The organism is Streptomyces carpinensis (assembly GCF_002154505.1).
In the GTDB taxonomy this organism is placed as follows: Bacteria; Actinomycetota; Actinomycetes; order Streptomycetales; family Streptomycetaceae; genus Streptomyces; species Streptomyces carpinensis.
In genome coordinates this window covers 1-40,626 of record NZ_MUBM01000154.1, presented here as the reverse complement: position 1 = coordinate 40,626, position 40,626 = coordinate 1, and the positions used below count along the sequence as shown (strand labels likewise).

Here is a 40,626-nt window from a genome sequence, read left to right as displayed (position 1 = left end):
CGCCAGAAGGCGTGCTGCACGGGAGGCACGGTGTCGTGCAGTGCGCGGGAGGTGACGAAGCTGCCGGCCCAGACGACCGTGGCCAGGGCGGCGAGCGCGATGCCGAGGCCGGCCGCGCCCGCCCTCGGCATCGCGCTCGCCGCCCTGGCCACGGTCGTCTGGGCCGGCAGCTTCGTCACCTCCCGCGCACTGCACGACACCGTGCCTCCCGTGCAGCACGCCTTCTGGCGCTGGGTGGTGGCGCTGGCCGCCGTGGCCCCGTTCGGGGCACGGCCGGCCTGGCGGGCGCGCGGGGCGATCCGCAGCCACCTCGGCTACGTCCTGCTCGCCTCGCTCCTCGGCGTCACCGTCTACAACACCCTCGTCAACCAGGCCGGAGTGACCACCCCCGCCGCCACCATGGGCATGATCATGGCTGCGTCACCGGTGCTGATGGCGGTGCTCGAACGCGCGGGCGGCGTACGGCTGGGCGCGCGCCGGGTCACGGGGCTGCTGACCGCCTGCGCGGGCGTGCTCCTCCTGGTCGGCCGGGGCGGCGGAGCGCATCTCGCGGCCGGGGACCTCTGGATGATCGCGGCGGCCTGCTGCTTCGGCGGCTACAGCGCCCTGCTGCGCCGCAGGCCCGCCGAACTCGGCGGCGCCGCCTTCCTCTTCACCACCTTCCTGTTCGGCGCCGTCCTGCTCCTGCCCGTCCAGGCCGCGAGCCTCGCCGTCCAGGGCGGCTTCGCGCCGACCCCCGGCACGGTGCTGCCCCTGCTCTACGTGGGGGTGATGTCCTCCGCCGTCGCCTTCTTCGCCTGGAACAAGGCGATCGCCCTGGTGGGACCCACCCGCGCCGGAGTCGTCTACTACCTCCAGCCGGTGTGCGTGGCCCTGCTGTCCCGGGCGCTGCTGGGCGAACGGACCGGGCCGGCGCAACTGCTGTGCATGGCGCTGATCCTGGGCGGGGTCGCGCTCGGCGCCACGTCCCCGCGCCGGGGTGCCGCCACGTAGCCGGCGGCCATGGCCTAGGTTGCCGCCATGGCCGAGTGGGAGATCCGGAAGCTGCACATCCTGCGGACACTGCGGGAGCAGGGGACCGTGACCGCGACGGCCGAGACGCTGCGCATGACGCCGTCCGCCGTCTCCCAGCAGTTGACGAACCTCTCCGCACGGCTCGGGGTGCCACTTCTCCAGGCACAGGGACGGCGGGTGCGGCTCACGGACGCGGCACGGCTGGTGCTGCGGCACGCGGAGGCCGTGTTCGAGCAACTGGAACGCGCGGACGCCGAACTGGCGGCCTACGCGCGGGGCGAGGCCGGCGAGGTGCGGGTCGGGGCCTTCTCCACCGCGGTGCCGGCGCTGGTCGTCCCGGCCGTACGGGCGCTGCGCGCCGCGCATCCGGGGGTGTCCGTGCGGGTGCGGGAGGCGGAGGCCGAAGAGGCGTACGAACTGCTGGCCGCCGGGGAGGTGGACCTCGCGCTGTCGCTCGCCGCGCACGCGCCGAGCGCGGCGGACCCGGGCTTCACCCGGGTGCCCCTGCTCGCCGACCCGCTCGACCTCGCCCTCCCACCCGGCCACGAGCTGGCGTCGGCGGATCGGGTACGGCTCGCCGACCTGGCGGCGGAGGCGTGGATCTTCGGCGGGAGCGGTCCCTGGTCGGACATCACCCGCGCCGCCTGCGAGGCGGCCGGGTTCAGCCCGTACCAGGGACACTCCGCGGCCGGGTGGACGGCGATCCTGGCCATGGTGGAGGCGGGCATGGGCGTGGCGCTCGTCCCGCGCACGGCGGCCGTGCGCAGGGACGGCGTGGTGATGCGCGCGCTGACCGAGGAACGGCCGCACCGGCACGTGGTGGCGGCGGTACGGAAGGGAGCCGCGGACGCGCCCGCGCTGGAGAGGGTGCTGACGGCCCTGCGGGAGGTGGCCGCCGGGCTCTCCGGCCAGGAGCGGCGGGAGTGAACGTACGGCGAGGGGCGCCCGGTGCTCGACCGGGCGCCCCTCGCCGTCGTACGGGCGGCCGCAGGTGACCGCCGGGGCGTTACCGGGCCGCCGCGTCGGCCGCCTGGGCCTTCAGCGCCCGCTCGACGCCCGCCCGCGACTCCGACACCAGCCGGCGCAGGGCCGCGTTCGGCTCGGCGGAGTCCAGCCACGCGTCGGTCCTGCGCAGGGTGTCCTCGGAGACCTGGATCGCCGGGTACAGGCCGACCGCGATCTGCTGGGCGATCTCGTGGGAGCGGGTGTCCCAGATGTCCTTGACCACCTCGAAGTACCGGTCGGCGTACGGCGCCAGCAGCTCGCGCTGGTCGGTCTGGACGAAGCCCGCGATGACCGCCTCCTGGACGGCGTTCGGGAGCTTGTCGGAGTCGATGACCGAGGCCCAGGACTCCGCCTTCGCCTCGGCCGTCGGGCGGGCGGCGCGGGCGGTGGCCGCGTGCCGCTCACCGGCCGCCGTCTTGTCCCGGCCGTACTCGCCGGCGATCTCCGGCTCGTCGAACCGGCCGACCGCCGCCAGCCGCTCCACGAACGCCCAGCGCAGCTCGGTGTCCACGACCAGGCCCTGGATCGACTGCGAGCCGTCCAGCAGGCCCTCCAGCAGGTCCAGCTGCTCGGGCGTGCGGGCCGTCGCCGCGAAGGCGCGCGCCCAGGCCAGCTGGTGGTCGCTGCCGCCCTCGGCCGCGCGCAGATGGGCCAGCGTGGCCTCCGTCCAGCGGGTGAGCAGGGCCTCGCGGGTGGACGGGTCGGCGTACAGGTCGACGGCCAGCTTCACCTGGCGGTGCAGCGACTGCACCACGCCGATGTCGGACTCCTTGGCGATCCCGGACAGCACCAGCGACAGGTAGTCGCGGGTCGCCAGCTCGCCGTCCCGGGTCATGTCCCAGGCCGACGCCCAGCACAGGGCGCGCGGCAGCGACGACTCGAAGTCGCCCAGGTGCTCGGTGACGAAGGCCAGCGACTGCTCGTCCAGGCGGACCTTGGCGTACGACAGGTCGTCGTCGTTGAGCAGGACGACCGCCGGGCGGTGCCGGCCGGCCAGCTGCGGTACGGCGGTGAGCTCGCCGTCCACGTCCAGCTCGATGCGGCCGTCGGCGGCGCGCACCAGCTTGCCGCTCGCCTCGTCGAGGTCGTACAGGCCGATCGCGACGCGGTGCGGGCGCAGCACCGGCTCGCCCTTGGCGCCGGCGGGCAGGGCGGGGGCCTCCTGGCGGATGGCGAAGGAGGTGATGACGCCGTTGGCGTCGGTCTCGATCACCGGGCGCAGGACGTTGATGCCGGCCGTCTCCAGCCACTTCTTCGACCAGGTCTTCAGGTCGCGGCCGGAGGTCTCCTCCAGGGCGCCCAGCAGGTCGCCCAGGCGCGTGTTGCCGTAGGCGTGCCGCTTGAAGTACGCCTGCACGCCCCGGAAGAACTCGTCCATGCCGACGTAGGCCACCAGCTGCTTGAGCACGCTGGCGCCCTTGGCGTAGGTGATGCCGTCGAAGTTGACGAGGACGTCGTCCAGGTCGCGGATCTCCGCCATGATCGGGTGCGTGGACGGCAGCTGGTCCTGACGGTACGCCCAGGTCTTCATGGAGTTGGCGAACGTCGTCCACGAGTGCGGCCAGCGCGAGCCCGGCGCGTGCGCCTGGCAGGCGATGGAGGTGTAGGTGGCGAACGACTCGTTCAGCCACAGGTCGTTCCACCACTCCATGGTGACCAGGTCGCCGAACCACATGTGGGCCAGCTCGTGCAGGATGGTCTCCGCGCGCATCTCGTACGCCGCGTCGGTCACCTTCGACCGGAAGACGTACTGGTCGCGGATGGTCACCGCGCCCGCGTTCTCCATCGCGCCAGCGTTGAACTCCGGCACGAAGAGCTGGTCGTACTTCTCGAACGGGTAGGCGTAGTCGAACTTCTCCTGGAACCAGTCGAAGCCCTGGCGGGTGACCTCGAAGATCGCGTCCGCGTCGAGGAACTCGGCGAGGGAGGGACGGCAGTAGATCCCGAGCGGCACGGACTGGCCGTCCTTCTCGTACACGCTGTGCACGGAGTGGTACGGGCCGACGATCAGCGCCGTGATGTACGTCGAGATGCGCGGCGTCGGCTCGAACACCCAGACGTTGTCCTGGGGCTCGGGGGTCGGCGAGTTCGACACGACCGTCCAGCCCTCGGGGGCCTTCACGGTGAACTGGAAGGTGGCCTTCAGGTCCGGCTGCTCGAAGGAGGCGAAGACGCGGCGGGCGTCGGGCACCTCGAACTGCGTGTACAGGTACGCCTGGTCGTCGACGGGGTCGACGAAGCGGTGCAGGCCCTCACCCGTGTTGGTGTACGCGCAGTCGGCGACGACCCGGAGGATGTTGCGGCCATCCAGCAGAGACGGCAACGCGATCCGGGAGTCCTTGAAGACCTCGGCGGGGTCGAGGGCGTCGCCGTTCAGGGTCACCTCGTGGACGGCGGGGGCGACCAGGTCGATGAAGGACGCCGCGCCGTTCTCCGCGACGTCGAAGCGCACCGTGGTCACGGACCGGTAGGTGCCGCCCTCCTGCGCGCCGGAGAGGTCGAGATCGATCTCGTACGAGTCAACGGTGAGCAGCTTCGCCCGCTGCTGTGCCTCTTCGCGAGTCAGGTTTGTGCCAGGCACGCGGTCATCTCCTCGTGGTGTGTCGGTGCGGTCATCCTTCCACGGGACGTGCGCGGAAGGCGATGTCCGGATACCGCCGGTGAAAGGACCCTACGGGCGCGAGCCTGGAGGCATGAGGACCACCACGACGACCACGACGACCACGTACCCGGCACGGCCCATCGCCCCCGCCGTGCTCAAGGAGCTGCGGGAACTAGACGACGCCGGGCATGCGGCGCGCCCGTTCGCCGACGCCGAGGGCGGCGCGCCGCTGCGCTGCTGCCTGCGCAGGAGCGAGCCGGGGGAGCGGATCGCGCTCGTGTCGTACGCGCCCCTGCGCCGCTGGGCGGCGGAGACGGGCGCCACCCCTGGGGCGTACGACGAACAGGGCCCGGTGTTCATCCACGCGGAGGACTGCGCGGGGCCGGACGGCGGCGGCCTGCCCTTCACGAACGCCCACCGCACCGTGCGCCGCTACTCCGCCGACGGGCGCATCCTGGGCGGCCGCCTGGTCGAGGGAAGGCCCGCCGCGTTCGAAGCGGCCCTCGTGGAAGCGTTCGACGACCCGGCCGTGGCGCTGGTCCACGTCCGGGCCGTCGAGTACGGCTGCTTCCTCTACGAGGTGCGCAGGGGCTAGCCCCTGACCCTGCACACGAGGTGCGCGGGCGTCAGCTCCTGAGCTCCGCCGCCACCAGCTCCGCGAGCTGCACCGCGTTCAGGGCCGCGCCCTTGCGGAGGTTGTCGTTGGAGATGAACAGGGCCAGGCCGTTGTCCACCGTCTCGTCGCTGCGGATACGGCCGACGTAGGACGGGTCCTGGCCGGCCGCCTGGAGGGGGGTCGGGATGTCGGAGAGGGCGACACCGGGGGCGCCGGCCAGCAGCTCGGTGGCGCGCTCCACGCTGATCGGGTTCGCGAAGCGGGCGTTGACCTGGAGGGAGTGGCCGGAGAAGACCGGGACGCGCACACAGGTGCCCGAGACCTTCAGCTCCGGGATCTCCAGGATCTTGCGGGACTCGTTGCGGAGCTTCTGCTCCTCGTCGGTCTCGTTCAGACCGTCGTCGACGAGGTTGCCCGCGAAGGGAAGCACGTTGAAGGCGATCGGGCGCTTGTAGACGGACGGCTCGGGGAAGTCCACCGCCGCGCCGTCGTGGGTCAGCTTGTCGGCGTCCGCGACGACCTTCTGCGTCTGACCGTGCAGCTCGGCCACACCGGCGAGACCCGAGCCGGACACCGCCTGGTAGGTGGCGACGACGAGCGCCTGAAGCCGCGCCTCCTCGTGCAGCGGCTTCAGGACGGGCATCGCGGCCATCGTGGTGCAGTTCGGGTTGGCGATGATGCCCTTGGGACGGTTCGCGATCGCGTGCGGGTTGACCTCGGCCACCACCAGCGGCACGTCCGGGTCCCTGCGCCAGGCCGAGGAGTTGTCGATCACCACGGCGCCCTGGGAGGCGACCTTTTCGGCCAGCGCCTTCGAGGTCGCGCCGCCCGCCGAGAACAGCACGATGTCCAGGCCGCTGTAGTCGGCCTGGGAGGCGTCCTCCACGGTCACGCCGTCGAGGATCGTCCCCGCGGAGCGGGCCGAGGCGAACAGGCGAAGCTCGGTGACCGGGAAGTCGCGCTCCGTGAGGATCCTGCGCATGACCGTGCCGACCTGACCGGTGGCTCCGACGATTCCGATCCTCACGGTGACTCCCTCTCTGGTGCTGTGCATGCGTGTGCGCTCGGCCGAGGCCTTTCCATCATGCGGCCGACCCCGACCCACGTGTCCAATTCTTTGCGTGCCGTGCTCGAGGAATGGGACGAGCCCGAGCCGATCACGGTTGCGGTCCTGCGGCGCACACCCCGTCCGAGCTGCAGAAATTCACCCGGTGGGGCCGCTGCGCCGCAAGCTGTGCTGCTGCGTGCCTGCCCGCGCGCCCGCGGCGCACACGACGATGTGACGTACGCCTCGGCGCGGGCCCGCACGCACCCCTGTGCCGGGTACCGGGAAATTTCCGCCGCCCGCGCCGAACGTTCCGCGCGGCCGCGGCGTCGTAGGGGAAACGCGTGGGGCAGAGGCGGGAGGGGAGGGCGTGTGCTGCGCAGAAGGGCGCGCCGCAGCCGGGAGACGGACCACGGCGGTGACGATCCGCTGGACGCGGCCCAGGAACGCCGGGTGCGGGCGGTGCTCGCGCTCGGCGGAGTCCCGCAGGCGGACCTGCCGGACGGGGTGCAGCAGGTCCGCCTGCGGTTGCTGGAACGGGCCGCGAGCGGCCAGGAGGCGCCGCGCGACGTCTCCGCGTGGGCCGCGGTCGTCGCCTCCAACCTCGCCATGGACTGGCACCGCGCCAAGCGCCGCCAGGAGCGCCTCGGCGAGCGGCTGGCCTCACTGCGGCAGGGCGAACACCCCGCGGGCGAGGACACCCGGCTGCTCTCCCTGGCCGTCGCCCGGGGCCTGGACGAGCTGCCCGAGGCCCAGCGCCAGGTCCTGGTCCTGCGCTTCTACGCCGACCTGCCCGTCCGGGTGATCGCCGAACAGCTCGGCGTCCCCGAGGGCACGGTCAAGAGCCGGCTGCACACCGCCGTCCGCGCCCTGCGCGAACGGCTGCACGAGGACGAGGTGGTGTGACGTGACAGCGGAACACACGGGGGCCGACGGCCAGGGCCACGACGGCGTGGACCCGCTGCTGGCCGCGATCCTGGACGAACCGCTGCCGCGCGCGGCGTACTCCGACGCCGACCGCGTGACCGAGTACCGCGCGGCCCGCGCCGATCTCGCCACGCTCCGCCGGGAGCTCGCCTTCGTCGCCGACGCGCTCACCGGCGCGGAGCCGGCCCCCCGCCCCGGCCGGGGTGCGGGGCCGGCTCCGCGGCGACCGGAGGTGCCCCGGCGGGCGCGTCGCGGCCGGCTGGTCGCGGTGGGCGGCCTGGTGGCGGCCCTTGTCGTCTGCGGGGTGTTCGGGTTGGCGTGGCTCCTCGCCGTGGGCCGGACCGGGACGGGTTCGGCCGGTGGCACCTCCGACGCCAAGCTCACCCCCGGCGGGTACGTGGCCTGTGCGCGGCTGATCGTCGAGGGCACGGTCACCCGGGTCGACCCCGAGCCGGTCACCGCACGGGATCGGATCGAACTCGCCGTGGACCGCCGCTACAAGCCCCCGACGGGCCCGGACCGGGTCACCTTCCTGATGGACCACGACGACTTGCCCCGCCTGCGGCGCGGTGACCGCGTCCTCGTCGTCATCCCGAGCTACTCGAGCAGCCCCGAGGTCCGGAGCATCGGCGAGAAGCAGATCGCCGGCGACCGCGCCTGGATTTTGGAAGGGCTCAAGGAGGCCCGCACGTCCACGTGCGACCTGGACCCGTCCTCCGACTACTGACCGCCGTCCCCGCGCGGTGGTCGGCAGACCCGCACGCAGAAGGGCGGGCGCCCGCCGTCGTGGCGAGCGCCCGCCTTTCGATCATGCGCAGCGCGGCGGTTCTGCCGCCTACGGCACGACCTTCCCGATCTGCACGCTGCCGAGGCCCGCGACCGTGCCGTGCGCGTTCACCAGCTGCACCTGCCCGAAGAACTCGCGGCCCTCGGGGGCCTCGGCGGCGGCCGTGACCTTCCCGGTGACCGTCGCGGACTCGCCGGTGCCCAGCTTCACCGCGGCCGAGTCGTCGACCGTCACGTTGCCGAGCGCGGCGGAGAAGAACACGTCCCGGTAGTCGTACGCGGTGGAACCGGACGGCACCGAGTAGGCGGCCACCTCGACGGTGTAGGTGCCGGCGGCCGGCTTGGCGATGGAGACCGCCTCCTCCGAGTCGCCGTCGGCGGACTGGGCGACCTTCTTGCCCGTCGCGTCGTACACCGTCAGGTCCAGGTCGGCCGACTTGTCGGAGACGTTGCCGATGGCCACGTCCAGCGACTGGGCGCCCTCGGGGACGGTCACCGTCGTGGTCTGCTTGGCACCGTTGGCGATCGTGGGCCGGGACGACTCGGCGGAGCCGAGCGGGCCGCCGACCAGCTTGCCGTCCAGGGCCGCGTACTTGTTCGTCACCTTCCAGGAGGCGGTGGCCGGCGTGCCGACCTTCGCCTCGGGGACGGTCACGGTCTGCGGGTCGAAAGCCGCGCCGAGGACGGTGACGTCGAGCTTGTACGGGTTGTCGAGCAGCGGCGAGGTGCGGCGCGCCTCGACCTCGACCTCCCACACGCCCGGCTGCGGGTCGGCGTAGGAGCGCACGTCGGGCTTGCAGCCGTTGCCGTCGAGGTAGTTGTTGTAGCAGTACGGGGTCGAGGTGTTGTCGACCGGGACGCCGTAGGGGTGGACGGCGATGAACCGCGTCTGGCTCTTGTCCTTCAGCCCGCCGATCGCCACCTCCAGCGACTTCGCGCCCGCGGGCACGGTCAGGAAGTAGGAGCGGGTGCTGTTGCGCTGCACCGAACCGGAGTCGGAGTAGGCGTAGGCGACCGGGGACGCCACCACGACCGTGGTCAGGATCTGCTTGTCGACCCCGGCCGTCGACGGGTCGTCGACCTCCAGGATCGCGCTCTTGAGCCCGGCGGAGCTCGGCGCGGCCTCCACCTTGACGGTGACCGGCTGGTTCAGCGGGAGCGTCACCAGCGAGGAGCCCACGACACGGAAGGTGCGGTCGGCGTTGTTCACCAGGCGCAGCATGTGCGGGACCGGACGGTCCGGACCCGAGGTGCGGGTGACGGTGACGTCGTAAACCTTCTTCTGACCCGCCTTCAGGCCGCCCTCGCGGTCGTACAGGCCGGTGCCGAAGCCGGGGGTCTTCAGCGCGTAGTCGATCGCGGTGTCGACGGGGGCCTTGACCGAGTAGTCGTGGGCGGTGGCGCCCTGGCGGATCGCCGTCCAGGCGTCCACGACGTCGATGAGGCCGGCGCCCTCCTCGTAGGCCTGGACGCCCGGGATGTGGTGGGCCGTCGAGGTCAGGGCGGTACGCAGGTTCGCCGGGGTGAGGTCGATGTGCCGCTGCTTGGCGGCGCTCAGCAGCAGCGCCGAGGCGCCCGCCGCCTGCGGGGAGGCCATCGAGGTGCCCTGGAGCATGGAGTAGCCGGCCGGCAGCGAGTAGCCCGCCTCGGCGACCGGGGAGCCCGGCAGCCAGGTCTGGGTGCTGTTGATCGCGGCGCCCGGCGCGGTCAGCGTCGGAGTGAAGCCGCCGTCCTCACGCGGGCCGCGCGAGGAGAAGGGCATCATCGCGTACGGCGTCTTCACGACGGAGCCGTAGTTGGCCGCCCAGGTCTCCTTGGAGATGGAGGCGCCGACGGAGATCACCTTGTCGGCCAGGCCCGGGTCGCCGATGGTGTTCGCGCCGGGGCCGGAGTTGCCCGCGGAGATCACCAGCTGGACGCCGTAGGTGTCGATGAGACGCGTGTAGAGCGCGGCGCGCGCGTTGTTGCCGTCGTTGAGCGCGGGCAGGCCGCCGATGGACATGTTGACGATGTCGACGCCGCGGTTCACGACCAGGTCGATCATGCCCTCGGTGAGGGCGACGTTGGTGCAGCCGCCGGTCCAGGTGCAGGCACGGGAGGAGACGATCTTCGCGCCCGGGGCCGCGCCGCTCATCTTCCCGCCGAACAGGCCGTTGGCGGCGGTGATGCCGGCGACGTGGGTGCCGTGCTCGGACTCGATCACGCCGATGTTGACGAAGTCGGCCTTCTGGCCGACCCAGGACCCGCCGTAGGGGTCCATGGGCACGTCCTTGCGGATCTGCACGACGAACGGCTGCTTCTCGACGACGTCGGTCTTCGGGTCGTCGGTGCCGAAGTACCCGATCTGGAAGCCGTCCTTGTACGGCTTCATCGGCTCGTCGTCGGTGAAGTCGTTGTTGTTGTTCAGGTCGACGCGGACCGTGCCGGCCGCCGGGTCGTAGAGCAGGCCCCAGGAGTCGGTGGTGTCGCCGTCGCGGTTCGCGTCGCCCTGGGCGTCGCCGCCCGCGGTCGAGGACTCCTTGAACGTGCTGACCTGGTACGAGCCCGCCGGGGCCTTCCAGGACTGGCCGCCGTAGGTGAACTCGGGGCCGGAGACCGAGCTGACCATCGGGCGCCAGGTGGCGTCACCGTCGATGATCGGGTCGGTCGCGGTCACCCAGTCGACGATCTTGCGTTCGCCGGTGGTGGTCTTCTGCAGCGCCGGGTGGCCGAGGTCCACACCGGAGTCGAGGATGCCGATGGTGACGCCGCGGCCGTCCGCCTTCGGGTTCTGCTTCACGAAGTCGACGGCGCCCGTCTCGAAGGACGGGTTGTACGGGTTCTCGGCGGGGGTGTTCTTGCCGGGCCCGGAGTAGGAGGTCCCGGCCGTGCCGTGGGTGGCGCCCTCGGCGGTGTCGGCGCCCGGTGCCGGGTCGTCGAGCGGGATCTCCTGGCGCAGGTCGATGGCCTGGACCGAGGACAGCTTCTCGGCTGCGGCGATCGCCGCGTCCGCCTTCGCGGTCGGCACGGTGGCGCGGACGTAGCCGAGCTTGTCGTAGGTGCGGCCCACGGAGCCGCCCTTGACCGCGTCGAGCTGCCGGGCGACCTGCTCGGTCTGCCCCGGCGCGGTCGCGATCATCATCGTGACGTTCTTGGTGCCGTCGTTCTTGGCGGCGGCGAGCAGGTCGGCGTCGTCCGAACCGAGCTTGGCACTCGCCCACTTGACGGCCGGGTCGGACGGGGCGGGACCGCCCTGGGCGGCGGCGGCCAGGGGTATCGGCCCGGCCGCACAGAGCGCGGCCACCACGCCGGCGGCCGCGGCTGTGCGGGCCAGGCGTCTCGCGCCCGGGAGCGGGGCGCGCTGGGGGTCGGAGATCATCGGCATCCCTTGTTGGTAAAGGCACCAGCGATATGCGATCGGGTTCGATCGCGGTCGTCCGGAATTCGGATCCGGACGATCGCTCAGCTTTACCCAAGGGAAAGATGTTTGGGGAGAGTTGACCGTGGCGGGATGGACTCATGGCGTACTTCCGCCATGCGTCAGGAGGGACGCAGCCTGTCAAACTCCCCTATACCGCACGGCCCTTCAGGTGCGCGACCGCGCATAGTGGCGGGACGCCTTCGCACGGTTGCCGCAGGCGGCCATGGAGCACCAGCGGCGCGTACCGTTTCTTGACGTGTCGAAGAAGTGCAGGACGCACGACTCGTGGGCGCACCTCCGGATCCGTTCCGGCGCGGTGGCGAGCAGTTCGAGGTAGTTCCGGGCGGCGAGCCAGGCCGGCCCCCACGACGGATCGCTGAACTCCGGCCGCTCGACGGGGCCCTGAGCGGTGAGCCCGGCGCGGATCCGCCCGTGCGCGAGCACGGCGTCGACGAGCGGCGCCCCTTCCTCGGCCTGGCCGTCCACGACGGCCTCGAGGGCGTCGCGGGCCCGGAGCAGATGCCGCAGCACGCCGGGGCCGGGCGCGAACCGGTCGTCCAGCCCGTTGGCCGCCAGCCACACCGCCAGTCCGTCGGTGTCGGTGAGCAGGTCCTGGACGACCCCGTCCCGGTTCCAGCGCGTGTTGAGCAGGTCGAGCGCGAGCGGCTCGCCGGTGAGCGGTCGGGGGTCGGGGGCGGTGGGCATTCGTGGCTCCTTCCGAGCTAACCCCTCAAGTGTATGTGACCGGTTGACACACCCCTGTTCTAACCGTTGAATGGTAGATGACAGGTTAACTGGAGCGGCTGAGGTGTCAGCCGCCGCCTGAAGGAGGCACCCCATGTCCCTGCGCACCGGCCACGTCGGCCTGAACGTCACCGACCTCGACCGCTCGCTCGCCTTCTACCGGGACGTCCTCGGCTTCACGCTGCTCGCGGAGGGCAAGGAGGAGGGCAGGCGGTACGCGTTCCTCGGCGACGGCGGCGACCAGCCCGTGCTCACCCTCTGGCAGCAGGCGGAGGGGGCCTACGACGCCGGCCGTCCCGGACTGCACCACCTCGCCTTCGCGGCCGAGTCGGTCGAGCGGGTCAGGGAGTACGAGTCGGCCCTGCGCGCCCACGGCGCGGACTTCCGGCACGAGGGAGTGGTGGCCCACCGGGAGGGCGCGGCCTCGGGCGGGATCTTCTTCCACGACCCCGACGGCATCCGCCTGGAGATCTCCGTGGCGGAGGGCGCCGAGGGTGCGCCCGCCCCGCACGAGTCGGCCCCGACCTGCGGGTTCTTCTAGAGATGGCGGCCGCCATGGGGATCTATCACGCCGGGTCGCGCACCGTTCAGGACCGGGTCGGGGTGCGCGCGGCGGCCGACCATGTGGGCCGGGCCGTCGGCCGGGGCATCAGACCGGTCGCCGCCGCCTTCCTGGAACTCCAGCCGCTGCTGGTCCTGGGCGCGGCCGACCCCGAGACCGGCAGGGTGTGGGCCTCGCCGCTCACCGGCGTCCCCGGCTTCGTCCGGGCCACGGGCCCGCACCGGATGTCGGTCATCGGCGGGGCGCGCCCCGGAGATGCGCTGGCGATGGCACTCGCCTCGGACGGCACCCACGTCGGCACCATCGCCCTCGATCCGCGCACCCGCCGCCGCATGCGCCTGAACGGCCGCCTGCAGCCCACACCGCGAGGCTTCGTGGTCGAGGCGGACCAGGTCTTCTCCAACTGCCCCAAGTACCTCCAGCGCAGGGAGTCCTACGAGACGGTCGACCGCACCCCGGGCGAGGTGCTCCGAGGTACGGAACTGACGGCGGGGCAGAAGGACCTCGTGGCCGCCGCCGACACCTTCTTCCTGGCCACCGTGCACGAGCACGGCGCCGACGCCAGCCACCGGGGCGGCAACCCCGGCTTCGTGCGGGTGCTCTCGCCGCGCGAACTGCTCTGGCGCGACTACCCGGGCAACTCCATGTTCCTCACGCTCGGCAACCTCGCCGCCGACCCCCGGGCGGGGCTGCTGTTCCTGGACTGGACGACGGGGGCGGCGCTGCAGCTGACGGGCGAGGCGCGCACGGAGTTCGGGGAGGACGGGGAACGCCGGGTGCGCTTCACGGTCAGCGGGACGGCGGCGACGGAGGCGGCGGTGCCACTGCGCTGGGCTGCGCCCGAATACTCACCGGCCAACCCCTTGCTGCCGTAACGTCTGCACATGCGTGAGGAGTTGCGGGTGGCGGCCTACGCCGTGTGTGTGCGGGACGGACGGATGCTGCTGGCCCGCTGGGTCGCGCGTGACGGCGCCCGCCGGTGGACCCTGCCGGGCGGCGGCATGGAGCACGGCGAGGACCCCTACGACACCGTGGTGCGCGAGGCCGAGGAGGAGACCGGCTACACCGTCGAGCCGGTCGCCCTCCTCGGCCTCGACTCCATCCGGCGCACCTACCCGCGCCCGCTCGGCGCCCACGCCGACTTCCACGGCCTGCGCATCGTCTACGAGGGCCGGGTCACGGGCGGCGAGCTACGCCACGAGACGGGCGGCTCGACGGACATGGCGGCCTGGCACCCGCTGGAGGCGGTGGCCCGCCTCGAGCGGGTCGGGCTGGTCGACGTGGGAGTGCGCCTGTGGCAGGAGCGGCCCGCCGCGGGCCGGGTGGTACGCGAGGGAACGGCCCCCGCGGCCCGCGAGGGAGACACCGGCAGGCCGTAGACACCGCGGACGCGGGCGCGCCCGGTCCGTCACTACCGGGGCAGCACCACGACATACACGGCAGGGTCGCGGTCGGCCGCCGCCATCAGGGCCGTGCGGACGACCGTCGCCTGCTGCTCGGGCGCGTCCCGCAGCTTCCTGGGGGTGATGTGGACGACCGTGATGCCCAGGCGTTCCAGGTACTCGCGCTTGCGGGCGTACTCCGACCACTGGGCGTCGTCGTTCGCCCGGGGCGCGCGGGTGTTCAGCTCCAGGGCGACCGCATGGTCCGGCCAGTACGCGTCCAGGCCGCCCAGGTGCGGGCCGCCCGGCAGCCGCAGGTCCACGTTCCACACCGGGTCGGGCAGGCCGTACCGCTCGACCATCCGGTACAGCCGGTCCTCGGCGATCGCCCGGCCCTCGGCCAGCAGCGAGTCGACCGCGTCCACCACGTGCGGCCGGTGCAGCAGCCGGGCGTCCGTCAGCTCGCGGACGATCGCGGCCGGCTCGCAGTGCCCGCCGCGCACCGCCTCCGTCAGCAGCCGCTGCACCGTGACCGCGTCGTCCAGGCAGGCCACCGCGTCCGCCAGGGCGCGCGGCACCGGGGCCACCGGCAGCCCGGTGACCGACTGCGGGACGGGCAGGTCGGCCGTGCGCACGATCCGCACACAGCCGGTCGAGCGCAGCCGGCGCAGCCGCGGCACCAGGACGTCGATCTTCTCCAGTGACAGCAGGGGCGGCGCGGCGGCGAAGCCGTGCAGGGTGAGGGCGGCGGCCCCGGTGATCATCGCGTCCGCGTACACCGGCCGGTGCGGCTGCCGCGCGGTCGGCTGGGCCGGCACCCCCGGCGCCGTCCCGGGCGCCGGGCCGCGCGCCGCGTACAGGAGCACCGCGTGCAGCCGCTCCTCGCTGGTCGGCGGTCCCGGGTGGAGCAGGAAGACGCCCGGCAGGAGCTGCTGCCAGGGCCCGCCCGCGCGGCACTGCTCGTTCGTCTCGGCCGCCGACACGCCGTGGGCACGCAGCTGGGCGGCGGTCAGGACCTGGCGGTGCGTCTCGGCCAGGTGGCTCAGGGGGCGGGGGGAGAGCGGGGTGTTGTGGTTCATGTCCGGGGACTTCCCGTGTCCGATCCGCCCCCTAACCGCTGTTACACGCCCGTCGACGAACCCGGACAAGCACGCCCTAAAGGACGGTTGTTCGGATGCCGAAAACCCCTGGTCCGTTCAGGCGTGGACCAGGGGTTACGGTGTGTCTTGACCGAATTTCGTAACGGTTACCGCATGCCAGAGCCTTGGCCAGAGCTGCGGCTCATCGGGTGACCGCCCGGGCGGCACCGGCCGCCCGGCCGCCGCGCCGGACGGCTCGTTCGCCCGCGGGGCGGCTCGGCCGGTGCCGCCTCACCCGCGCGCGTCGCACGCCTGCCCGCGCAGTGCCCGCGCCAGGTCGTCCCGGGCCTCCAGCACCAGCCGGCGCAGCGCGGGAGCGGCGCCCTCGTGCGCGGCGAGCCACGCGTCCGTCGCGTCCAGCGTCTCCTGCGAGTCCTGCAGCGCCGGGAACAGGCCCCGGACCACGTCCATCCCGATCTGGATCGACCGATCGGCCCACACCCGCTCGATCGCAGCGAAGTACTTCTCGGCGTACGGCGCGAGCAGCTCCCGCTGCGAGGGCTGGTCGAAGCCCGCGATGGTCGCCTCCACCAGCGCGTTCGACAGCGCCTCCGACTCCACCACCTGCGCCCACGCCTGCGCCTTCACCGCCGCCGAGGGACGGGCGGCCAGGCAGCGCACCTGGTGCCGCTTGCCCGAGGCGGTGTCGTCGCGTGCGAGCTCGTCGGCGAGCACCTTCTCGTCCGCCACCCCGTGCGCCGCCAGCGGCTCCAGGAACGCCCAGCGCAGCTCCTGGTCGACGTCCAGGCCTGCGATCTCCTCGGTGCCGTCCAGCAGGGCCTTGAGCAGGTCCAGATCGGCCGGGGCCGACGCCACCGTCGCGAAGAAGCGTGCCCACGCCAGCTGGTGCTCGCTGCCCGGTTCGGCCTGCCGCAGCTCGGCCAGCGCGCCCTCGGCCAGCGCCCGCTCGCCCGTCCCGCGCCACTCGGGCGCGCCGTAGTGCACCAGCGCGGAGCTCGCCCACGCGTGCAGCATCTGCAGCACGCCGATGTCGGACTCCCGGCCCGCGAACCGCAGCACGAGGTCGACGAAGTCCCGCGCCGGAAGCAGCGCGTCCCGGGTCAGGTTCCACAGCGCCGACCAGCACAGCGCGCGGGCGAGCGGGTCGGTCAGGGCGCCCAGGTGCTCGCGCAGGGTGGCCAGCGAGGTCTCGTCGAAGCGGATCTTGCAGTAGGTGAGGTCGTCGTCGTTGACCAGGACCAGCTCCGGGGCGTCCTGCCCGGCCAGCTCCGACACGACCGTCCGCGCGCCGTCCACGTCCACCTCGGCGCGCGCGTACCGCTCCAGCGCGCCCACCTGGGAGCGCCGGTACAGGCCGACCGCGACCCGGTGCGGGCGCAGCTGCGGGTGCGACTCCACCGCCTCCTGCACCACCGCGAGCTCGTCGATCCGGCCCTCGGCGTCCAGCAGCACCTGCGGTGTCAGCGAGTTGACCCCGGCCGTCTGGAGCCAGGAGCGCGCCCACGCGCCCATGTCCCGGCCGCTGGTCTCCTCCAGGACGGCCAGCAGGTCGCCCAGCCGGGTGTTGCCGTACGCGTGCCGCTTGAAGTAGCGCCGCGCGCCCTCCAGGAACGCGTCCTGGCCGACGTACGTCACCAGCTGCTTGAGCACCGAGGCGCCCTTGGCGTAGGTGATGCCGTCGAAGTTCAGCTTGGCGTCCTCCAGGTCATGGATGTCGGCCGTGATCGGGTGCGTGGAGGGCAGCTGGTCCGCGCGGTACGCCCAGGCCTTGCGGCGGTTGGCGAAGGTGATCCAGGCGTCGGTGAAGCGGGTCGCGCCGACGTTCGCGAACGTGCCCATGAAGTCCGCGAAGGACTCCTTCAGCCACAGGTCGTCCCACCACTCCATGGTGACCAGGTCGCCGAACCACATGTGCGCCATCTCGTGCAGGACGACGTTGGCCCGGCCCTCGTACGACGCCTGTGTCACCTTGCCGCGGAAGATGTACTCCTCGCGGAAGGTCACCAGCCCCGGGTTCTCCATGGCGCCGAGGTTGTACTCCGGCACGAACGCCTGGTCGTACTTGCCGAACGGGTAGGGGTAGTCGAAGTGGTCGTGGAAGAAGTCCAGGCCCTGCTTGGTGACCAGGAAGACGTCGTCGGCGTCGAAGTGCTTGGCGAGCCCCTTGCGGCACATCGCGCCCAGCGGGATCTCCAGCCGCGTCCCGTCCTCCAGCACCCGCTCGTAGGAGTCCGTCACATAGTGGTACGGCCCCGCCACCACACACGTGATGTAGGTCGAGATCGGCTTGGTCTCCGCGAACCGCCACACCCCGTCCTGCTGCTGCCCGGCCCCGTTGCTCCACACCGTCCAGCCCTCCGGCGCCCGCACCTCGAAGCGAAAGGGGGCCTTGAGGTCGGGCTGCTCGAAGTTCGCGAAGACACGCCGGGAGTCGGCCGGCTCGTACTGGGTGTAGAGGTAGACCTCGCCGTCCTCCGGGTCGACGAAGCGGTGCAGGCCCTCACCGGTGCGCGAGTATGCGCACTGGGCGTCGACGACCAGTTCGTTGTCGGCGGCCAGGTCCTCCAGGGCGATCCGGGAGCCGTCGAAGACCTCGCTCGGGTCGAGGTCCTTGCCGTTGAGCGAGACCGCCGTGACGCTCGGCGCGATCAGGTCCGCGAAGCTGGACGCGCCGGGTTCGTTGCAGCGGAACCGGATCGTGGTGACGGACCGGAACGTGCGCGGCCCCTCTCCTTCCCCGTCGCCGACCGCCGAGCGCACGTCGAGGGACACCTCGTACCCGTCGACGGACAGCAGGGCGGCCCGCTCCCGGGCCTCGTCGCGGGACAGATTCTCACCGGGCACGGGCGGCACTCCCTCGGGTCGTGTTCACGATGTGGACAGCACCGATCCTGCCATGCGGCCCTGACAGGCGGCAGCCGGGAATGCCGTGGGCGACGATCGATGTTGACCATTGAAAGACCGCATACCGAGGAGAGTCATGTCCGAGACCGCCTCCGCCGCCACCCCTTCCGGCAGGACCCCCGTCGACTTCTGGTTCGACCCGCTGTGCCCGTGGGCCTGGATGACCTCCCGCTGGGTGCTGGAAGTGGAGAAGCTGAGGGACATCGAGGTCCGCTGGCACATCATGAGCCTGGCGGTGCTCAACGAGCCCAAGCTGGACGAGCTGCCCGAGGAGTACCGCGAGCTGCTCACCACCAAGGCCTGGGCGCCGGTCCGCGTGGTGACCGCCGCCTGGCAGAAGCACGGCGAGGACGTCCTCGGCCCGCTGTACACCGCGCTCGGCACCCGATTCCACAACCGTGGCGAGGGTCCCACCCGCGAGGCCATCGCCGCCGCGCTGGAGGAGGTGGGCCTGCCCGCCGACCTCATCGACTACGCCGACCAGGAGGACTTCGAGTTCGACGCCGAGCTGCGGGCCTCCCACAAGGAGGGCATCGACAAGGTCGGCCAGGAGGTCGGCACCCCGGTCATCGCGCTGCCCGGCGCCGACGGCGAGCAGATCGCCTTCTTCGGCCCGGTCGTCACCCCGGCCCCCAAGGGCGAGCAGGCGGCCCGCCTCTGGGACGGCACGGTCGCGGTCGCCTCCATCCCCGGCTTCTACGAGATCAAGCGGACCCGGACGGCGGGACCGGACTTCAGCAACCTGTAGGACTGCGCGCTACTCGGGGAAGTCGCCGCCGTCGTCCCACTTGAGACGGCGCTGGTACCGCCTGCACCCCTGGCGGGCGCAGCGGATGTAGGCCTCCGGCGGGAAGCCCGGCTTCGCCGTGCGGACGTATGTCTTCTCGGCGTCGGTGAGGGCACGGAACTCCTGCAGGGGCCCTCCGCAGTTCGGGCACCGCTTGAACACCATGCCGTGAGCGTAAGCGCGCGGGGGCCGGCGGGCACCCTGAACGCATCCGTCCTCGTGACGGGAGGCCCCCGCGAGCCGTGTCCTCGCGGGGGCCTCCTCCTCTCCGCCCGCCCGCGTGAACGGTGAGAAGACGATCACGAGGCGGGGCGATCCCGGGCACGCCCTCAGGGTGCGAGCAGCAGCGCGTCTGTGCGGGACCTGGCGGCGGCGTACCGCCGGGCGACGTCCTGCCAGTTGACGACCTGCCACATGGCCTCGACGAAGTCGGCCTTCTGATTCCTGTACTGCAGGTAAAAGGCGTGCTCCCAGGCGTCGAAGACCAGGATCGGCGTCGAGCCCTGACCCACGTTGCCCTGGTGGTCGTAGACCTGCTCGACGACGAGGCGGCCGCTCAGGGGTTCGTGGGCGAGCACGCCCCAGCCGGAGCCCTGGGTGGTGGCCGCCGCCTTGGACAGCTGCGCCTTGAAGCCGGCGAAGGACCCGAAGGACTCGGCGATCGCGTCCGCCAGCTCGCCCACACCGTCCTTCTCCAGCGGCTCGCCGCCGCCGTCACCCGTCATGTTCTGCCAGTAGACGGAGTGCAGGATGTGCCCGGACAGGTGGAAGGCGAGGTTCTTCTCCAGACCGTTCAGCGCGCCCCACTGCTCCTTGTCCCGCGCCTCGGCCAGCTGCTCCAGTGTGTCGTTGGCGCCCTTCACGTAGGCCGCGTGGTGCTTGTCGTGGTGCAGCTCGATGATCTCGGAGCTGATCACGGGAGCGAGCGCGGAGTAGTCGTACGGCAGCTCAGGCAGCGTGTAGACGGGCATGACGGGTCCCCTCCGACCTCTTATTGCAAAGCACTTGCAACTACAAACTATCAACAACAATCCGGGGACGGGTAACAAGAAGGCCCCCACCGCCTCGCGTGGGGGCCTTCCGGAGCGGGATGCCGCAGGGTCAGTTCTGCCCGGCGCGCGTGCGCTGCCGGACGTACCCGACCGCGGCCAGGAACAGCGTCATCCCGCCCGTCGAGTACAGCTGCACCCGCGTGTCGGCCTGCCGGGCCATCAGCACGAAGATGGCCGCCATGCCGGCCAGGGCCGCCCAGGTCAGCACCGGGAACGCCCACATCCGCACGACCAGCTTCTGCGGGGCCTCACGCTCCAGCCGGCGCCGCAGCCGCAACTGCGAGACGGCGATGAAGATCCAGACGACCAGGATCACCGCGCCGATCATGTTCAGCAGCCAGGGGAAGACGTCGTTGGGGCGCCAGTAGCTGAGCAGCACACAGACGAACCCGAAGACGCTCGACACCAGGACCGCCACGCGCGGGACACCGCCGGAGACCTTCGCCAGCGCCTTGGGGCCCAGACCGCGCTCGACCAGCGAGTACGCGATGCGCGAGGAGCCGTAGATGTTGGCGTTCATCGCCGACAGCAGGGCCACCAGGACGACCACGTTCATCAGCTGCCCGGCGCCCGGGATGCCCAGGTGGTCCAGGGCGGCGACGTACGGGCCCTTCTCGACGACCTCCTCCGAGTTCCAGGGGACGAGGGTGACGATGACCACCATGGAGCCGACGTAGAAGAGCGCGATGCGCCACATCGCGGTACGGACGGCGCTCGCCACCCCGCGCACCGGGTTCTCGGACTCGGCCGCGGCGATGGTGACCGTCTCCAGTCCGCCGTAGGCGAAGACGGAGGCGAGCAGGCCGATGATCAGGCCCTCACCGCCGTTGGGGAGGAAGTCGGTGAGGTTGGAGGCACCGGGGGAGTCCGTGCCGGGCAGCACGCCGGCGACGGCCAGCACACCCAGCACCAGGAACAGCGCGATCGCGCCCACCTTCAGCGCGGCGAACCAGAACTCGAACTCGCCGAAGTTCTTCACGGCCGCCAGGTTCGTTCCGCAGAACACCACCATGAACAGCGCCACCCACATCCACTCCGGAGTGCCGGGCAGCCAGCCGGTGACGATCTTCGCGGCGCCCATGCCCTCCAGGCCGACCGCCGTGCACAGCAGCACCCAGAACGACCAGCCCGCCGTGAAACCGGCCCAGGGGCCGAAGGCCCGCTCGGCGTGCGCGGAGAAGGAACCCGAGGACGGGTGGGCGGCCGACATCTCGCCGAGCATCCGCATCACCAGCATCACGAGGATGCCGGACACGGCGTAGGCGACGACGATCGACGGACCGGCGGCGGCGATGCCCGCGCCGGAACCGACGAACAGCCCGGCGCCGATCACGCCCCCGAGGGCGATCATCGACAGATGGCGCTGTTTCAGGCCGTGGGAAAGGGAGAGGTCGTCCGCCTTCGCCGGCGTCTCGACGGGGGTGCTCGTGCTGGTGCTGCTGCTTGGCATGGGAGCGGCTCGTCCGGTGGGGGGATGGGGCAAAAGTGCCCACAGTGTGGGCAGCCCGTCCGCTCAGGCGAAGGGGCTGCCCACTATCCGGACGCGCGCTGTGCGCAGCGTGAGCGGGAGGCTACGCGGCGACCGCGACGGAGGCGACCGTGGTGTAGTGCGAGGCGTCCCCCTCGATGGAGTAGCTCTCCTTGCCCTCGATGCCGACCGGGACGTCACCGGCGACGGTCACCCGGTTCAGCCGGCGGGGCAGGCCGTCGTAGTTGTCGATGGCGTAGTGCTGGGTGATGCGGTTGTCGAACAGCACCAGCTGGTTCTCCGACCAGCGCCAGCGCAGGACGTTCTCCGGCCGGGTGACGTAGGCCTGGAGCAGGTCCAGGATCTTCCGGGACTCCGGCACCGACAGGCCGACGATCCGCTGCGCGAACCCGCCGATGAACAGCCCGCGCTCGCCGGTCAGCGGGTGTACGCGGACGACCGGGTGGGCGGTGCGGTACGTGATCGAGGTGAACTGGGACCGCTGGGCCGCCCTGTCCTCGTCGATCGCCTCGTCGGGGACCGCGTAGTCGTAGTCGTTGGTGTGCTCGGCCCACAGGGTGTCGGCCAGGCGCCGCAGCGGCTCGGGCAGGTCCCGGTAGGCCGCCGCCGCGTCGGCGATCAGCGTCTCGCCCCCGTACGCCGGGATCGTGATGCTGCGCAGGGTGCTGGCCTGCGGCGGGTTGAGCACGAAGGTGACGTCGGTGTGCCAGTGGTTGGCGCGGCCCCGCTCGCTGTCCACGGGCAGCACGTTCGGGGCGCCCTCGACGGCCGGCACGGTCGGATGGGCGGTGGTGAGGTCGCCGAAGTGACGGGCGAAGGCCTCCTGCCCCGCGTCGTCCAGGTGCACGTCGTCGAAGACGAGGGCCTTGTGGACGTTCAGGGCCTCCCGGAGGACGGCGACCGTCTCCTCGTCGAGCGGCCGGGACAGGTCGACGCCGAGGACCTGCGCGCCGATGTTCGCGGTGACCTTGCGGATCTCGATGGACATGGTGATCCCTTCGGTGGGCGGGCTCGAGTGGTGGGGTGCAAGGCGGTTCAGACGGTGGCCAGTGCCGGAGCGGACGGGGGTCCTCCCCGTTCGGGCGGGGCCGAGGACTCGGGGGCGTACTGGTTGGCGGGCCGGGGCAGGCCGTAGCGCTCCCGCAGGGTCCGGCGGGGGCCGTAGGAGGTGCGGAGCAGACCGCGGGCGCGCAGGAGCGGGACGACGTGCTCGACGAAGGTCTCCAGACCGGAGGGCAGCACCGCGGGCATGATGTTGAAACCGTCGGCCGCGCCCTGCGTGAACCACGTCTCGATGGCGTCGGCCACCTGCTCGGGCGTCCCGGCGAAGGTCAGGTGTCCGCGCCCGCCGCCGAGCCGCCCGATCAGCTGCCGCACGGTCAGCCGCTCGCGCCGGGCCAGCCGCACCACGAGCGTGTAGCGGCTCTTGGCGCCCTCGATCGCGGACTCGGGCGGCAGGTCGGCGGGCAGCTCGCGGTCCAGGTCCAGGGTGCCGGGCTCCAGGTGCAGCAGGTGCTCCAGCCGGGCCACCCCGTGCTCGTGGACGATGTGGTCCTCCAGCAGCTGTTCGGCGGCGCACGCCTCGGCCTCGGTGGAGCCGATCACCGGGATGATGCCGGGCAGCACCTTGATGTGCGCGGGGTCGCGTCCCGCCCGCTCCGTGCGGCTCTTGAGGTCGGCGTAGAAGGCCTGCGCGTCCGCGAGTGTCTGCTGGGCGGTGAACACCGCCTCCGCGTAGCGGGCCGCGAACGCCCTGCCGTCCTGCGACGAGCCGGCCTGCACCAGCAGCGGGTAACCCTGCGGAGTGCGCGGCACGTTGAGCGCTCCCGCCACGCTGAAGTACGTCCCCTGGTGCCGTGCCGGATGGATCTTGGTGTCGTCGCCCCACACACCGGCCGCCTTGTCGGCGACGATCGCGTCGTCCTCCCAGCTGTCCCAGAGCTTGAGCGCCACGTCCAGGAACTCGGCGGCCCGGGCGTACCGCTCGGCGTGCGCGGGCTCGGCGTCCAGGCCGAAGTTGCGGGCGGCCTCCGCGCCCGCCGTGGTGACGATGTTCCAGCCCGCCCGGCCGCCGCTGATGATGTCCAGCGAGGCGAACTTGCGGGCCAGGTTGTAGGGGGAGTTGTAGGAGGTGGAGGCGGTGGCGATCAGGCCGATGTGCTCCGTGGCGGTCGCCAGCGCGGTGAGCAGGGTGAGCGGTTCCAGGGCACCGGCGGGCCGCTGGGCGAGGTTGCTCCACAGCTGAGGGCCGTCGGCGAGGAACAGCGAGTCGAAGGTGCCGCGCTCCGCGATCCGGGCCAGGCGGACGTAGTGGGCGAGGTCGACGTGCGTGTACGGGTCGCTCTCCGGCAGCCGCCACGACGCCTCGTGGTGACCGGTGTTCATCAGGAACGCGTTGAGGTGCAGGGTGCGGGTCATGCGAGGTCCTCCGTGACGCCCAGCGCGGCGAGCAGCCGCTCCCGGTACTCGCCGAGCAGCGGGTCCCGGTAGGAGCGCGGGTGCGGGCGGTCGATGGTCAGGTCGAGGCCGATGCGGCCCTTGTCGAGGACGAGGACCCGGTCGGCGAGCACGATCGCCTCGTCCACGTCGTGGGTGACGAGCAGCACGGACGGGCGGTGGTGCTGCCACAGCCGGCGCAGCAGGCCGTGCATCCTGATGCGGGTGAGCGCGTCCAGGGCGCCGAACGGCTCGTCGGCCAGCAGCAGTTCGGGTTCGCGGACGAGGGAGCGGGCGAGCGCGGCGCGCTGGGCCTCGCCGCCGGACAGCTCGCTCGGCCAGGCCCGCTCGCGGCCCTCGAGGCCGACCTCGGCGAGCGCGGCGCGGCCACGCTCCACGGCGTCCCTGCCGTCCGTGCCGAGGAGCACGTTGTCCAGCACCCGGCGCCAGGGCAGCAGCCGGGAGTCCTGGAAGACCACCGACACCCGCTGCGGAGCGCTCAGCTCGCCGCTGCCGGCGACCTTGTGGTCCAGGCCCGCGATGGCCCGCAGCAGGGTGGTCTTGCCGGAGCCGCTGTGTCCGAGCAGCGCCGTGAACTGGCCGGCCGGCAGATCGAGGTCGATGCCGTCGAGGACCGTACGGCCCTCGAACGACCGGGTCAGGCCGCGGAGCGATACCGCCGGCCGGGTCAGCTGCTCAGTGTGCGGCGCCACGACAGCACCCTCCGTTCGACGAGACGGACCACGCTGTCGGAGACCAGGCCGAAGATTCCGTAGATCAGCAGGCCGACGAGGATGACGTCCGTCTGGCCGTAGTTCTGCGCCTGGAACATCATGTAGCCGAGGCCGCTGGTGGCGTTGATCTGCTCCAGCACCACCAGGCCCAGCCAGGACCCGGTCACCCCGAGGCGGAGGCCGACGAAGAAGCCGGGCAGCGCGCCGGGGACGACGATCCGGCGGATGAACGCCCACCTGGACAGGTCCTGGACCTCGGCCAGTTCGACGAAGCGGCTGTCGATGCCCGACAGCGCGGCATGCGTGTTCAGATAGATCGGGATGTAGACGACGATCGCGATGATGGCGATCTTGAAGGTCTCCCCGATGCCCAGCCAGAGGATGAACAGCGGGATCAGACCGAGGGTCGGGATCGCCCGGTTGAGGTTCACGGTCCCGTCGATCAGCGCCTCGCCGGTCCGGCTGAGCCCGGAGGCGAGCGCCAGCAGCACACCGGCGGCCAGCCCCAGGGAGAAGCCGTAAGCGGCCCGCCGCAGCGAGGTCGCCACGTCGGTGGGCAGGGTGCCGTCGGTCCACAGGTGACCGGCGGTCCGCAGCACCGTCCAGGGGGCCGGGATCGCGCCGGGGTCGAGCTGCCCCGCGGCGGAGGCGGCGGCCCACAGGGCGAGCAGGAGGAAGGGACCGGTCAGGCGGGCCGCGGGCAGGCGCCTGCCGGGAGTCAGCGCGCGGCGGGGCCGGCGGACACGCGGGGCCCCGTCGGTGACCGGCGGCGCGGCGGAGCTCGTGGTGGCGGTCGTGGTCGTGGTCGTGGTGGTCGTCGTCACGGCGCTCACCTCCGGTACTGGGCCGGTACGGCCTTCGCCGCGATGGACTCGAAGCGCCGGTCGAACAGCGAGCCGACGTCGAACTTCTTGACGAAGCCGCCCTCGGCGAGCAGGTCCGCGGTCTCCTGCTCCCACCTGATCGCCTCGTCCCAGCTCGGCGGGAACAGCGGCTTGTTGGCGAGCTTCGTGATGGACTCGGCCTCAGCGAGGGTCAGGTTCTGCGTCTTGACGTAGAACTCCCGGTTCCAGACCTCGGGGTGCTCCCACTGCCAGATCTGGCCCCTGGCCCACTGCGGTATGTACGCCGCGACGGCGGCGGCCTTCGCCCGGTCGGCGAGCACGGAGGCCGGCGCCCACAGCAGGTTGAGCAGGTCGACGACATCGGTGGGGATGGTGCGGGCGCCCTTCGAGGCGTACTGCTTCAGATACGCCGGCGCCTGGCTGTTGCCGAGCGGGGCCACGTCCACCTGGCCGGACTGCAGGGCGGTGAGGAACTGGTTGCTGGTCAGCGGGACGAGTTTCACGTCGTCGTACTTCAGGCCCGCCTCCTTGAGGGCCCGCAGCAGGACGACACCCTGGGCCTGCCCCTGCGAGAAGGCGAGTTTCCGTCCCCTGAAGTCGTGGGTCGTGCGGATGTCGCTGCCGGGCTTGGTGGCGAAGAGATAATTGGGCCTGCGGGTCAGGCCGATGGCGACGATCTTCGCGTCGTAACCCTGGTAGTGCGCCTGGATCGGCGGGATACCCGCGTTGGTGGCGACGTCCAGGGACTTGGCGCGGAACGCGTTGATGACATCGGGACCCGCGCCTATGTTCAGCCAACTCGACACCGTGAACGGCAGCGCGGGCAGTTTCGCCAGTTTGAACTGGAGTTGCTGGGCGCTCTGGTAGGAGGCGATCTTCAGGCTCGTCCCCGGCGGCACCGTGTCGGCGAGCGGGGCGGACAGGTCGGCGGACGACTTCGAGGTGGCGGCGCTGGAACCGGCGCAGCCGCTCAGCCCGGCGGTCGCGGCGGCGATGCCGACGAGTGAGGAGAGGAACAGGCGCCGGTCCGGGCCGGACGCGAGTGCGGAAGGCATGGAGGAACTCCGTAAGTTCACAGGGCAGAAGAAGGCATGCGGCAAGAAGAAGGCATGCGGGTCGAAGAGGAGATGCGGACCGAAGAAGGCATGCGGAATTCCGGGCAGGGGTATTTCCGGGCCGCGAAGTGCGGCTGACGGGAATTCACGCAGGGGGAGAGCAGTCGGAGTAAGGCGCTCCGGGGCGCTTCAACGGGTCAGCGACAAAGAGTGCGACAGCTCGTGAGCGGGCTCATGGGAAAGATGCTCCCGGTTGCGCACAACCCCTGTCAACGTTCGGGGTTTTCAAATTCATGAAGTCCGTATGACACGAAATTCATGAAGTCCGGATGACACGGCGGCCGGGCCCCGGCGGGCGGGACGGCACCGGCGAACTGTGCGAGGGCACCGGCGCGGTGTGGGGCGGCACTTTGGTGGGACCCTACAGAGGCCGTGCGCCGCCTCGGCGTCGCCCACGCCACTCCACCTCAGTGACCGGTATCACGTCGTACCCGGTGTAACCGGCACGCTTTGTGCGGAGCCCACCAAGTGCCCGTTCAAGCCTTTGTCGAGCGCTGATGGTGATCGGCGCGCGGGCGCCGGTATAGCGTCACGGTGTTCCCACGTGCCCACACACCCGCGGAGTCCCCATGAGCACCGCCACCGCCACCGCTCGCCCCGGTGCAGTCCTCGCCGACCTTCTTCCTGCCTCGCGCGTCCGCGACGTCGCCCTCGTGCTCGGCGGTGCCGCTCTCACCGGCCTCATGGCCCAGCTGTCGGTCCCGGTGCCCGGCTCCCCGGTGCCGGTGACCGGCCAGACCTTCGCCGCCCTGCTCGTGGGCACCGCGCTCGGCGCCCAACGCGGCTTCCTCTCCCTCGCCGTGTACGCGCTCGCCGGTGTGGCCGGCGTGCCGTGGTTCGCCGAAGGCACCTCCGGCTCGGCTGCCGTCTCCTTCGGATACGTCCTCGGCATGCTGCTCGCCTCCGCGGTCGTGGGCTCCCTGGCCCGCCGCGGCGCCGACCGCTCCCCGCTGCGCATGGCGGGCACGATGATCCTCGGCGAGGCGGTCGTCTACGCCGTCGGCGTGCCCTACCTGGCCCTGGCGGCCGGCATGTCCGCGTCCGCGGCGATCGCGGCCGGCCTCACCCCGTTCCTGATCGGCGACGCCCTGAAGGCCGCCCTGGCGATGGGCGTGCTGCCCACCGCCTGGAAGCTCGTCAGCAAGCGCTGACGCCGTAGTTCCTGCGGAAGAGGTTCGCCGGGTCGTACTGCTCCTTCAGCCCGGCGAGCCTCTCTCGCGTCCCGGGGTCGTACAGCCCCCTGCCGCGGTCCCCGGCGCCGAAGGCGAAGTTGAGCGACCGTCCGAGCGTGTCGTCCGCCAGCAGCGCGAACGCGGGGTCGAGCACGGCCCGCGCCCGCTCCCTGTCCCCGACGGTGAGCAACCGCAGCAGGAACCGCCCCTCGCGGTGCGGCACCGCGTTCGGGGCGGGCCTGCCGAGCACCCCGCCCAGGTGGTTGACCTGGACGACACACATCGTGGCGGCCTCCGGACCGGTCGTCCGCAGCAGTTCGCCGGCCCGTTCGACGTCCAGCTCCCGCAGCACCGCGCTGTCGCCGTAGTAGGCGTGCGGGAAGTCCGGGTCGCTGTGGATGGTGTGGCTCTCGGCGTACGGCATCTCGCGCAGCGAGTCCGCGAGCACCGGGCCGATCCGGCGCAGCGGCGCGACGAGTCCCTCGCCGTCGGCGCCGGTGTGGGCGATCCGGACGGAGACGACGTGACGCCCGCGCAGATGCGCCGGCAGGGCCGGCAGATCCGGGTACGCGGCGGCGGCGAAGGACGAGGTCAGCCCTTCCGGCACGGTCCGCGTCCACGCCTCCCAGGCCCGCAGCACCACCGCCGGGTCCACGACGCGCCCGTCGAAGGCGAGCGAGCCGCCGTACAGCGTGCGCACCGGCACGAGGCCGATCTCCAGCTCGGTGACGACGCCGAAGTTCTGCCCGGCGCCGAGCAGCGCCCAGTACAGGTCGGGGTCGGACTCCACGGTGACATGCCGCAGCTCGCCGTCGGCGGTGACGACCTCCAGCCACCGCACGTGGTCGGCCGCGTAGCCGTACTGCCTCGCCAGGATGCCGAGCCCGCCGCCCAGCGTGTAGGACACAGCGCCCACACCCGGCGCCGAGCCGTTGAGCGGCGCCAGCCCGTGCGGCCCGGCGGCGGCCACCACCTGAGCCCAGCGCACGCCTGCCTGGACGCGGACGGTGCGGGCCGCGGGATCGACGGTCACCCGGTCCATGCGCCTGGTTGTGATCAGTACGCCGCCCTCACAGCCGCCGGGCAGGCCGTGGCCGGTGGCCTGGACGCCCACCGGGAGGTTCTCGGCGGCCGCGTACCGCACGGCGGTGACCACGTCCGCGGCCGAGGAGGCGGCGACGACCACGGCCGGCCGCTGGGCGAATCCGAGCTGGAAGCCGGCGAGCTCGTCGTCGTAGCCGGGGTCGCCGGGACGGAGGGCGAGCAGGTCCGCGGTGCTGTCGAGGTGATCCATGACGTCGATGCTGCCCGGATTACCTGACATGGGCCGTCAGGTTTTCCGGCGCCCGGTCGCCTGCCGTCACGACGGCCGGCGACCCGACGCCTGCGCAGGGCCGGGCGCCGAAGTGAGGAAACGAAGAGGGAGCCCCGCGGGGCTCCCTCAGCGTCGTGTGCGCGGCTCGCGTCAGCCGACCGAGACCTTCTCCGTCTCGCCCTGCTCCGCGACCGCCGTCCGGTGTCCGCCGCCGAGCTTCTGCTTGACCACGGCGATCACCAGCACGACCGCCGCGACCAGCAGCGACAGCAGCACGGTCTCACGGCCGTCGTGCTTGGTGTCGGTGAGCATGTAGCCGAGGACGAAGACGATCAGTGCGGCCGCCGCCCAGGTCAGGTACGGGTACAGCCACATCTTCACGACCAGCTTCTCCGGCGCCTCGCGCTGGATGATCCTCCGCATCCGCAGCTGCGAGAAGCAGATCACCAGCCAGACGAACAGGGCGACCGCGCCGGAGGAGTTGACGAGGAAGAGGAAGACGGTGTCCGGGAACTTGTAGTTGAAGAACACGGCCAGGAAGCCGAAGAGGACGGAGACGGTGATCGCCGTCCGCGGCACGCCACGGCTGGTGGTCCGTGCGAACGCCTTCGGTGCGTCACCCCGCGCGCCCAGCGAGAAGGCCATGCGGGAGGCGGTGTAGAGGCCGGAGTTGAGGCAGGACAGCACCGAGGTCAGCACGATGAAGTTCATGATCTCACCGGCGTGCGCGATGCCGAGGGAGTCCAGGGCGGCGACGTAGGAGCCCTTCTCGGCGATCGACTTGTCGTCCCAGGGGATCAGCGAGACGACGACGAGGATCGAGCCGAGGTAGAAGACGCCGATGCGCCAGATGATGCTGTTGGTCGCCTTGGTGACGGCGCGCTGGGGGTCCTCGGACTCGCCCGCGGCGAGGGTGGCGATCTCGCTTCCCATGAAGGAGAAGACGACGAGCAGCACACCGGTGAGGATCGAGCCGGGGCCGTGCGGCAGGAAGCCGCCGTGGCCGGTCAGGTTGGAGAAGGAGGCCTGGTCGGCGTGGACGCCGGGCAGCACGCCGAAGACGGCCAGCAAACCGACGACGATGAACGCGGCGATGGCGACGACCTTGATCCCGGCGAACCAGAACTCGAACTCGCCGTAGGAGCCGACGGAGACCAGGTTGGTGGCGGTCAGCACCAGCATGACGATGAGGGCCCAGCCCCACTGCGGTACCGCCGGTATCCAGTCGGCCAGGATCTTGGCGCCGGCGGTGGACTCCACGGCCAGTACGACGACCCAGAAGAACCAGTACAGCCACCCGATGGAGAAGCCGGCCCAGCCGCCGAGCGCGCGGTCGGCGTGCGCGGAGAAGGAGCCGGAGGTCGGGTTGGCGGCGGACATCTCGCCGAGCATGCGCATCACGAGCACGACGAGCGTGCCCACGAGGGCATAGGAGATGAGGATGCCGGGCCCGGCGGTGGCGATGCCGGAGCTGGAGCCGACGAAGAGACCGGCGCCGATGACGCCGCCGATCGCGATCATCGTCAGATGACGATTCTTGAGTCCAGCCTGAAGTCCGGAACCAGAGGACATGGGACGGATTTCCTTTGCGCCGGTTGAGCGGTTTCTCGTACGAGGGGGGTGCCGTTGTGAGGCCGTGTACGAGCCGGTCCAGTGAATCCGAGGTGTCGGAATTCGGGAACCTTTGAATCCGGATTGTTACTTGAGGTTCCCTTGAGGTTCTATGGCGCCGCTCACACTTATCCGTCCCGGCACCCGGAGCTGCTGCCCAGGAACCGCCGTGTCACACTCGACCCATGCGCGTGTATCTCGGCTCGGACCATGCGGGCTTCGAACTCAAGAACCACCTCGTCGAGTGGCTCAAGGCGGCGGGACACGAGCCCGTCGACTGCGGGCCGCACATCTACGACGCCCAGGACGACTACCCGCCCTTCTGCCTGCGCGCCGCCGAGCGCACGGCCGGCGACCCGGACTCCCTCGGCATCGTGATCGGCGGCTCCGGCAACGGTGAGCAGATCGCGGCGAACAAGGTCAAGGGCGTCCGGGCGGCCCTCGCCTGGAGCGAGGAGACGGCGTCCCTCGGCCGGCAGCACAACAACGCGAACGTCGTCGCGGTCGGTGCGCGCATGCACACGGTGGAGGAGGCGACCAAGTTCGTCGAGACCTTCCTCAACACCCCCTTCTCCGGTGACGAACGCCACATCCGCCGTATCGACATGCTCACCGGCTACGAGACGACGGGCGACCTGCCGCCGATCCCGGCCCACCACCCGCAGCAGTAGCCGCCGAGGGCTGCCCGCACGCCACCGGCCCTCGTAGGGGGGCGCAGGAGGTGGAGCCCCCGCCGGGCCCGGGGCGGAACCCGCCGTGCCCTGGCTGTAGCCCCGGCGGGGTCTGGGATGGAGCCCCAGGCGGGTGACCCGCATCGCACCGTGGGACACCGGGGTCCGGGGCGGAGCCCCGGGCGGGAGGGAAAGGACACCGCACCGTGCCGGAAGGGCACACGATCCACCGCCTCGCGCAGGACTACGCCGCGCGCATCACCGGCGTGCCCACACGCGTCACCAGCCCCCAGGGCAAGTTCTCCGACGCCGCCGAACTCCTCGACGGCGCGGAACTCACCCGTACCGAGGCCCACGGCAAGCACCTCTTCCTCGGCTTCCGCGACAGCGACTGGGTCCACATCCACCTCGGCCTCTTCGGCAAGGTGACCTTCGGTGACGCCCCCGCCCCGCCGCCCACGGACACCGTCCGTCTGCGCCTGGCGAACCCCACCTCGTACGTCGACCTGCGCGGTCCCACGACCTGCGCCCTGATCACCGACGCCGAGAAGGCCGCCATACACGACCGGCTCGGCCCGGACCCGCTGCGCCCCGACGCCGACCCGGCCACCGCCTACGCCCGCATCCGCCGCAGCCGTACGACGATCGCCGCGCTCCTGATGGACCAGAAGGTCATCGCGGGTGTCGGCAACGTCTACCGCGCCGAGGTCCTCTTCCGGCACCGCATCGACCCGTACCGCCCTGGCAGGGACATCACCCCCGCCCAGTGGGACGCGATCTGGGCCGACCTCGTCGACCTCATGCACGAGGGCGTCCGCAACAACCGCATCGACACCGTCCGCCCCGAGCACACCCCCGACGCGATGGGCCGCCCACCGCGCGTGGACGACCACGGCGGAGAGGTCTACGTCTACCGCCGGGCGACCCTGCCCTGCCACATCTGCGGCACCGAGGTCCGCACCGCCGACCTGGCCGCCCGCAACCTCTTCTGGTGCCCCACCTGCCAGCAGCCCTGACCGGAACACGACTGATCCGGCGTATCCGTCACCGGACGTACCCGCATCCGGTTTCGTCTTCGCATCTGGTCTCGCCTTCGGGTCCGGATTCGTCTTCGTGCCCGGGTTCCTAGAACCCGTGCGGCAGCCAGGGCGCCACCGCCGACCCGAACCCCACCGACGCCTCGGCCAGCGCCCCCGTCCGCAGCTCCCGGACCCGGCCGGCCGCCGCCAGCGCAGTCAACGACACTCCACCGAGGTACGCCGCCCCCAGCTCCCGCACGGAGAGCGCCAGATCGGCCGCGTCGGACGTCCGCTCGCAGGACGCCCCCTTCGCGTCCCCGCTCAGCCGCCACCGCCCGGTGTTCCACGGGCAGAACGCATCCTCGACCTCGAACACCACGTCGACCGGTGCCTGGTACGTCCGCGCGGCCAGCGCCGCCCCGACGTCGACCGGCCGCAGGTACAGCGCGTCCCGCCGCCGTGGCCGGCACCGCCGGATGTCGGACACCAGGTACTGCCAGGCGTCGTCGACCGGCCGCGCCCGCACGGTCAGCGCCGTCGTCAGGTCGATGCCGAACAGGAAGCGCCACAGCGCGGCGTCGGTGGCCGGATCGAGCGCTGCCAGGTCCTCCAGCCGCACCGTGCCGTCGTGCCCGCCGACGCCCCAGCCGAGCTTGGTGCGGAACCGGGCGTACCCGGTGACCTCGCCGTCCCGCTCGGCCACCACGCACTGCAGCGGCGACGCCCCGTCCCGCTCGCTCTCCGGGTCGAGCAGACCCGCCCGCTCCCAGCCGGGCCGCCGGGCCAGCATCCCGGGCCGGCCGGGCACCAGCGTCGCGTACACCGCCTCGCACGCGTCGAGCACGTCGGCGGGCGCCGCATAGCGCAGCCGTATGTCGTCCGTGCCGGCCGGGACCGACAGCCCGGCCCGGCTCGTGTCGATCTCGGCGTCGAGCTGGAAGGTCGCCGCGGCGTACCCGAACCGGCCGTAGATCGCCGGCTCGGAGGCGGTCAGCACCGCCAGCGGCTCCCCCCAGGAGCGCACGTCCTCCAGCTGCCGCCGCATCATCGACGTCAGCACCCCGCGCCGCCGGTGCGTCGCGGCCACGCTGACCATGGTGATCCCGGCCGCGGGCACCAGGGCGCCGCCGGGCACGGTCATCCGGAAACTGAACGCCCCCGCGGTCCCCACGCACGTTTGGCCGTCCCAGACCCCGAGCGATCGTTCGAACTCGGTGAGCGAGCGGTCCAGTTCCCGTTCCTCCCGTGACCCCGGCCCGCCGCCGAAGGCACGGAGGAGATTGTCGTACCACGGGTCCCACTCGTCCCGCCGCAGCACCCTGAGCTCGGTCACAAGGTCACTCGCCATGCGCCATGCCTACCAGGACGTCGCGGGACGGGCGAGGGAATTTCGCGCCGCCGGCGGCCCGGCGGCCCGCCGTGAAGTCCCGCGTGAAGTCGAGCCTCGGACGGGGGATAAGTCGGACCTCCCGTGCCAAGCGGCGGGTCCGATGGATAGGGTCCCGAACTAATGGCAGTACGACGAGGGCGGCGCGCGGCAGCCGAGACGTTCACGGCCCGGTTGAAGATGCAGTGGCACCGGGTCCGCGTCGGCGTGCGCAAAGCTGCCGTCGACTACTTCCGCGGGGACGGCTCCGACTGGATCGCGCTCGGCGGCCTGCTGCTGACCATCCCGCTGATCGCGGCGCTCACGCTCGTCGACTCGGTGTGGTTCTCCCCGGCCGGCCTCGTGCTGCCCATCGTCGCCGGCGGCCTGTTGCTGCGCCCGGCGAGCCTGCTCGGTCTGTACGCGGCCGCGGCCACCGCGCTGATCGTGGAGTCGGTGCGGCTCGGCCCGTACACCGAGGGCCCCTCCCGGGTCACCCCGGGCGTGGTGCTGGTGGTCGCCGCCTGTGGCTTCTTCGGGCTGCTGATCGCGCAGTTCCGCAGCCGGGTCGGTGTGCCCTGGCGGCGCGGCGGCACCATGCTGTTCGACCTGCGTGAACGCATCCGCGTGCAGAGCAAGTTGCCGCAGCTGCCCGACGGCTGGCACCGCGAGATGGCGCTGCGCCCGGCCGGTGGCCAGTCCTTCTCCGGTGACTTCGTGGTCGCGGCCCGCACCAACGGCGGCCGCACCCTCGAGGTCGTCCTCACCGACGTGTCCGGCAAGGGCATGGACGCCGGCTCGCGGGCGCTGCTGCTGTCCGGCGCGTTCGGCGGCCTGCTGGGCAGCCTGCCCCCGCACGCCTTCCTCCCCGCGGCCAACGGCTATCTGCTGCGCCAGGACTGGGAGGAGGGCTTCGCGACCTCCATCCACCTGGTGCTGGACCTGGACTCCGGCGACTACGAGCTGTACTCCGCGGGCCATCCGCCCGGTCTCCAGCTGAGCGCGGGCAGCGGCCGCTGGGAGGAGAAGGCGGCCGAGGGCCCGCTCCTCGGGGTGTACGACGGGGCCCAGTTCGACTCCGTCAAAGGCTCCCTGCGGCCCGGCGACGTCCTGATGCTGTTCACCGACGGCCTGGTGGAGACCGCCGACCGCGACATCGCCGAGGGCATCGACCGCCTCACCGGCGAGGCCGACCGCTACGTCGTCGGCGGCTTCCACGGCGCGGCCTGGCACCTGATCGAGGCGGTGGCGAAGGACGTCAACGACGACCGTGCGCTGCTGCTGATCTGCCGCGAGGGACCTACGGCCCTGGCGCTGCGCTGAGCTGCGCCACCGCTCCTCCGGTTCCCCCTCCCGTCCCTGCCCGGCCGGTCACACTGGAGGGGTGACCCACACCCATTCACAGGAGCGGCCGTCGCTCACCCTGCCCGAGGTCGAGGCGCTCGCCCGGACCGCCCACGCCGGCCAGACCGACAAGGCCGGCCGCCCCTACGCCGAGCATCTGCACGCCGTGGCCGAGGGCGTACGAGCGCGGGGCGGCGACGCCGAGCAGATCGCGGCGGCCTGGCTGCACGACTCCGTCGAGGACGACGCGCTCCCGGAACAGTGGCTGCGTGAGGCCGCGCTGAGCCGTCGTACGAAGGCCATCGTGCTCGCGGTGACCAAGCGGGCGGGGGAGGGGCCGGAGGCGTACGCCGGGCGCATCCTCGCCACGCCCGGCGCGCTGCTGGTGAAGGAGGCGGACCTGGCGCACAACGCCGACCCGGCCCGCCTCGCGGTCCTCGACGAGGCCACCCGCACACGGCTGACCGGGAAGTACGCGCGGATGCGCGCACTCCTCGGTCTCACGGGTCCCACGGACAAGGCAACCGGCGGGTAGAGGGCCGGGAACGGGTGGGAACTAGGCGCTGACGCTTTCGGGCCGGGCCGTGCGGCTCGCGGACCCCGAGTGGTCGTGGGCGGTTCCCGTTCCGGCTCCTGCCCCCGAGGACTGCCTGAAGGCCCACTCCATCCTCGGCTCCACGGCGAAGCGGAAGACGCGTCGTACGGGCTCGGTGCACAGCAGGGTGACCACGCTCGCGGCGACCACGGTGACCACGAGCGAGCCGAGCGGGGTGTGCACCGCGGCAGCGTCGAAACCGCCCGCGTACAGCACGCTCTTCACCACGAAGCCGTGCAGCAGGTAGCCGTACATCGTTCCCGTCCCGAGCGCGGTGAACCAGGTCTGCCGGCTCGGCACCCAGGCGAAGAAGCAGGCGCTGAGCAGCACCGCGCCGCCGAACATCACCAGCACCATGACGGGGCCGGCCCACCAGGGCGCTCCCAGGTCCTGCGCGGCGCTCTGCCGGTAGACCCACGAGCCGTTCACACGCGGCACGGTCCACCAGGCACCCGCCAGCGCCACCACGAACACCGGCACCGACAGGATCCGCACCGCGCGGCGCCGCACCATGTGGAAGTGCTCGGGCTTCATGCACAGGCCCAGCACGAAGCAGGGCAGGAACTGCATGACGCGCTGGAGTTGCAGATCCTCACCGATGCCGGGGGTGAGCGACGCCAGCATGGCGATGCCCAGGGCGAGGGGCAGGGGCCAGCGCACGAGACGCCAGACCGGAGCCGTCAGGCGCCACACGAACAGTGCGCACAAAAACCAGGTCAGGTACCAGGGAGAGAGAATGCTGATCTGCTGGTCGTCGGAGTGGCCGACGAAGATCCGGAAGAGTGAATAGACGGTCTCGAAGATCACGTACGGCACGACGACGCCGGTGATCAGCCGCTTCAGCCGGTCCGGGCGCATGTCGAAATTACGCGAGAAGTAGCCGGAGATGATGATGAAAGCCGGCATGTGGAAGGTGTAGACGACGTTGTAGGCGGCTTCGAGTGTCCGGCTGTCGCTCTTGACCGCCGCCCAGGTGTGTCCGACTGCCACCAGCACGATCGCCAGGTACTTGGCATTGTCGAAGAACGGGTCACGCTGTTTGCCGGGTCTTCCTCTGTGCTCACTGGCCCGGCGGAGGCCCGGCTCGGCTGCCGGTGCCGGTGCCGGTGCCGGTGACTGAGTCTGAGGGAGCGGTGTTCTGTTCTGTCCGGGAGACGAGGCGGCGTGGAACATCTGAGGCACCCTAGCGTTGTCCGTGGGATTACGTGGAACCCCCGACCGGGAAATGTCGTTTATTCCCCGCGGCTACCCAGGATTTGACGATGCTTGTGTGACCGGACGGGTGATGATCGACACATCACGCATGCCGATCATGTACGACGCGCGCGCCTTCAATGTCCTGATTCGTCATGACGAGTTGTGCCATGAAACCCCCGTTCGTAAGTGATATTCGAATCACTTGCGAACGCGATGTGTGGACATGGAAACGAAGTCATCGAATTCCGTTGTGGAGCGGCGGCGGAACCGGTGGTTCGGCACGGTCGAAGCGCGGTCGATCCGCAGTGACGGCGGGCGTCGAATTGCCGTACGGCGCACGGCCGGAGGGGGGTCCGGACCCTGTGGGCATCGAGGTCGGTGACACGGTCCTGGCCGATGATGCGTCAGGCGTCGCATAGGTGGGCCGTGTTGGTGGCACGATGGTTCCAGCGGGGGCGCGGGGTTGGCGCCTCCGGGCCGGGAGAGCGGACCGACCGAGGGTGTGATCAGTTGTGGCCATTTCACTGTCAGTGGTGCTGCTGTTGGCGATCATCCTGGTGGTGTTGCTCAGAGGGGGGTCGATCAAGGCCGGGCCGGCCATCGTCGCCGTGCTCTTCGGCTTCTTCCTCGCGTCCACCGGTATGGCCCCGTCGATCAACCGCTTCCTGAACTCGATAGCGGACACGATCAACTCGATCAACTTCTGACGAAAGCGGGCCCCCGGCCCACGCCGGGTCCGACGGAGCGCCCCCGGATGCGACCCGGGGCCAGGCGGGGTGATCCTCCGGCCTGGCCCTGAGGCGTGCGGAGCGGGGCGCGGGATCCGAACCCGCGCAGACGGTTCGGAAGATCGCTAGGCGGATCGCTGCCGAGCTGCGGGACCGCTCACCTGCGGCTGTACGACGTCCTGTCCGCGACTCCCCGCGACGTGCCTTCCCGGCCCGCACTTCGAGGCCGAGGCGTGGGTGGGGTGCCGGCTCGTCCGCGTCGGCGCGTGCGCCGTCACCACTCGTCGCGGTCGCCGATCACCCGGAAGCTGCCCACGACGCCGTCGTCGCCGAAGAAGGCACCCGGGATGCCGTTGCCGAACATGCCTTCCTGGGTGGTGCTGGTCACAACGCCGTTGGTGGCGCCGTGCGGACTGACGGTGGCGACCGGAGCGCCACCGTCACAGGTGAAGCCGCGGAAGACCTCGACCGTCTTCCGGCTGTCGTTGAAGATGTTGAAGCTGTTGGAACCCAGTCCGCTGGCGGCGGAGATGCAGCCCTCGGCCGAGGCGGAGTACGCACGTTCGTTGAAGTAGATCCACCCCTTTTCCTCATGGTCGTGGCCGCGTCCGCCGCCTTCGCGGTCGCGGCCCTCGTTCTTCTCGCCGCCTGAATCGCCGCGTCCGGAGGGCGCCGTGTCAGGGGCGGTCTTCTGGGCGGGTTGAGCTGCTTTCTGGGCGGGTTGAGCTGCTTTCTGGGCAGGTGCGGCCGCCCGGTGGGCGGGTGCGGCTGCCCGGTGGGCGGGCTTGGAGTCGGGGGCGGACCCGGTGGTGGCGGCGTAGGTGATACCGGTGGCTGTGAGGAGGGCCGCGCCTACTCCGGCGGCGGCCACGACAAATGTGCGCGTGGGCATGTCACTTCCTTCATATGTCACGGACGTTGATCGGCAAGCGACTTCCGACGAACGTAACTACAGCTGTCATAGCTGTCATTTCGGACGTGTCCCAGGCGTGACGTCATGAGTCCAGGCAGGTGGAAACGCGGCATTCACCGCATACCGACGGCACATCCGCGCTCGGCACACCGCCGGCGGCCCAGAGGTGCGCGAGGTGGGGTGGACCGATCCCGGTTCCCGGCTTCCGGCTTCCGGGAACGATCTGGGCCGGGTCGGAGGAAGCTTCCTCCGACCCGGCCCCGGGCCATCTGGAGCGACGGGAATCGAACCCGCGTGGCCAGTTTGGAAGAGCGCGTACGCGGATGTGCGGTGACCTGGCCAGACCTGCGCGTTTATGAACTGGTTGCCGTGACTCCCCGCTGTTCCCCGTGCGGTACCCCGTCATCGGGCACGCAGGGGGCACGTGTGGCTCTCTGCCGTGTTCTCAGCCCTCCTGCGTCCCGGAAGCCTGTCCCGGGCCCTGCTCGGCTCTCACGCGGTGCTCTGAGCCGTCTCTTGCGCTGTTCTGGCAGGAGAACTCCTTGGTCAACGTCGGTATACCCGTGGTAGACCGGAGGGTCCGTCGCCACTGTCCGGGAGTACTTCATGCGCCGCCTCGCCGTCTTCCTCGCTTCGTCCGACGGGCACGACCCGGCGCATGCCGAGCTGGCCGCCAGCGTTGGCACAGAGATGGCTCGGCGCGGAATCGGCCTGGTCTACGGCGGTGGTCGCCGGGGGCTGATGGGCGTGGTGGCGGACAGCGTGCTGAAGGCGGGCGGCGAGGTCATTGGCGTCATGCCGCGCAGCATGGTCGAGCGGGAGTGGGCGCACGAGGAGGTGACGGAATTGCTCATGTGCGACTCGATGCACGAACGCAAGGCGATCATGGCTGAGCACGCCGACGCCTTCGTCGCCCTGCCCGGCGGCCTCGGCACTCTGGAGGAGATCTTCGAGGTGTGGTCGTGGCGCCAGCTCGGCTTCCATGCCAAGCCCGTCGGCTTCCTCGATGCTGGAGGCTTCTGGACACCGCTGATCGACGCTCTGCGTGGCATCGTCGACTCTGGTTTCCTCCCCGCGTCCACTCTCGACGACCTGGCGGTCGCCCCCGATCTGCCCGGCTTGCTGGAGGCGCTGGAGGAACGGCTGAGCAACATCCCCCAGCCCGCGCACGGAGAGAGTCTCCGGTAGCTGATCAGGAGCTATGAAAACCCGTCGCCGGTAATCCGCCCGTCACCACCACTCACTCCAGCTCCCATCCAGTCCGCCGCCGACCCACACACCGTGGAGCGGGCGTGGTTCATGGCGTCCAGGTGGAGCGCGCCACTGTACGAACGACCTGGACGCCATGGGCCGCGTCTGCTCGGCTCCGCCTGGGTCGGCGGTGGAGGGGATGGGAGCACCCGACGGACGCTCCTACGCGCCCGCAGTCGGCAATGGCGCCCCCTCCGTCCCGGTGCCGGCCGATCCCCCGCCGGAGACATCGTCTTTGACCTCGGGCCGCTCCATGCGGTGATCGACTCATGACACCCGGCCCTGTCCACATGTGGGCGCGCGTCGGCGCAGGGCGGGCCGAAGGCAGGAGCGTCGCCCGCAGCGGAGCCGGGAAGCGCGCCCGGCGGAGCGGAGCGCAGCGCCCAAGAGCGCTGCGGGCAAGCGGACGGTGTCCATTCCCGCCGCGATCCTCCCGGATATCCGTGATCACCTCGAACGGTATGCCGAACCGGGCGCGGACGGGCGAGTCTTTGTCGGTGCCAAGGGGGCGACTCCTCGGTCGGAACCACTTCAACCGGCTGTGGCACAAGGCGTGCAGCGAAGTCGGTATCAGGGGCCTGCACTTTCATGATCTTCGACACACCGGCAACACGCTTGCGGCCTTGACCGGGGCCGGTACTCGGGAGCTGATGGCCCGGATGGTTCACAGCACCATGCGGGCCGCGCTGATCTATCAGCACGCCAGTGCCGACCGCGACCGGCTGATCGCCGATGCCTTGAGTGGCCTCGTCGACAAAGGCCGGCGGAACCGCAAGGGGCACGCGGGGGACACGGCGGACTGATCGCCGCTCCCGGAAACACTCGGGGCCAGGCAGAGGAAACAACCTCTGACCTGGCCCTGAGTGATTTGGAGCGGGCGACGGGAATCGAACCCGCGT

The 40,626-nt window shown here is 71.4% G+C and carries 36 protein-coding genes; 17 read left to right on the top strand and 19 right to left on the bottom strand.

All coding sequences use genetic code 11. From position 1 onward, the window contains the following. Positions 1-99: 99 nt before the first annotated feature. Positions 100-993: a DMT family transporter gene (locus BZY54_RS20865; RefSeq protein ID WP_086726701.1), complete on the top strand. Its 894-nt coding sequence runs from the start codon at positions 100-102 to the stop codon at positions 991-993. 27 nt (positions 994-1,020) lie between these two features. Beyond that, positions 1,021-1,941 (top strand): LysR family transcriptional regulator, encoded by a 921-nt coding sequence (locus tag BZY54_RS20860; protein ID WP_086726700.1) that lies wholly within the window; start codon positions 1,021-1,023, stop codon positions 1,939-1,941. 79 nt (positions 1,942-2,020) lie between these two features. Here BZY54_RS20860 and pepN (BZY54_RS20855) read toward each other — a convergent pair whose 3' ends face one another. Beyond that, the gene (gene pepN, locus BZY54_RS20855) at positions 2,021-4,600 is read right to left on the bottom strand and encodes an aminopeptidase N (RefSeq protein WP_086726699.1); all 2,580 of its coding nucleotides are present in this window, start codon (positions 4,598-4,600) and stop codon (positions 2,021-2,023) included. Between the two features lie 112 nt (positions 4,601-4,712). Here pepN (BZY54_RS20855) and BZY54_RS20850 point away from each other — a divergent pair, with 112 nt between their 5' ends. Next, the gene (locus BZY54_RS20850) at positions 4,713-5,216 is read left to right on the top strand and encodes a DUF1203 domain-containing protein (RefSeq protein ID WP_086726698.1); all 504 of its coding nucleotides are present in this window, start codon (positions 4,713-4,715) and stop codon (positions 5,214-5,216) included. Between the two features lie 31 nt (positions 5,217-5,247). Here the strand turns inward: BZY54_RS20850 and BZY54_RS20845 are convergent, their stop codons facing one another. Continuing rightward, positions 5,248-6,264 carry an aspartate-semialdehyde dehydrogenase gene (locus BZY54_RS20845; RefSeq protein WP_086726706.1) on the bottom strand — a complete coding sequence of 339 codons (1,017 nt, stop codon included), beginning with the start codon at positions 6,262-6,264 and terminating at the stop codon, positions 5,248-5,250. 390 nt (positions 6,265-6,654) lie between these two features. Here BZY54_RS20845 and BZY54_RS20840 point away from each other — a divergent pair, with 390 nt between their 5' ends. Then, entirely contained in the window at positions 6,655-7,188 is a 534-nt protein-coding gene (locus BZY54_RS20840; RefSeq protein ID WP_086726697.1) for an RNA polymerase sigma factor, read from the top strand. Between the two features lies 1 nt (position 7,189). Then, positions 7,190-7,936 (top strand): hypothetical protein, encoded by a 747-nt coding sequence (locus tag BZY54_RS20835; protein ID WP_086726696.1) that lies wholly within the window; start codon positions 7,190-7,192, stop codon positions 7,934-7,936. A 108-nt stretch (positions 7,937-8,044) separates the two neighbouring features. On the opposite strand, the gene BZY54_RS20830 is transcribed toward BZY54_RS20835, so the two are convergent. After that, positions 8,045-11,353, bottom strand: coding sequence for a S8 family serine peptidase (locus BZY54_RS20830; RefSeq protein ID WP_086726695.1), 3,309 nt, complete (start codon positions 11,351-11,353; stop codon positions 8,045-8,047). 207 nt (positions 11,354-11,560) lie between these two features. After that, complete coding sequence (locus BZY54_RS20825) at positions 11,561-12,100, bottom strand: CGNR zinc finger domain-containing protein (protein WP_086726694.1); 540 nt, start codon at positions 12,098-12,100, stop codon at positions 11,561-11,563. A gap of 133 nt (positions 12,101-12,233) precedes the next feature. Here BZY54_RS20825 and BZY54_RS20820 point away from each other — a divergent pair, with 133 nt between their 5' ends. Genes BZY54_RS20820 through BZY54_RS20810 form a run of 3 tightly spaced genes read left to right on the top strand, consistent with a single transcriptional unit; the run spans position 12,234 to position 14,080 of the window. Then, positions 12,234-12,680, top strand: coding sequence for a VOC family protein (locus tag BZY54_RS20820; protein WP_086726693.1), 447 nt, complete (start codon positions 12,234-12,236; stop codon positions 12,678-12,680). Between the two features lie 14 nt (positions 12,681-12,694). Then, the gene (locus BZY54_RS20815; protein WP_086726705.1) at positions 12,695-13,576 is read left to right on the top strand and encodes a pyridoxamine 5'-phosphate oxidase family protein; all 882 of its coding nucleotides are present in this window, start codon (positions 12,695-12,697) and stop codon (positions 13,574-13,576) included. 9 nt (positions 13,577-13,585) lie between these two features. Next, the gene (locus BZY54_RS20810; RefSeq protein ID WP_086726692.1) at positions 13,586-14,080 is read left to right on the top strand and encodes an NUDIX hydrolase; all 495 of its coding nucleotides are present in this window, start codon (positions 13,586-13,588) and stop codon (positions 14,078-14,080) included. Positions 14,081-14,112: 32 nt separating this feature from the next. On the opposite strand, the gene BZY54_RS20805 is transcribed toward BZY54_RS20810, so the two are convergent. Further along, positions 14,113-15,162: a hypothetical protein gene (locus BZY54_RS20805; protein WP_086726691.1), complete on the bottom strand. Its 1,050-nt coding sequence runs from the start codon at positions 15,160-15,162 to the stop codon at positions 14,113-14,115. Between the two features lie 291 nt (positions 15,163-15,453). After that, positions 15,454-18,027, bottom strand: a complete 2,574-nt coding sequence (pepN, locus tag BZY54_RS20800) for an aminopeptidase N (RefSeq protein WP_167414033.1) — start codon at positions 18,025-18,027, stop codon at positions 15,454-15,456. Positions 18,028-18,163: 136 nt separating this feature from the next. Here pepN (BZY54_RS20800) and BZY54_RS20795 point away from each other — a divergent pair, with 136 nt between their 5' ends. After that, entirely contained in the window at positions 18,164-18,835 is a 672-nt protein-coding gene (locus BZY54_RS20795) for a mycothiol-dependent nitroreductase Rv2466c family protein (RefSeq protein WP_086726690.1), read from the top strand. Positions 18,836-18,844: 9 nt separating this feature from the next. Here the strand turns inward: BZY54_RS20795 and BZY54_RS20790 are convergent, their stop codons facing one another. From BZY54_RS20790 to BZY54_RS20755, 8 genes are all read right to left on the bottom strand, one after another. Then, positions 18,845-19,039: a hypothetical protein gene (locus BZY54_RS20790; protein ID WP_244217263.1), complete on the bottom strand. Its 195-nt coding sequence runs from the start codon at positions 19,037-19,039 to the stop codon at positions 18,845-18,847. A 164-nt stretch (positions 19,040-19,203) separates the two neighbouring features. Continuing rightward, positions 19,204-19,845, bottom strand: coding sequence for a superoxide dismutase (locus BZY54_RS20785; protein WP_086726689.1), 642 nt, complete (start codon positions 19,843-19,845; stop codon positions 19,204-19,206). A gap of 130 nt (positions 19,846-19,975) precedes the next feature. Continuing rightward, entirely contained in the window at positions 19,976-21,376 is a 1,401-nt protein-coding gene (locus BZY54_RS20780) for an amino acid permease (RefSeq protein WP_086726688.1), read from the bottom strand. A 121-nt stretch (positions 21,377-21,497) separates the two neighbouring features. Further along, positions 21,498-22,403, bottom strand: a complete 906-nt coding sequence (locus BZY54_RS20775; RefSeq protein ID WP_086726687.1) for a TauD/TfdA dioxygenase family protein — start codon at positions 22,401-22,403, stop codon at positions 21,498-21,500. 47 nt (positions 22,404-22,450) lie between these two features. Further along, positions 22,451-23,833: an LLM class flavin-dependent oxidoreductase gene (locus BZY54_RS20770; RefSeq protein WP_244217262.1), complete on the bottom strand. Its 1,383-nt coding sequence runs from the start codon at positions 23,831-23,833 to the stop codon at positions 22,451-22,453. Beyond that, complete coding sequence (locus tag BZY54_RS20765) at positions 23,830-24,564, bottom strand: ABC transporter ATP-binding protein (protein WP_086726686.1); 735 nt, start codon at positions 24,562-24,564, stop codon at positions 23,830-23,832. The genes BZY54_RS20770 and BZY54_RS20765 overlap by 4 nt, the downstream gene beginning before the upstream one ends. Beyond that, a complete protein-coding gene (locus BZY54_RS20760; protein ID WP_086726685.1) occupies positions 24,540-25,418 on the bottom strand; it encodes an ABC transporter permease in 879 nt (292 codons plus the stop codon). The genes BZY54_RS20765 and BZY54_RS20760 overlap by 25 nt, the downstream gene beginning before the upstream one ends. Continuing rightward, a complete protein-coding gene (locus tag BZY54_RS20755) occupies positions 25,415-26,485 on the bottom strand; it encodes an ABC transporter substrate-binding protein (RefSeq protein WP_086726684.1) in 1,071 nt (356 codons plus the stop codon). Before BZY54_RS20755 ends, BZY54_RS20760 begins: the two co-directional genes overlap by 4 nt. A gap of 629 nt (positions 26,486-27,114) precedes the next feature. Between BZY54_RS20755 and BZY54_RS20750 the strand changes: the two genes are divergently transcribed. Continuing rightward, complete coding sequence (locus BZY54_RS20750; protein ID WP_086726683.1) at positions 27,115-27,696, top strand: biotin transporter BioY; 582 nt, start codon at positions 27,115-27,117, stop codon at positions 27,694-27,696. On the opposite strand, the gene BZY54_RS20745 is transcribed toward BZY54_RS20750, so the two are convergent. Together BZY54_RS20745 and BZY54_RS20740 are read right to left on the bottom strand one after the other, a co-directional pair. Next, positions 27,683-29,011 (bottom strand): FAD-binding oxidoreductase, encoded by a 1,329-nt coding sequence (locus tag BZY54_RS20745; RefSeq protein WP_086726702.1) that lies wholly within the window; start codon positions 29,009-29,011, stop codon positions 27,683-27,685. The two genes, BZY54_RS20750 and BZY54_RS20745, sit on opposite strands and share 14 nt — an antisense overlap. Positions 29,012-29,182: 171 nt before the next feature. Then, the gene (locus BZY54_RS20740) at positions 29,183-30,604 is read right to left on the bottom strand and encodes an amino acid permease (protein WP_086726682.1); all 1,422 of its coding nucleotides are present in this window, start codon (positions 30,602-30,604) and stop codon (positions 29,183-29,185) included. Positions 30,605-30,828: 224 nt separating this feature from the next. Between BZY54_RS20740 and BZY54_RS20735 the strand changes: the two genes are divergently transcribed. Together BZY54_RS20735 and BZY54_RS20730 are read left to right on the top strand one after the other, a co-directional pair. Continuing rightward, positions 30,829-31,314, top strand: coding sequence for a ribose-5-phosphate isomerase (locus BZY54_RS20735; RefSeq protein ID WP_086726681.1), 486 nt, complete (start codon positions 30,829-30,831; stop codon positions 31,312-31,314). A 206-nt stretch (positions 31,315-31,520) separates the two neighbouring features. Next, the gene (locus tag BZY54_RS20730) at positions 31,521-32,330 is read left to right on the top strand and encodes an Fpg/Nei family DNA glycosylase (protein WP_086726680.1); all 810 of its coding nucleotides are present in this window, start codon (positions 31,521-31,523) and stop codon (positions 32,328-32,330) included. Positions 32,331-32,439: 109 nt separating this feature from the next. On the opposite strand, the gene BZY54_RS20725 is transcribed toward BZY54_RS20730, so the two are convergent. Next, a complete protein-coding gene (locus BZY54_RS20725) occupies positions 32,440-33,681 on the bottom strand; it encodes a GNAT family N-acetyltransferase (protein WP_086726679.1) in 1,242 nt (413 codons plus the stop codon). A 162-nt stretch (positions 33,682-33,843) separates the two neighbouring features. Between BZY54_RS20725 and BZY54_RS20720 the strand changes: the two genes are divergently transcribed. Then, positions 33,844-35,022: a PP2C family protein-serine/threonine phosphatase gene (locus tag BZY54_RS20720; protein ID WP_086726678.1), complete on the top strand. Its 1,179-nt coding sequence runs from the start codon at positions 33,844-33,846 to the stop codon at positions 35,020-35,022. 61 nt (positions 35,023-35,083) lie between these two features. Continuing rightward, complete coding sequence (locus tag BZY54_RS20715) at positions 35,084-35,578, top strand: HD domain-containing protein (protein ID WP_086726677.1); 495 nt, start codon at positions 35,084-35,086, stop codon at positions 35,576-35,578. Between the two features lie 21 nt (positions 35,579-35,599). Here BZY54_RS20715 and BZY54_RS20710 read toward each other — a convergent pair whose 3' ends face one another. After that, positions 35,600-36,811, bottom strand: a complete 1,212-nt coding sequence (locus BZY54_RS20710; RefSeq protein ID WP_086726676.1) for an acyltransferase family protein — start codon at positions 36,809-36,811, stop codon at positions 35,600-35,602. Positions 36,812-37,347: 536 nt separating this feature from the next. Between BZY54_RS20710 and BZY54_RS20705 the strand changes: the two genes are divergently transcribed. Beyond that, positions 37,348-37,542, top strand: a complete 195-nt coding sequence (locus BZY54_RS20705) for a hypothetical protein (protein ID WP_030171279.1) — start codon at positions 37,348-37,350, stop codon at positions 37,540-37,542. Positions 37,543-37,837: 295 nt separating this feature from the next. On the opposite strand, the gene BZY54_RS50290 is transcribed toward BZY54_RS20705, so the two are convergent. Then, complete coding sequence (locus tag BZY54_RS50290; protein WP_143668080.1) at positions 37,838-38,455, bottom strand: hypothetical protein; 618 nt, start codon at positions 38,453-38,455, stop codon at positions 37,838-37,840. 627 nt (positions 38,456-39,082) lie between these two features. Here BZY54_RS50290 and BZY54_RS20695 point away from each other — a divergent pair. Both BZY54_RS20695 and BZY54_RS20690 read left to right on the top strand, forming a co-directional pair. Continuing rightward, positions 39,083-39,664 carry an LOG family protein gene (locus BZY54_RS20695; protein ID WP_086726675.1) on the top strand — a complete coding sequence of 194 codons (582 nt, stop codon included), beginning with the start codon at positions 39,083-39,085 and terminating at the stop codon, positions 39,662-39,664. Between the two features lie 506 nt (positions 39,665-40,170). Then, positions 40,171-40,530 carry a tyrosine-type recombinase/integrase gene (locus BZY54_RS20690; RefSeq protein WP_208640711.1) on the top strand — a complete coding sequence of 120 codons (360 nt, stop codon included), beginning with the start codon at positions 40,171-40,173 and terminating at the stop codon, positions 40,528-40,530. Positions 40,531-40,626: the final 96 nt, after the last annotated feature.

What these genes read in the sequence shown, in the direction of transcription:
- BZY54_RS20720 (WP_086726678.1), top strand. Translation starts at nt 33,844, where the DNA reads ATGGCAGTACGACGAGGGCGGCGCGCGGCAGCCGAGACGTTCACGGCC.
- BZY54_RS20745 (WP_086726702.1), bottom strand. Translation starts at nt 29,011, where the DNA reads ATGGATCACCTCGACAGCACCGCGGACCTGCTCGCCCTCCGTCCCGGC.
- BZY54_RS20810 (WP_086726692.1), top strand. Translation starts at nt 13,586, where the DNA reads ATGCGTGAGGAGTTGCGGGTGGCGGCCTACGCCGTGTGTGTGCGGGAC.
- BZY54_RS20820 (WP_086726693.1), top strand. Translation starts at nt 12,234, where the DNA reads ATGTCCCTGCGCACCGGCCACGTCGGCCTGAACGTCACCGACCTCGAC.
- BZY54_RS20785 (WP_086726689.1), bottom strand. Translation starts at nt 19,845, where the DNA reads ATGCCCGTCTACACGCTGCCTGAGCTGCCGTACGACTACTCCGCGCTC.
- BZY54_RS20830 (WP_086726695.1), bottom strand. Translation starts at nt 11,353, where the DNA reads ATGATCTCCGACCCCCAGCGCGCCCCGCTCCCGGGCGCGAGACGCCTG.
- BZY54_RS20750 (WP_086726683.1), top strand. Translation starts at nt 27,115, where the DNA reads ATGAGCACCGCCACCGCCACCGCTCGCCCCGGTGCAGTCCTCGCCGAC.
- BZY54_RS20770 (WP_244217262.1), bottom strand. Translation starts at nt 23,833, where the DNA reads ATGACCCGCACCCTGCACCTCAACGCGTTCCTGATGAACACCGGTCAC.
- BZY54_RS20725 (WP_086726679.1), bottom strand. Translation starts at nt 33,681, where the DNA reads ATGGCGAGTGACCTTGTGACCGAGCTCAGGGTGCTGCGGCGGGACGAG.
- BZY54_RS20790 (WP_244217263.1), bottom strand. Translation starts at nt 19,039, where the DNA reads ATGGTGTTCAAGCGGTGCCCGAACTGCGGAGGGCCCCTGCAGGAGTTC.
- BZY54_RS20740 (WP_086726682.1), bottom strand. Translation starts at nt 30,604, where the DNA reads ATGTCCTCTGGTTCCGGACTTCAGGCTGGACTCAAGAATCGTCATCTG.
- BZY54_RS20695 (WP_086726675.1), top strand. Translation starts at nt 39,083, where the DNA reads ATGCGCCGCCTCGCCGTCTTCCTCGCTTCGTCCGACGGGCACGACCCG.
- BZY54_RS20755 (WP_086726684.1), bottom strand. Translation starts at nt 26,485, where the DNA reads ATGCCTTCCGCACTCGCGTCCGGCCCGGACCGGCGCCTGTTCCTCTCC.
- BZY54_RS20815 (WP_086726705.1), top strand. Translation starts at nt 12,695, where the DNA reads ATGGGGATCTATCACGCCGGGTCGCGCACCGTTCAGGACCGGGTCGGG.
- BZY54_RS20865 (WP_086726701.1), top strand. Translation starts at nt 100, where the DNA reads ATGCCGAGGCCGGCCGCGCCCGCCCTCGGCATCGCGCTCGCCGCCCTG.
- BZY54_RS20850 (WP_086726698.1), top strand. Translation starts at nt 4,713, where the DNA reads ATGAGGACCACCACGACGACCACGACGACCACGTACCCGGCACGGCCC.
- BZY54_RS20735 (WP_086726681.1), top strand. Translation starts at nt 30,829, where the DNA reads ATGCGCGTGTATCTCGGCTCGGACCATGCGGGCTTCGAACTCAAGAAC.
- BZY54_RS20710 (WP_086726676.1), bottom strand. Translation starts at nt 36,811, where the DNA reads ATGTTCCACGCCGCCTCGTCTCCCGGACAGAACAGAACACCGCTCCCT.
- BZY54_RS20805 (WP_086726691.1), bottom strand. Translation starts at nt 15,162, where the DNA reads ATGAACCACAACACCCCGCTCTCCCCCCGCCCCCTGAGCCACCTGGCC.
- BZY54_RS20860 (WP_086726700.1), top strand. Translation starts at nt 1,021, where the DNA reads ATGGCCGAGTGGGAGATCCGGAAGCTGCACATCCTGCGGACACTGCGG.
- BZY54_RS50290 (WP_143668080.1), bottom strand. Translation starts at nt 38,455, where the DNA reads ATGCCCACGCGCACATTTGTCGTGGCCGCCGCCGGAGTAGGCGCGGCC.
- BZY54_RS20795 (WP_086726690.1), top strand. Translation starts at nt 18,164, where the DNA reads ATGTCCGAGACCGCCTCCGCCGCCACCCCTTCCGGCAGGACCCCCGTC.
- BZY54_RS20825 (WP_086726694.1), bottom strand. Translation starts at nt 12,100, where the DNA reads ATGCCCACCGCCCCCGACCCCCGACCGCTCACCGGCGAGCCGCTCGCG.
- BZY54_RS20780 (WP_086726688.1), bottom strand. Translation starts at nt 21,376, where the DNA reads ATGCCAAGCAGCAGCACCAGCACGAGCACCCCCGTCGAGACGCCGGCG.
- BZY54_RS20775 (WP_086726687.1), bottom strand. Translation starts at nt 22,403, where the DNA reads ATGTCCATCGAGATCCGCAAGGTCACCGCGAACATCGGCGCGCAGGTC.